Below are 54,323 nucleotides of genomic sequence, written 5' to 3' on the forward strand. Positions count from 1 at the left end.
TGTTCCGCGGTCCTTGCCGCCGGGGAACGCAACGGTAAGCAGCGCCAGCGCCGCGGGTGCCAGCAGCGCCGCGAAAACACCCTGCAAAGCGCGCGCGCCGATCAGTTCCCACGACTCCTGCGCGATGCCGCCGATGAACGATGCGGCGGCGAAACCTGCCGCGGCAACCATGAATGTCCGCTTGCGGCCCCAAAAGTCCGCAACACGACCGCCGAGCAGAAGAAATGCGCCAAAGGCGAGGGCGTAGGCCGTCACCACCCAGGACCGGGTCGAGTCGCTGATTCCCATTTCGGTCTGCAGCCGCGGGAGGGCCAGGTTCACGATCGTGCCGTCCAGGACCACCATGAGTTGCGCCAGGGCGAGGAAGATCAGTGCCCACCACGCCTTCTGCGGCTTCTTCTCCTGCCGCACCTGCGCGGTTGCCGTATCCAATGCCATGCCTTCATACCTCCAATTAGTAATACTTATAAAAGTATAACTACTTTCGGAAAGTCCGGTGTTTCCGGCGGTGCGTGATGGTGGCTACGCGGGTGTGTCGAGGATGGCAGCCAGGCGCTGGAGTGCCGGCAGGCTCGCCTCGATCTGCGCACGCTCGGCCGGAAGAAGCCTGGAGCTGGCCGCCGCGAGCGAATCCGCCCAGGCACCTTCCAGCAGGGCCTTAATCCGCTGGGACTCGGCAGTGGGGTGGAGTGTGACGTACCGCTTGTCGGCGGCGTCGCGCGTGCGGGTTACCAGATTCCCGGTGACGAGTTCGCGCACCTGCACGCTCACGTTGCTGAACTGCCGCCCCAGCCTGTTTGCCACTTCAGCGACAGTGATCCCTGGATGGTTTTCGATCACGCGAAGGATCTCGAGGAGTCCGTTCGGCAGTGGGCGCACGCCGGTGTCTTCGTGCGACTTCCGCCGGACGTCGGCAGAGATATCGAGGATGGCAACGGCGAGGGCGCGGTGGTCAACAGTGGATGCCAACCCCTCGCCCGACCCAACAGATTCCATCCCACCAGCATAGGCGCGGCCCCGGCAGGCTAGTCCGAGGCGCCGGTTTCGCGGTTCACGGCCGGCATGATTTCGGTGGCGAGGAGTTCGATGGAACGTGCGGTCTCGGCAAACGGCAGACCGCCCAGGCCGATCTGCGCCATGTAGCGGCTGTTGCCGAGGGTTTCGTGTATTTCCAGGAGCTTCTCAGTGACCTGCTGCGGACTTCCGACCAGCAAACCGCCGCCCGGTTCGCTCCAGTCATCAAAAGTGGCGCGCGGGAAATGGTCCACGGGGCGGGGCATGTTCTGTTCGAAGTAGGCACGGTAATGCGGGTAGAAGGTGTCCCGTGCCTGCTGCGAGGTGGGGGCCGCGTAGAAGTGTCCGCCCACTCCCACCGGCAGGGCGCCCGCATCATGGCCGGCGTCGGCGGCGCTCTGGCGGTACAGCTCCGCAAGGCGGCGGAACCGCTGCGGCCCGGAGAGGAGCGCAATGAACAGGGGAAGGCCCAGTCTGCCAGCCCGGACAAAACTCGCCGGTGTCCCGCCCACACCCACCCAGACGGGGAGCTTTTCCTGGGCCGGGCGCGGCGCAATGTCCATCCCGGGAATGCTCTGGGTGAGGGTGCCCCGCCAATCCAGGACGGCGTTGTCCCGCAACTCGAGCAGCATGCGCAGCTTTTCGTCGAAGAGCCCGTCGTAGTCCTCCGTGCTGTGGCCAAACAGCGGGTAGGACTCGATGAAGGCGCCGCGTCCGGCGATGATCTCGGCCCGCCCGTCGGAAATCAGGTCCAGGGTGGCGAACTGCTCAAAGAGCCGCACCGGGTCCTGGGTGGACAGGACCGTGACCGCGGTGCTGAGCCGGAGGTTGGTGGTTTCGCGGGCGATGGCCGCCAGCACGATCTCGGGGGCGGAGAGGGCGAAATCCCGGCGGTGGTGCTCACCCAGGCCCAGGAAGCTGAGCCCTGCCTGGTCCGCCAGCTTGGCCAGCTCAATGATCTCCTGCAGCCGCTGCCGGGGTGAGAGTGCACCGCCGGTGTCGATGTTTCGGGAAAGCTCACCGAAAGTGAAAATGCCAAAGTCCATACTTGGTTGAACGTTCAAGTTCATGATTTCATTCCAGTTACTCCACGTGACGCCGCGTGACCTTCCCTTCCGCCGGGGCCGCCGGTTCGGGCTCCCGGATGACGCTTTGAGTCACTGCATTAACGCCGGTGAACGCGCGCGACAAGGGCCATTGATACGGGCGCAGGCCGGACCGTAATCTCAACCCAAGCGCTGGAACCGGGGCACCGGACACGCTCCACAAGAGCAACAGGCCCAGCAATTGACCACGACGGAGGGCGGCAGAAATGCCGCCGCGAGCCTCCGTCCCCTCCATTCTCCGCACCCCCGACTCTTGTCCGGCGGCAAGGCCCTGTGCTGGCGCGCCGCAATCGTGAAGGAATCCCCATGTCATCGCATCAGAACCCCGAAGGGTCCACCCGCATCGTTGCGGGACAAACCAACAAGCCGCAAGACTCCGCAGCAAAGCGCAAGCGCACCCTCGGAATCGGCATCGCCGCGGGCCTCGTTGTCCTCATTGCCGGCGGCGCGGCAGTGGCGTCGTCGCTTTCCAGCAATAGCGGCAATACCGAGGCGCAGCCGGCGGCCGCAGCCGCCGCCGGCACGCCTGCTGCTGAGTTGAAGCTGGGCTATTTCGGCAACGTCACCCACGCCCCGGCGCTGGTGGGCGTGAAGCAGGGCTTCATCGCCAAGAGCCTGGGCGAGACCAAGCTCAGCACGCAGGTGTTCAACGCCGGCCCGGCCGCGATCGAGGCGCTGAACGCCGGCGCGATCGATGCGACGTACATCGGCCCGAACCCGGCGATCAACTCGTTCGTGAAGAGCAAGGGCGAGTCCGTCAGCATCATCGCCGGCGCCGCTGCAGGCGGCGCGCAGCTGGTGGTGAGGCCGGAGATTGCCGCTGCGGCGGATTTGAAGGGCAAGACCCTCTCCACGCCGCAGCTGGGCGGGACCCAGGACGTGGCGCTGCGGGCCTGGCTGTCCGCCCAGGGCTACAAGACCAACACCGACGGCAGCGGCGACGTTGCCATCAACCCCACCGAGAACGCCCAGACCCTGAAGCTGTTCCAGGACGGCAAGCTCGACGGCGCGTGGCTGCCCGAGCCCTGGGCGTCCCGGCTGGTGCTGCAGGCCGGCGCCAAGGTCCTCGTGGATGAGAAGGACCTGTGGGACGGGTCGCTGACGGGCAAGCCGGGCGAGTTCCCCACCACCATCCTGATCGTGAGCAAGAAGTTCGCCGCCGACCACCCGGACACCGTCAAGGCACTCCTGAAGGGCCACGCAGAATCCGTGGCCTGGCTCAACTCCGCTGCCGCGGACGAGAAGTCCTCCGTCATCAACGCCGCGCTAAAGGAGGCATCCGGCGCCGAGCTGAAGCCCGACGTCATCGAGCGGTCACTGAAGAACATCGTCTTCACCGTGGACCCGCTCGCCGGAGCCTACAAGAAACTGCTGCAGGACGGCGTGGACGCCGGCACCACCAAGCAGGCCGACATCAGCGGCATCTTCGACCTCACCGCCCTGAACAGCGTCACCGCCGAAACCGGCGGCAGCAAGGTCAGCGCCGCCAGCCTCGGCAAGGACTAACCCGGCTCGGCAAGGACTAGGCGCCACGGCCCCCGCCCTGCCGCCTAGTACTCGATCTTTTCGGTCCGTCCGGTGTGCAGGGAACGGGTGGCGGCCTCGGCAATGGCCTGGGCCTTGAGCCCGTCCTCCAGCGAGGGCGTCGGCGCCGCGCCATCATCCAGAGCGGACACGAAGTGCGCGAGGGCCGCAGCGTAGGTGGGCTTCACCAGCTCAAACCAGCCGGGATGCAGGCCGTCCTCGATGACCTGGCCTGACCGGTACCGGGACACGACACCCGTGCGCCTGCGCTGCGTCTCGGCCATCCCCTCGGAGCCGAACACCTCGATGCGTTCGTCGTAGCCGTAGCTGGTGCGCCGGATGCTGTCGATCTGCACGAGCGCCCCGGTGGGAAGGCGGAGCGTCACCGCGGAGGTGTCGACGTCGTCGTACTCGGCAAGGCGCGGTTCCGCCAAAGCGGACCCGACGGCCGACACCTCCACGGGGTCCAGCCCCGTCAGCCAGCGGACCAGGTCAAAGAAGTGCACGGTCTGGTCCCGCATCTGGCCGCCGGATGCGGCGATGTAGGACAACGGCGGAACCGCCGGTCCGCGGCTGGAAAGCTGCAGGAGTTCGACGCCGCCCACTTCCCCGGCGTCGATGATCCGTTTGAGTTCCATGTAGTCGCGGTCAAAACGGCGGTTGAAGTCGACCATCACCGGGACACCGCGGCCGGCCGCATGGTCGGCGGTCTCGCGGGCCCGGCGCAGGTCCAAATCGATCGGCTTTTCGCACAGGACGGCCAGGCCGGCGTCGGCCGCGCGGGCCAGATGCTCCGCGTGGGTATCCGTGGAGGAAGCGATGAACACGGCATCCACGAGCCGGCGATCGAACACCTCGTGCAGGTCGCTGACAGCCTGGGTTCCATGGGCTTCGGCCAGGGCCTTGGCCCGGTCGTGGTCGATATCGTAGATCCGGGAAAACTCGATCCCCCGGTGCGCGGCGAGGTTGGCAGCATGGACGGAGCCGATGAAACCGGCCCCGAGGAGGGCGAAGCGCTGCATGTCAGATTCCTGCTTTCTGGATGGAGGCGCCGGGCTGGACTGTTGAACCGGGCTGGGCTGTTGAACCGGGTGAGACCCAGGCGGCGTCCCGGTGGTGTGAGGCCGCCACGGCTTCGACGAATCGGACGCCGAGGAGCCCGTCGATGCCGGTGGGGATGGTCAATTCCCGTGACGGCAGCGGCGTGCCGTCACGGCGGGCGCGCAGGATGTCCGCCAGGTCGCGGTAGAAGTTGGCGAACGCCTCGAGGAACCCTTCGGGGTGGCCCAGGCCGACGCGGGTGAGGCGGGTGGCGTCCTCGGAGAGCGTGCTGAGCCCGTGGGTGAGCACCGTGGTGGCACCGTCAAGGTCCTGGATGGTGAGATGGTGCGGGTCCTCGTGCTCCCATTCGAGGCTGCCCCTGGGGCCAAACACCCTGATCCGCAGGCCGTGGTTGTGGCCGGCGGCGGCCATGCTGGCCCAGAGCCGGGCCGGCACTCCCCCGGTCAGCTCGAGCTCCACGGTGGCGTGGTCGAAGACGCGGCGGCCGGGCACCAGGGTGCTGAGCCGGCCGGAGACGCGGTCGGCGTCCAGTCCGGTGATGTAGCGCAGCAGGTGATAGGCGTGGGTTCCGAGGTCACCCACCACGCTGGGGAACCCGGCAATATCCGGATTGGTGCGCCAGCGTGCCTGCTTGTGGCCGTGCTCCTCGAGCGGCGTGGCCGCCCACCCGGAGGCGTGTTCGACGTCGACGAACGTCACCCGGCCCAGGTCGCCGTCGCGGACCATCCGCGCCGCGTGACGCACCATCGCGTACGCCGAGTAGCAGTGCGGGACCGCCAGGATGGCATTGTTTTCGGCGGCAAGCCGCACCAGCTCGGCAGCAGTGTCCGAGTCCCGGGTCAGCGGCTTCTCACACACCACGGAGATCCCGGCTTCAAGGAAAGCGCGGGCGATGTCGAAGTGGCTGTCGTTGGGCGTGGCCACGACCACGACGTCGGCGCCGTCCGGCCGAACGGCCTCGGCAGCTGCCATTTCCGCGTAGTCCCGGTACGAGCGGTCCTCGGCAATGCCCAGGTCTGCGGCCAGGCCGAGGGAGCCCTCACGGTCCCTGCCGAAGACGCCCGACGTCAGCTCGAACTGGTCATCCAGCCGCATCGCATAGCGGTGGGTCTTGCCGATGTCCGCCCCGGCTCCGCCTCCCACCATTCCTGCGACCAGCCGGCGTGTACGCGGTTCACTCATGACGCTTCCTTCAATTTTGGACAAATATTGGACCGGTCCATAATGGAGGTGAAACAAGCCGTTAGTCAACCCCTTATGCTGAGGTGGGACCGAGAGGAGACGCAGCATGGACAGTTCGCCCGCCGTCGGTGACCAGCCGCGCAGGCCCACCATCCGGGACGTCGCCGAGCGGGCCGGGGTCTCCAAGTCCCTTGTGTCTTTGGTGCTGGGCGGATCCTCCAGCGTGAGCCCCAGCCGCCGCCAGGCCGTGCAGGACGCCATGGCAGAACTCGACTACCGGCCCAACCAGCTTGCCCGCGGCCTTTCGAGCCCGCGCAGCGGCACCATTGGCGTGCTGCTCAATGACCTGCGCAATCCGTGGTTCGTGGAACTGCTGGAAGGGCTGAGCGCTTCACTGCATTCGGCTGGCGTCTCGCCCGTCCTTGTCGATTCGTACACGGACCACCGGGTGGGCCGGCGTTCGGTGGAAACACTGCTCGAACAACGCATCGACGGCATCGTCGTCGTCGGCACCACCACGGAAACCGCCGCCCTCGAGGCGGCTGCCAGGACCGTTCCCGTAGTCCTCGCCGGCACCCGAGAACCCCAGCTGGACCGGACCGACGTCGTTGTCAACGACGACGAAGCCGGCGCGCGCCAGGCGACCGAGCACCTCATCTCACTAGGCCACCGCCGCATCGCGCACCTGCAGGGGCCGGGCCGCATCGCCGAACTGCGGCGCGAAGGCTACGAATCCTCCATGCGAGCCGCAGGGCTTGAGCCGCTGGTGGTAGCGGGCGGCATGAGCGAGGAAAGCGGCTATGACGCCACCCAGCGGCTGCTGGCCCGCAAGGAACGCCCGACGGCGATCTTCGCGTTCAACGACATCGCCTGCATCGGAGCACTGTCCGCCGCCGACGACCGGGGACTCAGCGTCCCGGACGACCTCTCGCTGGTGGGCTACGACAACACCTACCTCGCCAAGATCCGGCACCTCTCGCTGACGTCGGTGGACAACGGCAACATCGCCGTGGGCCTGCAGGCCGGCAAGTTCATCCTGGAGCGCCGGGAACACCCGGAACTCCCGCAGCGGCTGCATCTGGTTCCCACCCAGCTCGTGGTCCGCGGGTCCACCGGGCACGCGCCGGCCTGACCACCCGCCGTCGAACGTTAGCCGCCGATGTAGCGGTCCCGTCCGGCCCGGAAGCCAAACACCGCCGCGAGCGCCCCGACGACCAGGAACAGCACCCCCGCGGCGGCGAAGGAGCCCGTGGCCTGGTGCAACTGCCCCACCATTAGCGTGCCCGTGGAGCCGACGCCGTAGCCCACGCCCTGCATCATGCCGGACAGGTGGGCCGCCGTGTGGCCGTCCCGGGTCCGCAGCATGATCATGGTCAGCGCCACCGCGGTCAGGCTGCCCTGCCCGAGGCCCAGCAGGCCGGTCCACACCCAGATGAAGTCCAGCGGCCCGAAAATGCTGAGCGCGAACCCGCCGCCGGTCATGAGCGCCACCACCGTGTTGATCGCCCGCTGGTCGCGGAACCGTGCGGCCAGCGCCGGCGCGAAGAGTGAACCTAGCATCTGCAGGACGATGGAGGCGGAGACGATCAGCCCGGCCGTTCCGCCGTCCACTCCGCGTTCCCGCAGGATGGGGGCCAGCCAGGCGAACACGCTGAAGGACATCATGGCCTGCAGCACCATAAAGATGGTGACCTGCCAGGCCACCGCCGAGCGCCACACGTTCACGCCGTCGGCAACGGTCTGGTGCCGCGGGTGCCGCTGCCTGACGGCCAGCGGAAGGAACAGGAAAAGGACGACGGCGGCGGGCAGCGCCCAGAACCACAGCGCCGCCGTCCATTCCCCAGACGCGGCGAACACCGGGTAGGTGAAACCGGCGCCCAGGGCGGCCGAGGCGCAGATCGCCGTCGTGTAGAGGCCGCCCATCAGCCCGAGCCGGTGCGGGAAGTCGCGCTTCACCAGCCCCGGCAGCAGCACGTTGCACAGGGCGATCGCGGCACCGCAGGCAGCTGTTCCGGCAAGGAGGGCGGGCAGGTGGCCGGCGCCCGGCAGCTCGAACGGACGGAGCAGCAGGCCGGCAGTGAGGACGGACATGGCTCCGAGCAGCACCCGCTCGGCACCGAAACGCCGGGCGAGGACGGGCGCCAGCGGCGCGAAAACTCCCAGCAGTGTCACCGGCACGGTGGTGAGGACCACCACTGCCCAGCCCGGCAGGCCGGCGTCGGACCGTATTTCCGGCAGCACCGCGGCGAAGCTGGAGAACACCGTCCGCAGGTTCAGCCCGATCAGCACCAGGCATATTCCAAGGAAGACCAGCCCGCGGCGGCTGCCGACGCGGGTGGGCTCGGCCGCGGGGAGCTCGTCGACTTCGGCGTCCACTAGCGTGCCGGAGGTGTCGCTCCTGAAGCGCCCTGCGGCCTCGGTGTTCGCGGGATTGCTCGCGGGATTGCTCGCGGCGGCGTTATTGGCTCGGTTCGTGGCTTCGGTCACGCGCCCCATTCTCGCAGGAGTTATCCACATAGGGGCGAATCGGGATGCTGGCACAGTTTGCCCGTTCCTACGCTGGGTTGACCATGTCCCGCCGCCTCGGGACCCGTCATCAGGTAAGGGGAGCCATGAGCGTTCCGCAGCCGCACGATCCACCCATCGAATCGGCCTCCATAGAACTACCGCCCGTCCATCCGCCCGCGACCCAGCCTCCTGGGGACCTGCCTCCCGCAGCCCCGCCTCCCGCCACGGGGTTGGGGCCGATTGCCCAACCACCGCCGCCCTACCGCCCTTATAGTGGAGCGGGTGCCACCAGCCTGACCTTCAGTTTTATTGCACCCGCGAGCATGTTCATCAGTATTCCGATGAGCCTCTTCGCGGCGTTGTTTACCCGGGCCGATACGGGGCGCGGCTCGATGGACTGGGTTGCACCCGCAGTCCTCTGGAGCCTGCCGGTGCTCATTGGACTCATATCCGTTTCCCTGGGCATCCGTGCAGTCCGGGCGTCCCCGCGCGGGTCGAACAGCTGGACTGCCGCTGTGTCCGCGCTCTGGATATCCGGGCTGCTGGTTTTCGTGGGCACGATCCTCGTGGTCCGGGGAGGGGATTTCATGATTCTCTTCTGACCGGCCAGCTATCCCAGGGGAGTTTTTGTCCACTTATCGGGGGTTGGAGCGCTCCCAACCTGCGTTGTCCGGACAAAAGCTCAACTATTCTGGAGGGGATGAGTGAATCCCCAGAAACCCCTGAGCCTTCCGCTGCCCAGTCGCCGGACGCAGTCTCTGAAGCCCCCGGGCAACCGCAGGCAGCCCGCCCGGTGACCCCCGGCACGCAGGCGTCGTTCGGCACCTACGGCGGCCGGCCCGTCAGCTTCGTGCGCCGCGGAACCCGTTTGCAGGGCCGCCGACAGGTGGCCTGGGAGGAGCACTCGGACCGCTGGGCGGTCGACGTACCCCGGCACATCGCCAACACCTCCGTGCACCCGGACTACGTTTTCGACGCCGCGGCCGAGTTTGGCCGCACGGCGCCCCTGATCGTGGAGATCGGCTCCGGTCTTGGCGACGCCGTCTGCCACGCGGCCGAAGAGAACCCTGACTGGGATTTCCTGGCCGTGGAGGTGTACACGCCCGGGCTCGCGAACACCATGATCAAGATCAACAGCCGCGGGCTCAAAAACGTCCGCGTGGTGGAAGCCAACGCGCCGGAGGTCCTCGCCACCATGCTGCCGGCAGGATCCGTCAGCGAGGTCTGGGTCTTCTTCCCCGACCCCTGGCACAAGTCGCGCCACCACAAGCGCCGGCTCATCCAGCCCGAGTTCGCCGAGCTCGTTGCCACGGCCCTCAAGCCCGGCGGCCTGTTCCGGGTGGCCACCGACTGGTCCAACTACGCCGTCCATGTCCGCGACGTGATGGCCGGCTCCGCCGATTTCGTGAACCTGCACGACGGCGAGCGCAGGGGTCCCGAAAGCCCCCTCACCCAGGTGTGGCAGTCCGGCGTCGAGTCCCTGGTGGGCGGCGCTCCGGTCAAGGAGGGGCGCGCCCCGGTGAGCACTGAACACACCGGCCCCAACGAGGGCGTGGACGAAACCGGCGGCTGGGCGCCCCGGTTCGAGGGCCGGATCCGGACCAGCTTCGAAAACAAGGCACACGAAGCGGGCCGCCTCATCTTCGACCTGTGCTACCGGCGGTTATGATGCAGCATGGCCTCCGCCCAGCCCTCCGCGCCTCAACCTGTCCCGTCGCTCCGGCCCGCTGATTCGCGCGGGCTGGCGGCCGGCATCACCAGCCTGGTCTGTGCCGTGCTGGCACCGGTCGCGGCCATGGTCGGCCTGTCAACGTTCATCATGGCGGCGGCCGAGCCACTGATGGCGAACGTCCCGCTGCCGGACACCAGCGGCTACTGGATCCTGCTCATGGTCCTGGTGGGCCTGATGGCGGGGCTTGTCCTGACCTCGGTGATTACCGGAATCGTGGCCATCAGAAGGTCGCGCCGGATGAACGCCGCACGGATCACCGGATTACTTGGCCTCGCTTTTACTGCCTTCAACCTGGCGGGCGGCATGTGGACCTGGACCGGCCTGGCCGGGCCCTGGCCCCTCCTCGGCTAGGCGCCTGGGCGCTCAGCGCGGCGTCAGCTGACCCTGATCGCGCCGACCACATCTTTGAGCAGTCCGATCCGCGGCTCGAGTTGGGGGTCGACATAGGGCCAGATCACCACCACGCCGATGAACCGGTCCTTTTCCCACACCCCCACCGTGGCGGCCGCTTTCGCGTCGCCGCGTGCATCGTCATAACCGACGACGACGGCGTAGGCGGCTTTGCCGGGAAGGTTCAGTTCGCCCTCGGTCAGCAGGCTGCCGCCGCGCTCTTCGAGATAGTGGGCGGACATCAGGTGCGCCCAGCCGTTGGCCTCGGCCGGACCTTCAACGGAGGTGTCGTCCTTGATAACGGTGACCAGGACGTCCCCCAGCAGCCCGTACTGCTCCGTGTTGGGGCCGGCGGTGGAATCGTCCAGGACCAGGGTGTGGTCGGGGAAGTCCGCCGTGAAGCCGAGCGGAGATTCGATGTGAACTGTCATGGCTGGTGGTTGCTCCTTCAGCGGTAAGTCAGTGTTTGCAGGGCAGTCGGTGTTTGTAGGGGGCCGGCGGAATTACAGCCGGGACAGCCGGGTGTCGTTCGGGACCTTCTGGTAGGTGCTGACGTTCGTGCTGACCTGGTTTTCCGTGCTGACCTTGACCTCGCCGGCCTTGACGTCGAACCCTGCTTCGTTGGACGCCGTGACCACACTGTTCACCTGGATGGTGGCCGATCCAGCCTCGTAGAGCCTGGCGGCGTCCCGGGCGGCTGCGGCGTCGTTCCCGAGGGCCACGTTCTTCATGTAGCTGTCGATCACGGCGCTGTTTTCCGGTGTGTAGTCGATATCGATCTTGACGGTGCCCTGCGTGCCGGCTGTCACGCTGGATTCGACGCTGCCGGCCTTCACGTCCATGCCCTCCTTGACGCCCTGCGCCACGGTACCTTCCAGGGACAGGGACACCGAACTGAGGTTGTTGTCCCGGTCCATGTTGAGCTCCAGCCCGCCCTTGCCCGACGCCTCGAACGTCCGCCCGTCCAGGTCCAGGTTGCCCTCTGCGGAAACTTCCACGCTGCCCTTGGACGTCCCGTCGCTGAGGTTCTTTTCATAGGCCAGTTCCAGCTTCGCCGAGCCGGCGGCATCGGTGGAGTCGGCCCCGGCCTCAAAGCTCAGCGAGCCCTTTGCTTTGTCCTCGTGGCCGCTGGAACCGTTGTCCGAGGCGGCCTCGTTCAGGGTGTCCAGGATGTAGTCCGGCGGGTTGCCGGCCACGTCCTTGATGTCGCCCACGCTGTCCGGCGGGAGATCCGCATACATCTGGTTCCGTGCCGCCATGGCCTCTTCGATGCTGTCGAAGGTGTACTCGCGGGCCACTTCGCCGGTGAGCGTGGCACCGGCGGATCCGGAGGCGTCGTTCACGCCCAGGCCCATGTTGCCGTACACCTTCACGGTGGCAGAGCCGTCCGCGTTTTCCACCACTTCCGTACCCACCTCGGCACCGCCGTGGACCCACAGGACGCGCGCCTCAATGGAGGCCTTGCCCGTCTCCGTGTAGACCGGGATGTCTTCCTTGGCCAGCTCCAGCAGGTGCTCCCGGGCCAGGTTCTGAGCCGATTCCGGGATCCCGCCGTCCATGGCCAGGAGCGATTCGGCCAGCGGACCGTCCGGGCCCTCGCCCTCGATCAGGTACTTCTTGTCCGCAGCCGAGAGTCCGTCCCACCACTTGGCCTGTTCCTCCGGGCTGGCCCCGGCCATCGATGCCAACTGCTCCTGGAGCTCAGTCCGGTGCTCAGCGGCCTCACGCGCAGCCTCGAGCTTTTCCTGCACCCAGTTCTTCATCTGGTCAAGCAGGCCGGACAGCCCGCCCGGCCCGGCACCGGCGCTGCCCGAGCCGGCCGCCGAGGACCGCTCCTGCTCCGCGGCGTTCTGGAGCAGGACCTTCGAGTTCTGCCGGAGGCTTGCCACCACCCGCTCGATGCTGGGGCGGTGGCTTCCGGTCCACTCCTGCCGGAAACGCTCGCCGTCGCTGCCTTTCCAGGGTGCCGCGAGGATCTGGCTCTGCAGCGAGGATGCCCTGCTGCTGAGCAATGAAGCTGCCTTGTCTGCCGCCTTGGCCAAGGCGCGAAGCTGACTGACGTCAGCACCGTAAAAGGTCATGGTGTCTCCCCGGAAGAGTGATGCAGCTGCGACGGTGGCGGCTGGTCCATATCGTGCCATGTCGCACCGTGGGGTGCCATGGGCATCACTCCCCATACCTCCGCCCGCAGCAGTCCGTGCCGCCGGGCACGGAGCTGTTCCGGAGCAGCTTCCCGTGGCACGATAGGGCTTTAACACCCACGGCGGGACATCCCCGCGGCGACGAGAACTGCACGAGGATCCGGACATCAAAAAAGAACTGAGAGAGGCCGCGGACACGGCCGAGGAAGTCACCAATTCGCGGCCGCTGGAGATTATGGCCCGTGCCGGATTCGCCGTCAGCGGCATCCTGCACTTCCTGGTGGGCTCCATCGCCATCCGCCTGGCCATGGGCGGGCAGGGCAAGGCCGACGTCAGCGGCGCCGTGCAGGAACTGGCCAGCCAGCCGGCCGGCCCCATCCTGCTGTGGAGTAGCTTCGCCGCATGCGTGGCCCTGGCCATCTGGCAGACCAGCGACGCGATTTTCGACTACAGCCACCTGCCGAAGCGGGACAAGGTTCTCCGGAAGCTCAAAGCAGCAGGCCAGGCCGTGGTGTTTGCCGCGTTCGCCGTCACGCTTGCCTCGTTCGCGATCGGCACCGGGAAGGACAACAGCCAGTCCACCAGCGACTTCACCATCGCTCTGATGAAAGCACCCGGCGGGGTTGCACTGCTGATCGCCATTGGCGCCGCGGTTGCCATCACGGGAATTGTGTACGGCATTCGCGGTATCCGGAAGTCGTTCGAAAAGCACCTCCGGATGCCTCCGCCGGGCACCATGCGCACCGCCGTCACCGTCCTGGGCGTGGTGGGCTACATCGCAAAAGGCTTCGCTCTCCTGCTGGTGGGCCTGCTGATCGTCATCGCCACCGTCCAGTCGCATCCGGAGGAATCCACGGGGCTCGACGGCGGCCTGAAGGCCTTGCGGGACCAGCCGTTCGGACTGTACCTGCTGGCCGCCGTCGGAATCGGCCTGATTTGCTACGGCGTGTTCCAGATGGTGCGGGCCAAACTGGCCAGGATGTAGCCGCCAGCGTTAGCCCGGCTAGGGTGGACGCATGCCCCAGGTACGCGCCGAACGCTTCATCCGCCTCGATCCGGAGACCGCCTTTGCGTTCTCCCAGACCACCGGCGACTTCCGGCTGAAGTGGGATCCCTTCATCTCGGCGCAAGGGTGGCTGGACGGCGCCCGGGCCGCGGGCAAGGGCGTCCGCACCCGGACAGTCTCCAGGATGGGGCTGGTGATGGTCAGCGAATACGTCTCCTACGCACCGCCCCGGAACGTGGGAATGACCATGGTCTCCGGCCCGTGGTTCTTCGGCAGCTTCGGCGGCGGGTGGCGGTTCACCGCGGCCGACGGCGGCACCCGGGCGGTGTGGAAGTACACCTTTTCGTGCCGGCCGGCGTGGCTGCGCCCATTGGCGGAGAGGGTCGGCAGCTGGCTGCTGCGCCGCGAAATCGAAAAACGCATCGAAGCCTTCGCGCGCGCGTGCGAAGACCCGCAGCTCGTGCAGGAGTTCCGCGCCCTGCAGTCCTAAGGCCGCCCACCCTCGAGGGCGGCCCGGACGCGCGCCCCGATGCCCTGCAGCCGGCCCAGGGGTTCGGTGGCATAAACCAGCCGCACGTACCGCGGCGCCACGTCCTGGCCCCACGCCGTCATGGGGGTGGCGGCAATCCGGCCCGCAGCCAGGAGCCGCCGGGACAGTTCCGGCGCCCGCATACCCAGCGCCTCCGCGTCCAGCAGCAGCGACCAGCCGCCCTCAGGCACCACAACGGGCAGCCCGGCCAGCTCCTCGACCACCAGGTCCCGGCGCGACTGCCATTCCTGCACCGCACCGGCAATCCCGTCGTCGCTGTTCGTCAGTGCCGCGAGGACACCGGCCTGGTTGAAACCGCTGGCCACGGCGGTGTTGTAGATCGCGGCGAGGGCCACGTCTCCCATCACCTCCAGGGGGCCGGCCACCCAGCCGACGCGCCAGCCGATCATGCGGTAGTTCTTGGAGACGCCGCCCAGGGTGATGGTGTGCGGGGCCAGCTCCGGGAATGACGCCGGATGCCGGTACGGCAGTCCGTCAAACAGGATCCGATCCATCGCGGCGTCATAGATCAGCCAGCAGTCCGCATGCAGGCAAGCGTCACGCACAGCACCCCATTCGGCGTCGTTGAGCACGTGCCCGGTGGGCATCGCCGGGCTCATCAGCAGGATGGCGCGGGTTCGGGCGGAAACCGCCGCGGCCAGCCGTGCCGGGTCGAGGCGCCAGCGCCCGCCGGAAACCATCAGCGGGACGAACACGGGCACCGCCCCTGCAAGCCGGACCCTGTTGACCATGCCGGCGTAGGTGGGATCCGTGACGATCACTTCGTCGCCGTGGTCCACCGTTGCCAGCAGCACGCTCAGCATCCCCGCGAGCGCGCCTCCGGTAATCACCACCTCGGAGCGCGGATCGTAGGCGAGCCCGGTCTGCTGCCGGAGCCGGTGGGCCACGGCCTGGCGGAGGGCCAGCGTGCCGGTGAAGGGGAGCCAACTGTTGGCGGCCTGGTTGCCCACTGCTTCCCGGGTGGCGATGACGGCCGACGGCGGCGGCGCGATGTCCGTGTCCAGGTTCTCCATGCGGAGCACGTCAGGATCACCACCGACGGCGGCTGCCACCTTATCGATGCCGAAAGGCTGAATCCGGGCGAACCGCCCGGTCCTGCCGCGGACCATGTGCCCAGCCTCCCACCGGGCGCAGAGTGCGTCAATGGGCCCCGGACGAGCCGTCCACCATGGAAATGACGGCCACAGTCTGCTGCCCTTCGGTGCGCAGTTCCACGCTGCTGATCCGGCTGATCTGGGTGGGTGTGGCCCCGGTGATCCTGGACCGGCCCCCCGGCGTCGCGGACCAGCTGCACGCCCGGTCCTCGGTGCCGTCCTGGCCCTTGACCCACAGGGACAAGGTGCCTTGGGTGGGCAGGCTGGTGCCGGAAAACGAAACCTCGGTCCCCCATGCCTTCTTCATGAGGGCAAGCTGGACCTGGAGGCCGCCCGGGGCCTCCACCGAGTAGCTGGCATCCGGCCGGGGCGGCTGGTTGAACAGCGGGGCGGCCAGGACTCCCAGTGCCAGGCACGCGGCGGCCACCGCCCCGACGAACGCCGCCCACCGCCGTCGTGATTTCCTCCGACGGGCCGCCAGTTCGTCCAGCAGGGCGGCGGGTTCCGCCGCGGAAGCCACTGCCCCCAACGCAGTGGCCTCCGGTGTTGCCGGCGCCGCGGAGGCGGGCCCGGTCAGGGCGACGGCGTCGGCAACGGGAAGGGCGTCCAGCAGTGCCGGCAGGCTGGCGAGTTCGTCGACCTCCCGGCGGCAGTCCGCGCACCCGGCAAGGTGCTGCTCGAACCGCGACGCGTCGGCCGGCTCCAGGCCGCCCAGCAGGTAGGCCCCCAGCAGGTGGTGCAATTCCGCACTGCTCACCGCTGCACCCCCATTTCGTCGAGGATGGTCCGCAGCGCCCGCACCGCGTAGAACGCGCGGGACTTCACTGTCCCGGCCGGGATGTTCAGCTCCGCGGCCGTTTCCGCGACAGTGCAGCGGCGGTAGTGCAGTGCCACCAGCACGTCGCGGTGTTCGGTACTCAGCCGCAGCAGGGCTTCTTCCATCAGCACGCGGTTGAGCAGCTCATCAACCCGTTCGCTGGCTTCCGCGGGGTCCGCAACGTCCCGCTCCGTCGCTTCGATGGGACGGCGCTGGGCCTTGCGGTAGTTGTCGATCATGATGTTCCGGGCGGTGCGGAAAAGGTAGCTCCGCAGGCTCCCGGTGATCTCCGGAGCCTGCTGCCAGACACGGAGCACGGTCTCCTGGACCACGTCGTCAGCGAGCTGCGGATCCCGGGAGGCACTCAGCACGAAGCGCCGCAGCGCCGGGCCGTGCTCCCGGTAGATCGCCGCTACCACGTCCTCATCGAGCGGCATCCCCGCCCCTCCTGCCGTGCTGATGGTCCCCTGCATTGTGTGTGCTGCCTCGTGCTGCTTTGTGCTGGTGCCGCGGGCAGGACGCCCGCCGTTCCCCCGTTACGACGCCGCCCGGCCCCAAACGGTTCACCGGCGCAAACGGTTGGCCGGCGCAGGCGGTTCACCGGGCAGCCGTTTGAACCATTCTGCGTCGTTGCACGTCGTACCGGATAGCGCCTGGCCGCCTGGCCGGCACGAATCCAAGGAGCAGGATATGAAAAAGCAATGGGGCATCGGCCTGTCCGTGGTGGCGCTGGCCGCGGCCCTCACCGGCTGTGGCGGCGGCACGGGATCAACGCCCACCACTGCGGCGTCTACCCCAGCGGCGAGTACGACGTCGGCCTCCGCCCCCGCGGAAAGCTCCGCCCCGGCGGAAACCTCGTCGTCCCCGGTGCCGGCAGGCGCGGCTGAACTGAAGACGGCGTCCTCGGCCGCAGGCCAGATCGTGGTGGACGCGAAAGGTATGAGTGTCTACTTCTTCACCAAGGATGTGAAGGACTCCGGCACCAGCGCATGCACGGGCGCGTGCATTGCCGCGTGGCCGCCGGTCCTCACGGAATCGGCCGCGCCCGCTGTTGAGGGCGTGACAGGCACTCTAGGAACCATCTCCACGCCGGCAGGGAAGAAGCAGGTGACCATTAACGGCCTGCCGGTGTACTACTACGTCAAGGACAAAGCCGCCGGTGACATCACCGGCCAGGGCGTCGGCAACGTCTGGTATCTCGTGAACCCGGAGGGCGGGATGGTGCAGGCGGCCGCCGGAGGGTACTAACCGCCGCTGTGGAGCGGGTTAGTACCCCGGCGACGGACTGTGGCCGGGGAGCGGCAGCTCTACCGGGGGCGCGGGCACCAAACCGGAGGGGTCGGGACTCACCGGCGAAGAAGGCAGCGGCTTCGCCGAAGGCAGCTCGCCTGATCCCGGCAATGAGCCCAGGTCGCGGGGATCGGGTTTGGGCAGGTTGAGTTCCGGGGTGTGGGTCCGGCTTGGCGATGGGGAGGCCGGCACGGCCGGCGTCCCCTTGCCGGGCTGCCCGCCGGACACGGAACTGCCGTCGGCCGGAGACGGGGCCGGCGTCGCGGGCGTGGACGCGGGCGAACCCGGCACCGTTCCGGCGGGATCCGTGGCAGGCTGACCGGCAGTCTTGCCGGCAGGTCCGGAAGTCATGGTCCCCACAACGAAGGTCACGGCGTGGCCGACGTTCCCCAGGGTGTGGCGGAAGTTCTCATCGGAGGCCGCAGCGGCGGCACCGCCGGCAGCCAGGGCCGCAGCAACCGTGAGGGCCGTGACCGGCAGGCGGCGTTTGCGCCGCCGTCGGGCAGCCAGTTCGTCGACGGCCGGTTCTTCAACCGCCGGTTCCTGGACCCCGGATTCGGGGACAGCCGGAGCGAGGGAGAGTGTGGCGACCGGGACAGTAGCCGGCGCGGCGGCCGGCGCCATCAGTGCTTCCACTGCGGCGGACGGCCGGGGGCTGTCCGCTGCCAGGGCACGCAGTTCCAGCAGCACCGGGCGGAGGTCCCCGGCATCGTCCATGCCGGCGTCGGCCAGCAGTTCGTCGATGATCTGCTGGTCCCGGGACGAGGAGGTGTCACTCATGATGTGCCTGGCTTCCTGTTGTGGCGCGTTCCCTGAGGGCGCTGAGCGCCCTGCGATGCAACTGTTTGACTGCTCCCGGGGTCCTCCCCATGATCTCGGCGGCCTGTTCCACGGACAGGTCCGCGACCACCCGGAGGGCGAGGACTTCCTGGTGGTCCGGGCTGAGCCCTTCGAGCAGGGCTCCCGCACCGCCGCCATTCACCTTTGCCAGCGCCAACTCTTCGGCCGACGCCGTGCTGCGGGCGTCGAACTCGGATTCGTAGGGGCTGAGTGTCGGGGTGCGCTCGTTGCGGCGGTAATGGTCCACCATCCGTGCGTGGGCGATGGAGAAGATGAGTGACTTGGCTCCCTGGAGCCCGCCGCGCAGGCCGTCAAGCTTCGGATAGAAGGCAAGGAATACGTCCTGGGTGACCGCTTCCGGGTCATCCACTCCGCGCGCCCTCAGGTAACCCAGGACGGCGCCGGAAAACTTTCGGTAGACAAGGGTGAACAGCACGGCGGGGTCGGCCCCGTCCGTGTGCACGTATTCATCTGCCAAAGTGTCGAGCACCCTGAGGCTCCTCCATCCGCGGAGCGCGGTCACAAATTTCCGGGTTCGGAAGGCTGCGGACCGGCCCCTGTTGCACCGCGGGACTCCTGCCAAGGGAAGGAGTCCCGCGATCCACCATAGGTAACTGCGTTACGGACGGCCAGCCGAGGTGGGCAGCTCCGGGAGCTCAGTGGGGACTTCGGCGGGGATCTCCGGGGCGGCCGGAACAGCTGCCTGGGTGGGCAGTTCCGGTGCTTCCGGTACCTTCGGAGCTTCAACGTCGACTGCAGCGCCGCCGTTGCCGGAAACTTCAGCCTTGCTGTTGTCAGCCTTGGCAGTTGCGTTGGCTGCGGCCGTTACATCAGCGCAGTAGCCGTCGATGTTGGCTTCGCCTTCAGCGGCGATGGCCAGCGACTTGAAGCCGGTGGAGGATGCGTCCAGGCCGCCCTTGGTGAAGGCGGTGCACAGGCCGAAAGCGGCCGGGCCGGTGGCGTCAGGGCCGACGGCGGATGCGGATGCTTCGCCGCTGGCGTTTTCGCCGTCAACGGAGCCGGCGGCATCGGCGGAATCGGACGGCGTGGCCGAAGCGGAAGCTGAAGCGTCGGCGGTGGCGTCGGACGTGGCGGTCTCGGAGACGCCGCCTACGTGCGGAGCGGGGGCGCCGAGCAGTTCGTGGGCGCTCTGCTGGACGTCAGCAGGAAGTGCTCCGGCAAATGCGGCTGCGCCGGTGCCACCGACCGCCAGCGTGCCGGCCGCCAATGCGCTCGCGGCAATCTTGCTAGTGGCAAAAACAGTGAACAAGGACATGAAACCCTCCGAAAACATATACAACAGTGTCAGTAAACGGCCAGGTTGATCCGGCCACTCAAGCGGTGCGGACTTGGTCCGTACTCCCCTTACATCGCCCCGGGCTCCGGAAAAGTTACGCGGCCCCGCAAATTCTTTTGAGAACGCATGTCCGCCGGCCGAATCGGGACCGGCGCTAGGATCAGGGCATGGGCAAGCCGACCGATCTGAAGAACGCTGCGAAAACCTGGCAGACCATGGTGGACAGCAACCGTGCGCTGCTCCTGCGCAAGTCCGGCCACGATGCCGGCTGGTGGGCTGCGCAGGGCCGTGAGGCGGGGCTGCGGAATGATGCGGAGCTCCGCAACTGGATGCGGGACAGGCACGGCATAACCGGTTACGCGCAGTATGCCGTGTCCTGGGAGATGTTTGGTTACCCCGAATTCATGCTGCGCGACGCCGACGAACTGATCGATGCCCAGTACGCCGGCCACCCCGGACTGCGGCCGATCGCGGACGCTCTCCTGGCTTGGGCGGCCGAAACGGAGGGCGTGGAGATCCAGCTCAGGAAGGGCTACGTGTCCCTCCACTCGCCGCGGCGGAAGTTCGCCCAGGTCACGCGGGCCAACAACACCAGCGTGGACCTTACGCTCCGGCTGGACGCTCCGGCGGAGGGCCGGCTCAGCGCAGTCAAAGTGCGCGATGGCGATTTCTTTGACCGAAAGGTCCGGCTGACGTCAGCCGAGGACGTGGACGACGACGTCCTGGGCTTCCTCGCGGAAGCGCTCCACCAGAACAGCTGAGCCGGAACAGCTGAGCCTCTGTCAGGTCTGGGCCGCCGGAAGAACGAAGGACACCGTTGTGCCCTCCCCCGGGGCACTGGTGAGGCTGATCGAGCCGCCGTGTCCTTCGATGATGGTCTTGCTGATGGGAAGGCCAAGGCCTGCTCCCGGAATGGCTGTATCGCGGGATCTGGCGGATCGGAAAAACTTGGTAAAGGCCTGTTCCTGATCTTCCTTCGTCATGCCTATGCCCGTGTCGCTGACGGAGCAGACCAGTGCCTTGCCGTTCCTGCGGGCCCGGACGGTGATCCGTCCGCCGTCCGGTGAGTACTTCACCGCGTTTGATATCAGATTGCCCACCACCTGCCGGATCCTGACCGGGTCCACCCGGGCAGTCAGCGGTTCTTCCGCGTCGAGCACCAGGGCCGCTCCGCAGAGTGCGGCCTTCTCGTGGTTGGCGGCCACCGCGGCGGCGAGCAGGCCTGCGATGTCCGTCTCCTGCGGGACGAGCTCCACGTCTTCGGAAGCGACGGCAATCAGGTCATTCACGAGGCCCAGAAGGTGGCCGGCGTTCCGCTCCACGATCCGCAGCTCGGCCTGGATGTCCTCGTGGCCTGGTTCGTCGATGAGCAGTTCCAGGTAACCGAGTATTGACGTCAGCGGCGTGCGAAGCTCATGGGATACCGTAGCGACGAAGTTGTCCTTGGCCGCGAGGGCGTTGATCAGCGCTGTCACCTCGGCGAAGGTGACGACGGCTCCGGTGTTGGTCCCGTCCATGGACCGGATGGCGCGGCCGCTGACGGAATAGGCCCGCTGCCCGGCGTCCTCGCCGGCCCAGTACAGCTCATTGGTGAACGCCTCACCGCGGGATGCCCTCACGGCAGGGAATCCGTCCGGCGGCACCGGGGTGGTCCTGTCGCCATAAAAAAGCTCGGGAGATCCGGTGGCGGGGATCAGCCGGGCCAACGACGGGTCGGTCCGCATCGCCCTGTTGGTCAGCACATCCTCACCGTTTGCGTCCACCACCCAGACGCCCACATCGACGGTTGAAAGCACGGCATCAAGCAGCCGCTGGCGCCGGACGCTCTCGGCGAGGGTTGCTGCCAGGTCACGGTCCTTCCGGACCAGGGTCCCGCGTTGCCGGTACAGTGCACCGGCAACCACGTGGGCCGTCACGGCGATTGCCGCCATCACCAGCGGCAGGAAGATTGTCCGGATCATTGAACCCTGCAACGGGTCAGCTTCCAAGGCGGCGGCCGGGACGACGGTGCTAAGTACTGTGCCGAGAACTGCCAGGACCACCCGGTGCCGGTGCCGGCTCACGGACAGCCATACCACCGGGAAAACCAGCAGCAGGCTCAGGACGTTGAAGCTGGGGCCGCCGGCTTGCCGCGTAAAGCCGATGGCCACACAGTCAAGGACCGGTATCAGCGTGAACGCCTCGGGATGCAGCTTCCCCCATGGCACGGCAAGGCAGAGTCCGAACAACGTGGCATGCGCCAGCACGGCAATCCTGAAGGTGTCGTCCGCCAGCGTTGCCGGGCTGAAGATCGCAGCAGCCACCACAACCAGGAACAAGGTAACGGACAGAGGCAGCTGGCTCATCACCACGCGGCCCCGGACCCCGAGCCTGCCGAAGAACCGGTCGATCCAGTCGGCGAGCAGCGCGTCCCAGCCCGGCGATGCGGCATCCGCCGGTGGCCTGTCATTGCCTGGCGCTGCCGCCCGCTGCCTCATGTCGGTCGGGCCGCTTGCTTGGATACGTTTCATCTGTCTGTCCCCCCGGCACAGAAAAGAATCCCCCGGGCTGCTTCAAGGGCGCTGACCTCAGTGTAGACCGCCTGGAGGCGGGACCGGCATTGCGACGCTACCCCGCGCCGTACGCAGCCGGTGCCCTAAGCCGCGCGCTGTGAAAAGATCAAGCATGCGTCCCATGCAGCACTCCAGCAAACTCCAGAACGTCCGCTATGAACTCCGCGGGCCCATCCTCCAGGCGGCGAAGGAGATGGAAGCCGAAGGGCACCGGATCCTCAAGATGAATCTTGGCGACACGGCGCCGTTCGGACTGGAGACCCCCGAGTCCGTAGTGGTGGACATGATCCACCACCTGCGCGGGGCGCAGGGCTACAGCGACTCCAAAGGCATCTTCTCCGCGCGCACGGCGATCTCGCAGTACTACCAGACCCGCGGCCTGATGCAGATCGGCGTCGAGGACATCTTCATCGGCAACGGCGTGAGCGAACTTATTTCCATGTGCCTCCAGGCCTTCATGGAAGACGGCGACGAGGTCCTCATCCCGGCCCCCGATTACCCGCTGTGGACAGCCGCCGTCACCCTGACCGGCGGCAAGCCCGTGCACTACCTGTGCGACGAGGACGAGCACTGGTGGCCGGACATGGCCGACGTCGAATCGAAGATCACCAAGCGCACCAGGGCAATCGTGATCATCAACCCGAACAACCCCACGGGCGCCGTCTACCCGCGGCATATCCTGGAGCAGTTTGCGGCCCTGGCCCGCAAACACCACCTGGTGCTGTTCTCGGACGAGATCTACGAGAAGATCCTGTACGAGAAGGCCCAGCACATCCATACCGCGTCCGTGGCGGAGGACATCTGCGTCCTGACATTCAGCGGCCTCTCCAAGGCCTACCGGATGCCCGGATACCGCGCCGGATGGGTAGCCGTCACCGGCCCGCTCGCGGCAACCCAGGCCTACCGGGAAGGCCTGGAGCTGCTGGCTTCCCTGCGCCTGTGCCCCAACGTCCCCGCCCAGCATGCCATCCAGACGTGCCTCGGCGGCTACCAGAGCATCGAGGCCCTGGTCCGGCCCGGCGGCCGGCTGCGCGAGCAGCGGGACCGCGCCCACCAGCTGCTCACCGCGATTCCCGGTGTCACGTGTGTCCCGGCGGCGGCCGCCATGTACCTGTTTCCCCGCCTGGACCCGGAACTCTACCCGTTCAAGAGCGACGAACAGTTCGTCCTGGACCTCCTGCGTGAACAGAAGATCCTGGTCTCGCACGGTACTGCGTTCAACTGGCCCAGGCCGGACCACTTCCGCTTCGTCATCCTTCCGTCAGTCGAGGACATCGAGGAAGCAGTGCGCCGCATCGCCGCGTTCCTCGCCTCGTACCGGATCAGCGTGGAGGACGAGGACTGAGTCAGGACCCGGCCGTCTCAGGACGCGGCGGCCATCGGCGTGTAGCTGAAGGACTTCAGCGTCAGTGTCCCGTCCTTGGTCAGCGCCTTCAGGCCCGTCGGCGCACCGGACGGAAAGACGAGGGACGTAAGGGTTCGCTCCCCGCCGTTGACGAACACTTCCACGGTGCTGTGGTCCACATAGACCGTCAGCTCGACCTTGCCGTCACGGGGTGCGGATGCCGTCCGGCGGACCGCGCCGTAGTCGGGCGCGAGTCCGGCGGTTTCCTTGGCGGCGCCGTCCCGGGAAACGAAGGCCGCTTCCGATTCGAAGTCATAGCCCACGGTGGCGAAGACGCCGTTTTCGGCCAGCAGCTCCACCCGGGCTTCGGAGCCGTCGTCGCCTGCCGCGCGTTCGAGCGTGAGGTCGAGGCGGTACGCTCCCCCCGCCGGTGCGGGAAGGCCCTGGTCGGGGAGGCCCTGTTCGGGGAGGCTGGCCGCACCGTCAGGAGTTAGTTTCCGCTCCCCCGCCGTCACGGTTTCACCTTGGAGGGACTTCAGGGCGTTGGTGGGAGTGGAGACGAGCGTGGGCTTCCCGGAGACGGTCTTGAGCCGGATATCCCGCACCACGGTGTCAGCGCCGCCGTGCCAGTCTTGGGTGGGCAGTTTCCGCGCATAGGCCCAGTTGTTCAGCCAGGCAATGCTGTGGCGGGATCCCATGCGCTGGCCCTCCGTGAGCCGGGGGTCGTCCCAGGTCACGGCAGCGTAGAAATCGGAGCCGTCATCCAGCCACTGGTGTTTGTCGTCCGAAGGCTCGAACCGGGTCCCGTCCCAGTTGCCGGTCCAGTAGGCGACGCCGGTGGCCCTTCCTTCCTCGGCCCCGTTGGCGCTGGCGGCCAGCACCCAGGTCCGTTTGGCGGGATCGCCGTCGACGTCGAGCTGGAAGAGTTCGGGGCACTCAAGGATCCCCAGGCCCTTGCGTTCAAAGCCCGACAGGTAGTTCCACTCCTTCAGGTTGGCCGAGGCATACAGCCCGATCTTCCCGCCCTCGGCCAGGGCCATCACCCACTGGTCGTTCGCCTCATCGCGGATGATCTTCGGGTCGCGCCAGTGCTGCTCCCCCGGGTTGTCCATGACGGGGTTCCCGTCGTAGGGCTTGAACGAATAGCCCTTGTCGGTGGAATAGAAGAGAGACTGCCGCTGGATGCCCTCGTCCTGCTGCGTCATGACGGCGACGACGGCGCCCTTCCCGAACCCTGCGGAGTTCTCGTAATCCACCACGGCGCTGCCCGTTTCGATGTCGCCCAGGCCGTTCTTGTACTTTTCAATGGCCACCCCCTCGTCTTTCCAATGCACCAGGTCGGTGCTGGTGAGGTGGTACCACTCGGTGCCGTTTTCCTCCGGGTAGCCGGCGTTGTAGAGGTAGTAGTAGTGCCAGAGACCGTCCAGCAAGAACGGCCGCTGGGGATCGTTCATCCAGTTCTCGCGGGGCGTGATGTGGTAGCCGGGCCGGTAGCCGGAGGCGCCCTCCGGACGCGCGAAAGCGGACTCCGCCGGCGCCGGCTGTTCCGGCCCGGCTCCCAGGTCGGCCAGCATCGCATCCACGGCTTCCGGGGTAACGCAGTCCGGCCGGGAAATATCCGCGGAGCCCGCGCGCGCTGCCTTTGCCAGTACCGCGGAGTCCTGCTCGCTGGACCGCACCGTCACGTCCTGCCCCACGCGGGCTGCGGCCACCCACCCGTCGGCACAGTCGATGGCGCGGAGGTCTGAGACGCCGTCGGTCCGCAGCGGGCGCGCGAGGTTCTCCAGGCTGCGGTCTCCCCCGGCCAGCCAGAATGAGCCATATCGTCCCGAGTCCTTCTTGGCTTCCGCCTGGGCGTCAGCAACGTCAGCAAGGGCCCCCGCGGCGGGGCCGGCAGGGTCCGGCTGCTGCCCCGCACCCACCACGATGGCCACGGCCACCAGCACGAGAGCCAAGGCGGCGGCCGCTGCGGCCCACAGGGCCCGTGGCGTGATTTTGCTGGGAAGGAACCTGAGAGACATGTCCACCGATCATCGGGATGCACAAACGCCGGCGCCGGTTTTTGGCCGGCGCCGGCGTTCATGTTGGTCTGATTCCGCTCAATTTTACAGGTTTGCACCTCCGAGGTCCCGCCGGAGTCCTGGCAGGGCCTTGGCACGGCCTTGGCGGCGGCTTTAGGCGTCGGCTTCTTCGAACTCCACCGCTGCCACGATCTCCCTGGTCGAAGGGCTGATCATGTAGGCCTCGTCGTCCTCCTCCACCATGATGAAATCGCCCTGGTCCGTGGTGAAGTGCCAGGCGAGGACTGTCTCACCGTTGTGCTCGTAGTTGGGGTCGCCCATGGTGATTTTCTGGAGCTCCTGGCCCGCGACGTCACACAGTTCGCGGATGATCAGTTCGAACTCCGGCGCGTTCTCAAGGGCTTCCTCCGCGGCCTCGGCCTGGCGCTCCGCAAGGTTGGGGATCCGGGCCACACGCTCGGCGATGTGCAGCTCCAGCTGCTCGTCGTCCAGCAGCAGCAGGCCTTCCTGGCCGCGGAGCCAGGCGGCGTTGAGCTCGAGGATGTCCTCGGTCTCCAGCAGCGACTCGAATGCTTCGTCGAGCTCTTCGAGCTCCCTGGCTGCTTCCGGGGAGGTTGTCGCGCCGTCGGCTTCGCCGAAGCTTTCCGTATCCCCGTCCAGATACGTGTCGGCGTCGTCCTCGCTGAGCGCGTCAAAGGCCGCGGCGGTGCGGTTGAACAGCGCCAGGTGGGCGGTGGCGCCCATTCCTTCCAGGCCTTCGCGCACGTAGGCGTCAATCTCGTCGCGCTCCGGCACCGTGAAGACGTACTGCGCGAAGCCGCCGGCCAGCGCCTGGGTGAGGTAGAAGTCGACGTAGTAGCTGCGGAGTGCGTTGGGCGCGATTTCCGGGGCGTCGAGGAGCTCCGCGTACATGGCGTTGACCACGGTCACGTTGGAGTCGACAACGTCTTCGTTGGCCGTTTCGGTGCTTTCGATTGCCAGGACGACGGGGTGATTGCTGGCGGGCTGACCGGTGCTCATGGGAAATCCTCACTGCTGAAAGCGGGTGGTGCTTGGGACCCTTTCACGCTACGCGGCACACCGGTCTGCGGGTTGAGGCGGAGTTGAACGTTGGGCGAAGTTTCAGGGCCCCTCCCGGCTCGCTAAGATGGATCAGATAACCTGCAGATTTTTGACCTGCTGAAAGTAGCGCGCACCATGCCATCCCAACCGGACGAGAGTGCGGCACTGGCAATACAGACCCCCGCGATCAACGACCGCTCCCTCGCGGCCGGACTCGCCTACGCCATGGGCAGCCGGGTTTCGGGGATCTCCTTTGATGCCGCCACCGGCCTGATGCTCGGCAAGGTCCGCGGCGGTTCGGACGCGCCGTATTCAACCACCGCGAAGCTGGTCCGCAAGGCCGGCGGCTGGAGCTGCACCGTCGGCGTCTGCAGCTGCCCCGTACGGAAGGACTGCAAGCACGTGGCCGCGCTGCTGTTCGCGGCCGAGGACAACCCGGCCACCCGCGTCCAGCTCCTGGCCCCGGCTGAATCCACCCGGCTGTCCCGTGAGCCCCTCGTGCAGGAGATGCCGGACTGGGAACAAGCCCTGGGACCGCTCATTGCCCGGCCGGGAATCACCCCGTCCACAAACGGCATCCCGCTGGCCCTGCAGTTCGACATCGAAGAGCCGGCACCGCACTTCTCCTACACCGGCCGGCGCGATCCGCTCCGCAGTGTCCGGCAGCTCAAGGCCCGCCCGGTGATCATGGGCGCCAAGGGCAAGTGGATCCGCGGCGACGTCTCCTGGAACACCCTCAGCTACCTCAACTACCGGCGCGAATGCAACGAAGCGCATGTGGAGTGGATGCAGGAATTCCTTGCGTCCCATACCGCTCTCGCCAACCGCCAGCACAATTCCACCGCGCCCTGGCTGGGGCTGAACACCTATGCCGGGAAAAACCTGTGGAGCCTGCTCGCCCAGGCCCGGAAGATCGGCGTCGCGCTGGTCCACACCGGCAGCCAGGAGCCGGTGCGGTTCGTGGAGGAGCCGGCCGCCGTCGGCCTTAACCTGACCCGCTTCGGTACTTCCGGCGGGGGCGCGGGCGGCGGTACCGCCGTCGAACCCGCCGCCGGTACCGCCGTCGAAAACAGCAAAACGTCCGACGACGGCGGGCTGACGCTGGCTCCCACCATCACCGTAGAGGGGGAAGTGGTTGATCCGGCGTCCGTGGGGACGATCGGCCGGCCGGCTCACGGGATCTTCCTGACGTCCGGGGCGGATGCCCTTCCGGGCGTGGGCAGCGGATCGATCATCACCCTTGCTCCCCTGGAAACCGGCCTCAGCGAAGAACTCCTGACGTTCGTCACGGCCGGCAGCACCCTTCACATTCCGGCCCGGGACGAGACCCGCTTCCTCACCGGCTTCTATCCCAAGCTCAAGCAGGCTGCCCGGGTCACGGCGTCGGATGAATCTGTGGAACTCCCCTCGCTGGCCGTTCCCACGTTGTCCCTGCTGGCCAACTACGGCAGCGACCATAAGGTGCGGCTGCACTGGGAGTGGCATTACACGACCGGGAACCTGGTCACGGCGCAGCCGCTGTGGCGGCACCCGGGCGACCACGGTTACCGGGACGATCCTGCGGAGGCCCGCATCCTCGAGGCTGTGGGCCAGCCCTGGGAAGTGGTCCCCAAGCTGGGCGAATCCGCTACGGGCGGCTGGGGAACCCCGCGGCTGGCGCCGTCGGCGGAGCTGGGCGGGCTGGATACCCTGGCCTTCACGGAGGAGGTGCTCCCCCGGCTCCGCAACACCCCGGACGTGGTGGTGGACACCGCCGGGGACATCGCCGACTACCGCGAGGCCGAAGAAGCGCCCGTGGTGGCCATCTCCACGAAGGCCACGGACCAGCGCGACTGGTTCGACCTCGGCATTGTGATCACGCTCGAGGGCCAGCCGGTTTCCTTCGCTGCACTGTTCTCCGCGCTCGCGGCCGGCGAAACCCGGATGCTCCTGCCCAGCGGCGCGTACTTCTCCCTGGACCTGCCCGAACTGCACCAGCTGCGCGCACTGATTGACGAGGCGCGTTCCCTGCAGGACAACAAGGACGCGCCGCTGCAGATCAGCCGGTTCCAGGCCGGGCTCTGGGACGAGCTCGCGCACCTCGGCATCGTGGACCAGCAGGCTTCCGCGTGGCGCGAAGCCGTGGGCGGGCTGCTGGAGGGCGGCATCAAGGGACTGCCCCTTCCGGCCACCCTGAACGCCGAGCTGCGCCCGTACCAGCTGGAAGGCTTCAACTGGCTCAGCTTCCTCTACAAGCATGGGCTCGGCGGGGTGCTGGCGGACGACATGGGCCTGGGCAAGACCGTCCAGGCGTTGGCCCTGGTCTGCGCTGCCAAGGAAGCCGCGGAAGACGCGGGGGAAACGGCCGACGGCGCCACCGCACCGGGCGCCGCCCCCGGTTCCGCACCCTTCCTGGTAGTGGCCCCCACCAGTGTGGTGGGCAACTGGGAGGCCGAAACCGCGCGGTTCGCTCCGGGGCTCACCGTCCGCGCCATCGGCGAAACGTTCGCCAAGAACGGAGTGGACCCGGCCGAGGCGATGGCCGGCGCGGACATCGTGATTACGTCCTACGCCCTCTTCCGGATCGACTACGAGGCGTATGCGTCCCGGGAGTGGGCCGCCCTGGTGCTGGACGAGGCCCAGTTCGTGAAGAACCACCAGTCCAAGGCGTACCAGTGCGCCCGCAAGCTGCCGGCCGCGTTCAAGCTGGCCATCACCGGAACACCGCTGGAAAACAACCTGATGGAGTTCTGGGCTCTTACCTCGATTGTGGCCCCCGGCCTGTTCGCGAGCCCCAGCCGGTTCGCCGAGTACTACCAGAAGCCTGTGGAAAAGAACGGTGACAAGGGACAGCTGGACAAGCTCCGCCGTCGGGTCCGTCCGCTCATGATGCGCCGCACCAAGGAGCAGGTCATCCACGACCTGCCGCCAAAGCAGGAGCAGATCCTGGAGGTGGTGCTGAACCCGCGGCACCAGAAGGTGTACCAGACACACCTGCAGCGCGAGCGCCAAAAGATCCTGGGCCTCATCGAAGACGTCAACAAGAACCGCTTCACCATCTTCCAGTCGCTCACCCTGCTGCGTCAGCTCAGCCTGGACGCTTCCCTGGTGGACCCGTCCCTGTCCGGCGTGCGGTCAAGCAAGCTGGACGTGCTGTTCGAGCAGCTGGAGGACCTGGTTGCCGAGGGGCACCGGGCCTTGATCTTCAGCCAGTTCACCGGCTTCCTGGGCAAGGTCCGGGAACGGCTCGTCGAGGAGAAGATCGAATTCTGCTACCTCGACGGCGGCACCCGGAACCGGACGGACGTGGTGAACGAGTTCAAGAACGGCGCCGCCCCCGTGTTCCTTATCAGCCTCAAGGCCGGCGGCTTCGGCCTCAACCTGACCGAGGCGGACTACGTGTTCCTGCTGGATCCGTGGTGGAACCCGGCTTCCGAGGCGCAGGCCGTGGACCGCACCCATCGGATCGGCCAGGCGCGCAACGTGATGGTGTACCGGCTGGTGGCGAAGGACACCATCGAGGAAAAGGTCATGGCCTTGAAGGCCAAGAAGTCGCAGCTGTTCGCGGACGTGATGGAAGGCGATGCGCTCTCCGGCGGTTCCCTGACGGCCGAAGACCTGGCCGGCCTGTTCAACGACTGACTTTCAGCCGGCGAACCGTCAGCCCATGGCCGGGGCCAGGGACCTTCCCGAGGACAGCTGCTTCCGGGCCCAGCGGGCGAGTTTCTTGCCCTTGCCCTTCCACCAGTTGTCCTCGTCCTTGTCGTGGTGCAGACGGAAGATGATCATCACCATCACGAAGACCCCCATGGCCGCATCCAGCCAGGACCAGAAGACTGCGTCAACTAGGACGCTGATGCCCATAACGAGGACCGACGGCAGTGCCAGCGTCCGGAAGACGGTGCTGGCCACGTAGCGCCGGTGGGACCTGGGCACGGACGTGGCACGGACCATGTCGAAGCAGAGGCAGGCCACCACCATGGCCTGCCCCAGGGACAGGATCACCAGGCCCGCAAGCGAGCCGGCGAACATGGCGACGGATTCCATTCCCGCGCTCATCAGACGCCGCCCGGTGTCGCAGGGCGCGGCAGGGACACTTTGGCATTGCAGAACACACACATAGGAAACCCCCAGAGACCAGAGACCACAGCTGTGAGACCCAGCTGGGCTCTATTCAAGCCGCTGCCGCTCCGGTCCGTCACGAGTAGTGAGTACTCTAATTCTGCTCGCCGACCCCGGGGCACGCGCCTAGGTAGTCAGTTCGGACCGGCCAACCATTCCGGACTTGCGGATCTGCCCGTCAGATGGTGATCGTGCGGTCTATGACTTTGGCGGCCGTATCGTAAATGGTCTCGTTGTGGGCACGGGCATAATCGCGCAGCATCGAGAAGGCCCGGTTCATGTCCACGTTGGCCGTGTGCGAGATGACACCCTTCGCCTGTTCAATCTGGATGCGGCTGTTCAACGCGCGCTGCAGCTGTTCGTTGATTAATGCGTTTTCCCTGGCCGCACGCTCCTGCAGCAGGGTAATGGTGGCGACGTCGGCAAATGCCTGCGCAATGGCAGCATCATCCGCGCTGAGCCGACCGGCCTCGCGGCCGAAAAGGTTCAGGGCACCGATGGTCCGGCTGCGCAGGCGCATCGGAACGGCGTGCAGGGAGCGGAAACCCTGGGCCAGCGCGGAAGCCTGGAACAGCGGCCACCGGGACCCGTCCGTGGCAATGTCGTCAATAGCTACAACGGCGCCGGTGCGGTAGCAGTCCACGCACGGGCCCTCGCCAGCCTCGAGTTGGAGAACCTCCACAAGCTGGCTTGCCTCGCTCGTGGAAGCCATCACTTGGAGGTCGCCGCCCGGGTCAACGAGTACCAGCCCGGCTGCGGCGGCGTCGAGTATTCCTACAGATTCGTCCACCAGGGTGTGCAGGAGGTCGAAAACGTCGTAGTCCGCCACCAGCGTGTCCGCTATCTTGACGAAAGCGGCACTCACGCGTCCGGCGCGGCTCATCATCGCCATAGTGGGATTCTACTGCACGTCATGGGTGGCCGGTCACCCCGTCGGCAGGCGTGAAATCCAGGGTCTTGGCGACGACGTCACGGGCCACTTCGCGGACCGTGCGGCCCTGCGAGAACGCGTGCGCCCGCAGTAGCAGCAGTGCGTCAGTGGCGGAAGCCCCGGTCTGGGCAAGGACCATTCCCGTCGCCTGATGCACCTCGCGCCGGGAGAGCGGCGAGCCGTCCTGCGGTGCGTCCGCGCCGTCCGCCGGGGCCAGGGTGAGGAGCTGCCGGAGCAGCTGCCAGGTCGCGGCATCAGCGAGCTGCAGCGCCGTCGAATGGTCAGCGGGGCTGAGCGCACCGGGCACCGAGCAGTAGAGTTCCGCAACCCCGATGTCCATGGCACCGAGCACGAGTGGGAAGACGAAAAAGGCTGACACGTCAAGGTCCCGTATGGCGTTCGCAAAGACGGGCCAGGCGGAATGCGAACCCGCGCGCACGTCGGGAAGGAGCACCGGCCGCCGTCGCTCCAGTGCAGCCCAGCGGGGCCCCTCACCCAGGTCGAACTGGAGCTCGTCAATCCGCGCCGAAACCCGGTTGCTGGCGCACACCATGGTCTCCGGTGCCAATCCGGAGAATACGGAAATTGAGGCGCCGGTAATGGGCAGTGATTCCAGGAACACCGTACAGAGACCCCCGTCCAGCCCCTCAGCCATCGAACAGGAACTTTCAACCATGACGGCCCCGCGCGGCGACAGCCGGATCCGGGAAACGGAAGGACGTCGCTAAAACCATCGGAAAGGCACCTTCCATGCATCAACTGCTGTTTGTACAGTTTATGCCCGCTCCCGGATCAACCGGTTGGCAACAGCCAATTGGAGTTTGCTCCTGCCCGGTTGTGCGGCCCCCGCACCGGCAGGTTCAGCGGCACCTGTTCACGTCCCGAGGCGCCGGATACAATTAATTAGTTGCCCCGGACCCTGGTAGCGCCATTTGTTGGCGAACTATCCAGGAGGAGTCCACTCGATGCGCGGCAACCCATTCCTCGAAGTCTCGCTCACGCAGGTGGCACGTCAGGACCACGGCGAGCTGCTCAGGGCTGCCATGGCAACGAGCCAGTGGAGGCAGCCCGATTTGCGCCTGAACCGAACCCCGTCCGACGCAGGGCGGCCCGAAGTGGTGCAGGATTTCAACACGCAGGACTCCGACCGGTGGAACGACCCGTTGTTAGCGGAGATCGAAGACCTCGTCGCCGAGCTGAAGGCGAAAGTGGCACGCTACTCGCTCCTCCGGTCCGACTCGTCCCGCACCGACCCGTCCCGCACCGACCCGTCCCGCACCGACTCGTCCCGCACCGACTCGTCGCACCCGGACAACAAGACCGCCACAGACTGGATGCACGAGGCCCTCGAGGACATCGCTGCGACCGCCCTGGGCATCGAACTGGCGTCGCAGGAGCGCATCTTTCGCGCGATCTCAGACGCCGGGCGGAACCCGATGATCGAAACCAAAACGATCAAAACCAAAAAGGAACCAAAGTCAGGAAGCGCAGGATGATCAGCACCATCGAGGCCGGACGAACCTATTTCGTCGAAGCCACGGACCCCCGCCTCATCGACACGGAGCTAAGCGCCGCAGTGGAGCAAGCGCGGCAGCATGCCATGGAGGAGGGCAGGTGCGGCATCCTGGTGACGCGGCTGGGGCACACCACGTTCACCGTTGCCGTCAGCGAAGATGTCCCGTTCGGGGAGACGCTCGAGCGGCAAGGGCCGGCGACGACTCCGGGCAACGCGCAGGGCGATGCCGCTCGTTCAAGCTAGCGCCCCGTCGCCCTGCGCCAGGCCTGTCCGACCCCAGGCCGGTCCGACGCCAGGCCGGTCAGATCAGCATCGCTTCGCGCACCTTGCCCGCGGATTCGGCACCGCCCGTGCCGTGCGAACTGACCCGTCCGGCGGCCAGCACGTAATAGCTGTCGGCGGCGTTCAGCGCGAAGCCGATGTGCTGTTCCACCAGCAGGACCCGCATGCCGCTGCGCCGGGACAGCTTGATGATGGTCTCCTGGATTTCGGCCACCACGTTGGGCTGGATGCCCTCGGTGGGCTCGTCCAGGATGAGGAGCGTGGGCTCGGTGATGAGGGCCCGGGCGATGGCCAGCTGTTGCCGCTGCCCGCCGGACAGGAGGCCGGCACGGCGTGCCAGCAGCGGGTTGAGCGCCGGAAACATGTCCAGCGCCTCGGCCACGCGCTCCTTGCCGTTCCGGCGGCCGTCAGCCACGAGCTGGAGATTCTCCAGGGCGGTCAGCTGCCCGAACGACTGCTGCCCCTGCGGAACATAGGCCATGCCCCGCGCCACCCGCTGGTGCGGCCGGAGGGCGGAGATGTCCTCCCCGTCCAGCGCGATGGTGCCGCGGGTGGGCTTGAGGAGCCCGACGACGGCGCGCAGCAGCGTAGTTTTGCCGGCACCGTTGTGGCCCAGCAGGGAAACCAGCGACCCGTCGGGGACGGTGATATCCACGCCGGAAATGACTTGGGTTCGCCCGTAGCCGGTCTGCAGGTCCGTGATTTCCAGCATCAGTGCCCTTCCATTCCGGCAGTGCCGAGGTAGACGTCCTGCACCTTCTTGTCGGCCTGGACCTGCGCCACGCTGCCCTCGCTCAGGACCTTCCCGGCCGCGAGGACTGTCACCGAGGTGGCGAACTCCCGGACGAAGTCCATGTCATGTTCAATCACCAGGGTGATGCGGCTGGCTGCGATCCGACGGAGCAGCTGTCCGGTCTCGTCGCGCTCGTCCTGGCTCATTCCGGCGATGGGTTCGTCCAGGAGCAACACCTCCGAGTTCTGGACCAGCAGCATGCCGATTTCCAGCCATTGCTTCTGCCCGTGCGCCAGGGTGCCGGCCTGCTTGTCGGCGGCCCACTCCAGCCCGATGATTTCCAGTGCTTCCTGTACGGCCGCATCCACGCCCTTCCGTCTCCTCAGCAGCTCCCGGGCCTTCCTGCCGGGCCCGGCGGCAATATCCAGGTTCTGCAGGACCGAGAGGTTCTCGAAAACGCTCGCTGTCTGGAACGTCCGGCCCACGCCCAGCCGTGCAATCTTGTGCACTTTCCGGCCCAGGATCTCAGTTCCTGTGTGGTTCACGGACCCCGTGGCCGGAACCAGCCCCGTGATCGCATCGATGATGGTGGTCTTGCCGGCACCGTTGGGGCCGATCAGGAACCGAAGATCGCCCTGGACGACATCGAGGTTGACGTTGTCCACGGCCACGAAGCCGTCGAAGGCCACTGTGAGACCGCGGACCTCAAGGTACTTCGGCCGGCCGTGGCGGAGCCCGCCGGCCCGGGGTTCGCCGTCGGGAAGCAGCGTGGGGGTGGTCATCGGCTTGCCTCTTCCGGGACGGTGGTTGCCGTGGTTGCTGTGGTTGGAGCAGCGGAGGCCGGCACCTGCGGTGCGGACGCCGGTGCAGTGCTGCGCTCTTCCGTGTTGGGCTGCTTCAGCCGGGAGACGAGCCGCGGCAGGGACGCGAGGCCGCCGGGCATGAACCCGATGACCAGGACGAAGAGCAGGCCTTGGAAGTAGACCCAGAACGACGGGAAGGTGGACGCCAGGCTGGTCTGGGCGATGGCCACGCTGAGGGCGCCCAGCACCGGTCCCAGCAGCGTTGCCCTGCCGCCGATTGCCACGCCGATCAGGAAGGCGATGGACGGAATGACGCCCACGTCGGCCGGCGAGATGATCCCCACGATGGGCACGAACAAGGCGCCGGCGATCCCTGCCATGACGGCTGCGATCACATAGGTCACTGTCTTGATGGTTGCCGGGTCGTACCCCAGGAACCGGACCCGCTCCTCCTGGTCCCGGACGGCGACGAGGAGCTCGCCGAACCGGCTGTGCATGAGCTGCCGGGCAGCTGCCAGGGCCAGCAGCAGCACCACGGCGGCGATCGAATACAGCATGAGCTTGTTGGACGGATCCTTCAGGTCGAACCCGAAGAAGGACCGGAAGCCGCTGAGGCCGTTGGAGCCACCGGTGGTGGCCTGCTGGCCGATCAGGAAGACGGCGAAGGCCGCCGCCAGCGCCTGGCTGAGGATCGCGAAATACGCTCCCTTGACGCGCCGTTTGAAGACGGCAAGCCCCAGGACGAGCGCCACCAGTCCCGGAACGAGGACGACGGCGAGGAGGGTCACCACCGGGCTCCGGAACGGCTCCCACCACGCGGGGACCTCGCCGCTGCCGTACAGCGACATGAAGTCCGGCACGCCGGACCCGCCGAAGAGGGAGGCGTCCGCCAGTTTGAGGTGCATGGCCATGATGTACGCGCCGAGCCCGAAGAACACCCCCTGCCCCAGGGTGAGCATGCCTCCGCGCCCCCAGGCGAGGCCGATCCCCACAGCAACGATCGCGAAGCAAATGAACTTTCCCAGCAGGGCCAGGTTGAAGACGGAGAGCGCCGCGGGTGCGGCCACGAGCAGAAGCACCGCTCCCACGGCGAAGCCGGCCAGCACGCCCCACCGGGACCGCAGGAAAACGCTCATGCCAGGCTCCTTGTCTTGAGGCTGAAGATGCCCTGCGGCCGCAGTTGCAGGAAGACCACGATCAGCACCAGCATCAGCACCTTGCCGATGCTCGCCGTCGTCGAAAATTCAAAAACGGACTGGAGCACGCCCAGTGCAAAGGCCGCGATGACTGCCCCCTTGATCTGGCCGACTCCCCCGGCCACCACCACCAGGAAGGCGTCCACGATGTAGTTCGTGCCCAGGTACGGGCCGGTGGAACCGATCAGCGTGACGGCGACGCCCGCCACTCCGGCGAGGCCCGATCCGATGAAGAACGTCAGCTGGTCCGTGCGCCGGGTGGAGATGCCGCTGGTTTCGGCCAGGTCCCGGTTCAGGACCACCGCCCTGATGCGGCGGCCCAGCGGCGTCCCCTTGAGGACTGCGACGAGTCCTGCCAGGCAGACCAGGGAGAGCAGCAGGATGAAGAGCCTTGTGAGCGGGATGGGCGCTCCCAGCAGTTCGACGTTGCCCTGGAGCCAGGCCGGGGCCCGGACGTCGACACTGGGGGCGCCGAAGATGTCCCGGGCGGCCTGCTGCAGGATCAGCGCCACCCCGAACGTGACCAGCAGGGTGTCCAACGGACGGTGGTACATCCGCCGCAGCAGCACCGCTTCGAGCGCCAGCCCCAGCAGGCCGCCCACCAGGAAGCCCACTGGAATGGAAACCAGCAGCGAGATGCCGGCATCGGAGATGCTCCGCTGCACCACGAAGGCCGTGTACGCACCGGCCATCATGAACTCGCCATGGGCCATGTTGATGACCCCCATCTGGCCGAAAGTCAGCGACAACCCCAGCGCGGCCAGCAGCAGCACCGAGCCGAGACTGAGTCCGGCAAACATCTGTCCAATCAGCAGTTCCATTCCAGCGGGCCTTTCCTCCGGGTTTCTGCAGGGGCGGTGGAAGCGGCTACTTGGCCAGGTCCTTGGCCCAGTCGTAGCTGGCCAGGAACGGATCGGGCTCCACGGCCTTCGGCGAGGACCAGACCGTTTCGATCAGGCCTTCGGAGTTGATCTTTCCGATCCGGGGAGTCTTGGTGATGTGGTTGTTCTCGCCGTCCACCGTGACAGTGCCCTCAGGCGCCTCGAACGTCACTCCGCCCGCGGCTGCCTGGACCTTGTCCACTTCGAAGGAACCGGCTTTCTCCACCATGGCCTTCCACAGGAACAGCGAGGTGTACGCCGCTTCCATGGGGTCGCTGGTGACGCGGTCGGCACCGAACTTCGCCTTGAACGCCGCGACGAACTTCTTGTTCGCCGGGGTGTCAAGGGTCTGGTAGTAGTCCCAGGCCGTGAGCTGGCCTTCCACGTTTTCCAGTCCCACGCCGGGAACTTCCTCTTCGGCGATGGATACCGAGACCACCGGCATGGATGCAGCGGTCAGGCCAACGCTCTTGTACTGCCGGAAGAAGGCCACGTTGCTGTCGCCGTTGAGGGTGTTGAAGACGGCGTCGGCCTTCGAGTCCCGCACCTTGTTCACGATGGTGGAGAACTCCGTGGACCCGAGCGGGGCATATTCCTCGCCAAGGACCTCCATGCCGTGGGCTTTGGCGTAGGCCTGGATGATCTTGTTGGCCGTCCTCGGGAAGACGTAGTCGCTGCCCACCAGGAAGATGGATTTGGTGCCCTGCTCGGCCAGGTAGTCCAGGGCGGGGATGATCTGCTGGTTGGTGGTGGCGCCCGTGTAGAAGATGTTCTTGGACGCTTCGAGGCCTTCGTACTGCACCGGGTAGAACAGCAGGGCGTCGTTGGCTTCGAAAACCGGGAGCATGGCCTTGCGGCTGGAGGAGGTCCAGCCGCCGAACACCGCGGCCGTGCAGTCCTGCTGGATCAGCTTCCCGGCGCGTTCGGCGAACTTGGTGGGTTCACTGGCGCCGTCCTCGCTGATCACCTGCAGCTGTTTGCCCATGACTCCGCCGGCGGCGTTGATTTCCTCGGCTGCCAGGCTCAGGGAATCAAAGACGGTGTTCTCGCTAATGGCCATGGTGCCGGAGAGCGAGTTGATGAATCCGACTTTGACGCTGCTGCCTGACGTGTCGACGCAAGAGCTGCCGCTGCTGGCGGTGGAATTGGCGGACGCCGGATCCGAAATCTGGCTTCCGCAGCCGGCCAGGGCCGTTGCCATTGCCGCCGCGGCCAGGGGGATCAAAGCGCGCTTCGTTACTGAAACCCTCATGTTTACCTGCTTCTCGCTCCGCGCTGCCTCGCGGCAGCGGCTGGTCTCCAGGGTCCTGACAGGCCCCCTGCGGCTCAATCTAGGAGCGAATTGTTTCAACACGCATGATGGTTCGTTTCCGCACGATTTCGGACCGGGCGTCCGCATTGGATACGAAGCCCGGAAACGGTAAGTTCGCTGACAAAATAGCGGAAAGTGCGGGTGGCAAAGTTAACCTGAAGGAAACTTTCCCGCCGTCATTTTGGTATTGGCGGCGACACAAACCCCCCGAGGAGCAGCATGAGCGGCCAGCAGAACGCACAAAGAATCCTGGTTGTCGGAGCCGGAGCAACCGGCGGTTACTTCGGCGGCCGCCTGGCGCAGGGCGGCCGGGACGTGACGTTCCTGGTGCGGGAAGGACGGGCAGCCGCACTACGCCAGCGCGGCCTTCGCATCACGGGTCTGGGCCGCGAAGACGTCATGGAACCGGCGCTGGTCACGGCGCCTGAGCTGCACGGTCCGTACGACCTGGTGCTGGTGACGGTCAAGGCCGCCGCCCTCCCCCAGGCGCTGGCAGACCTCGCGCCGGTAGTGGGGCCGGAAACGGTGGTCATCCCGTTCCTCAACGGCATGGCCCACATGGACGCTCTCGAAGCGGCCTTCGGCGCCGAGCGGGTGCTGGGCGGGATCGTCAAGGTGGTCACCACCCTCACCGAGGACGGCGACATCCTGCAGATGAATCCGCTGGCCACACTCACGGTCGGGGAACAGTCCGGCCCGCCGAGCGACCGCGTCCTGCGGGCCGTTGAAACCCTGACGGTGCCTGGCTTCAAGGCTTCGGCCACCGCGGACGCCCTGGCCTCCATGTGGCACAAGTGGGCATTCATCGTGTCCGCCGGAACCGTGACCTGCCTGATGCGCGGACCGGTGGGCGCCATCGTCGCGGTACCCGGCGGCACGGACTTCGTGCACTCGGTGCTGGCCGAAGCCGGCGCCGTCGCGGTTGCGGCCGGCTACCCGGTGCCTGTCCACGAACATCAGCTGTCCGTGGACATGCTGACGCAGCCCGGATCAACCTTCACGTCGTCCCTCTACCGAGACGTTGTTGCCGGCCGCCCCGGCGAGACAGAACACCTGCTGGGCGACTTCACCCGCCGGGCACGAATCCTCGGGGCGGACACGCCGCTGATCGACCTGGCCCTGATGCAGCTGAGGGTCAGCGCCGCAACCGCCTAGCGGCGTGCAACTCCAGGTACTTCTTCTCCCGGGCTACTTCTTCAGGAAGGCAAGGAGGGCTCGGTTGATTTCCTTCGCGTGGGTCCACAGCATGCCGTGCGGAGCACCCTCGATCTCCACGTAGTCCGCGGCGGGCAGCGCGTCCTTGAAACGGCGGCCGGTGACGTCGATGGGCAGGATGTTGTCCGCCGTTCCGTGCACGATGAGGGCAGGAACATCGATCTTGGGGATGTCCGCGCGGAAGTCCGTCAGCCAGGTGGGCTGGGCAAACACGGAGGCATGGGCGGAGGACTTGCTGGCGGTGGCCCAGTTGGCCCGCAGGGCTTCTTCGCTGAGGCGGCTGCCCAGGGTGTCGTCGGTGTTGAAGAAGTTCTTGAAGAACTCCGTGAAGAACGCGTAGCGGTCTTCCTTCACTGCACTGAGCAGGCCGTCGAACACGTCCTGCGGGACGCCGTCGGGGTTGTCTTCCGTCTTCAGCAGGAAAGGCTCGAGGGAACCCAGGAACACTGCCTTGGAAACCCGGCCCGAGCCGTAGGTGCTGAGGTAGCGGGCCACCTCGCCGGTGCCCATCGAGAAGCCCACCAGCACGGCGTCCGTGAGGTCAAGTTCGGTGATCAGGGTGTTGAGGTCGGCAGCAAAGGTGTCGTAGTCGTAGCCCTCCGTGGGCTGGCTGGACTTGCCGAAGCCGCGGCGGTCGTAGGTGATGACCCGGTAGCCTGCCTCCAGCAGCACACTGGTCTGCCGTTCCCACGATGCGCCGTCCAGGGGGTATCCGTGGATGAGGACCACCGGCTGTCCCTGTCCGTGGTCCTCGTAGTAAAGCTCAACGGTGGTGCTGTTTTCGTTTCCGACAGACACAAAGGCCATGAGGGCGTTCCTTCCGGGGCAGTGAACGGGCTTGACCATTCACTCTGTTCCGGCAGGCTACGCCTGTCAAGGAAGCAGGGTTCACTCCGTGGAACGGGGCCGCCACACCACCACGGCCTGGGAGCGGGCACGGGGCCGCTGGCCGCGTGCCAGGCTCACGACGTCGCCCGCTGCTCCCGCCGCGAAAATGCGCGAATCCAGCGGGCTGCGGCGGCTGCTCAGCTGCTCGGTCAGTTCAGTCACCCGGCGCTGCAGCGCGGCCACCTGGTTCTCCAGCTGGAGGATCCGTTTGATGCCCTCCAGCGACACCCCTTCATGCGAGAGCCGCTGCACCTCGCGGAGCACGTTGACGTCACGCTGGGAGTACCGCCGGGACTTTCCGGGCGCGCGGCTGGGCGAGACGATGCCCAGGCGGTCATACTGCCGCAACGTCTGCGGGTGCATGTCCGCCAGCTCAGCCGCCACCGAGATCACGAAGATCGGCTGATCGAAATCAATGTCCATGGCGCCGGCTCCTCCCGCTAGTCCCAGTCCGTGTGTTCCCTAGAGACGTGCCTTGGCGGCCAGTCCGGCCCGCACATCGTGTCCGTCCGTGGCTGCAGCGAACGCCTTCACGGCGTCCTCCGCCTCCTTGGTCAGCTTCTGCGGAACCACGACGTCGATGGTCACCAGCAGGTCACCGGTCGCCTTCGCGTGCTTGACTCCGCGACCCTTGACCCGCAGGGTCCGCCCGGAGGGCGTCCCCGCGGGAACACGGACCTTGACCTTTTCGCCGTCGATCGTCGGCACTTCGATGTCAGCACCCAGCGCAGCCTCCGGAAAGGTGACCGGAACATGGATGCGGAGGTTGTCGCCGTCGCGCGTGTAGAAATCATGGCCCTTGACATTGACGGTGACCATCAGGTCGCCGTTGCCGGCCGGGCCGTACTGGCCCTTGCCGCGGACACGGACTTTCTGGCCGTCTTTGATCCCGGCGGGAACACGGACGTCGATGACGTCTCCGTCCGGTTCGCGTAGCCCGATGGTGGTGCCGCGAATGGAACCGGCGAAGGAAATCGTGGTGGTGGCCGTACGGTCGGCGCCCTTCTGCGGAGCACGCTGGAATCCGGCTCCGGAGCCGGGTCCGCCGAATTGTCCGCCGAAGAGATCGGCGAACTCCGGCGGAATGCCGCCCGAGGTGCTGTAGCCGCCGGAGTGGCGCCCGCCGCCACCGGTGAAGAGGCCGCCGAAGAGGTCTTCGAAGCCGGCACCGCCAGCCGCGCCGCCCCCGCCGCCAGGGGCAAACCGGGCGCCGCCGCCCATGGCACGGATAGCGTCATACTGCTGGCGCTCGTCCGGATCCGAGAGCACGGAGTAAGCCTCGGAGATGTCCTTGAACTTCTTCTCCGACGCGACGTCCCCCGCATTGGTGTCCGGGTGGTGTTGCCGCGCAAGCTTCCGGTAAGCCTTCTTGATATCGGCGTCGGAAGCGTCCTTGGCGACTCCAAGGATCTTGTAGAAGTCCTTGTCGACCCAGTCCTGGCTAGCCAATGGCGTTTCCTTTCAAGTTCTACTGTGGCGGGCTCTGCGCGATACATGGGCCCCGCCCCTTCGCGTGGTGGCTTGGTCCTTGCGGACCAAGCCACCACGCTCCGGCAGGCCCGATGCCACTACCGGGGCCCATGTATCGCTCCGAGCCTGTAATCAACTCACCATAGGCGACATTAGCCGCCCGTGGCGCCGGTTGAGCTAGGCCGGCACTGCGACGATAACCTGTGCTGCCCGGAGGACCCGCTCGCCTGACTTGTAGCCGGAGCGCAGGACCTGGCTGACGGTGTCGATTTCGACGTCCGGGCCGGGCTGCTGGATGAGGGCTTCGTGGATCGTGGGATCGAACTCCACGCCGGTCTCATCGATGCGCACCAGGCCGTAGGTCTTCAGCGCGTTCTCCAGCTTGGCGGCGATCGCGGCGAACGGGCCGTCGGCGAGGTCGCCGTGCTGCCGGGCGGCGTCGACGTCGTCCAGTACCGGAAGCAGCGAGTTCAGGACGCCGATAACGGCCATCTCCCCTGCCACGGCACGGTCACGTTCCACGCGCTTGCGGTAGTTGACGTACTCGGCCTGCAGGCGGCGGAGGTCGTTCCTGAGTTCCTCCGCCTCCTCCGCCCCTACGCCCTGGGCCACCGATTCCTCGGCCGGAACCTCAACGCTGTTGAGGATGTCCTCAGCTTGGGACAGTGCGTCCCCGGAACCGTGACTTCCCGTGGCGGCGTGTTCCTGGTCAGGGTGGCGGGCCTGGCCGGTCTTCGGATCAACCTTGCGGTTGTCGTGGATCACCGGTTTCTGCGGCTCGTTCTCCTGGTTGTCGCGGCCATGGTCTTTGGAAGAGTGGTGCTCTTCTTCGTTACCGTGATGCGGCATGATTACTTCTTCTCGTCTTCGTCAACGATTTCGGCGTCGACGATGTCTTCATCGGCCTTGGCGTCACCGGACCCGGCGTGGGCACCTTCTGCACCTGCGGCACCCGTGGCGCCGTCCGGCGAACCGGCCTGGGCGTAGATGGCTTCGCCGAGCTTGCTCTGGGAAGCCTGCAGCTTCTCAAAGGCGGTCTTCACCGCTGCGTCGTCCGTGCCTTCAAGGGCCTTCTTCAGGGCGTCGACGTCGGCCTTGACCTCGGTCTTGACCTCTTCAGGCAGCTTGTCGGCGTTGTCCGCGATCAGCTTGTCCACGGAGTAGGCGAGCTGCTCGGCGGTGTTGCGGGTGTCGGTTGCCTCGCGGCGGGCCTTGTCCTCGGCTGCGTGCTCCTCGGCGTCCTTGACCATGCGGTCAATGTCTTCCTTGGACAGCGCGGTGCCGCCGGTGATGGTCATGGACTGTTCCTTGCCGGTGCCCTTGTCCTTCGCCGAGACGTGCACGATGCCGTTGGCGTCGATGTCGAAGGTGACCTCGACCTGCGGAACGCCACGGGGGGCCGGTGCGATGCCGGTCAGCTCGAACGTGCCCAGCGGCTTGTTGTCCCGGGTGAACTCGCGCTCGCCCTGGAAAACCTGGATGGCCACGGACGGCTGGTTGTCGTCAGCCGTGGTGAAGGTCTCGGAACGCTTGGTGGGGATGGCCGTGTTGCGCTCGATCAGGTGCGTCATGATGCCGCCCTTGGTTTCGATGCCGAGGGACAGCGGGGTGACGTCGATCAGGAGGACGTCCTTGCGCTCGCCCTTCAGCACGCCAGCCTGGAGGGCTGCGCCGACGGCGACGACCTCATCCGGGTTGACGCCCTTGTTGGGCTCCTTGCCGCCGGCGAGCTCCTTGACGAGTTCGTACACGGCGGGCATACGGGTGGAACCGCCCACGAGCACGATGTGGTCGATCTCGGAGAGCTTGATGCCGGCTTCCTTGATGACGTCCTGGAACGGCTTCTTGGTGCGGTCCAGCAGGTCCTTGGTCAGGTCCTGGAACTTGGCGCGGGTCAGCTGCTCGTCCAGGTGGACCGGGCCGTCGGGGGTGACGGAGAGGTACTGGAGGGAGACGTTGGTGCTGGTGGAGGAAGAGAGTTCCTTCTTGGCCTGCTCGGAGGCCTCGCGCAGGCGCTGCAGGGCGATCTTGTCCTTGGACAGGTCGATGCCCTTGACCTTGAGCTGGTTCAGCAGGTAGTCAACGACGCGCTGGTCCCAGTCGTCGCCGCCGAGGTGGTTGTCACCGGCGGTGGCGCGGACCTGGATGGTGGAGAAGTTGTCTTCGTCCTTGCCGACTTCGAGGAGGGAGACGTCGAAGGTTCCGCCGCCGAGGTCGAAGACGAGGATGAGTTCGTCTTCCTTGCCCTTGTCCAGGCCGTAGGCCAGGGCCGCAGCGGTGGGCTCGTTGACAATGCGGAGGACGTTGAGGCCGGCGATTTCGCCGGCTTCCTTGGTGGCCTGGCGCTGGGCGTCGTTGAAGTACGCAGGAACGGTGACGACGGCGTCGGTGACCTTTTCGCCCAAATAGGACTCGGCGTCGTTCTTCAGCTTCATCAGGATGCGCGCGGAGATTTCCTGCGCGGTGTACTTCTTGTCGTCAATACCGACGGTCCAGTCGGTGCCCATGTGGCGCTTGACGGAGGCGATGGTGCGGTCGATGTTGTTGACGGCCTGGCGCTTGGCGATCTCGCCGACCAGGACTTCGCCGGACTTGGAGAACGCAACGACGGACGGCGTGGTGCGGCCACCCTCGGCGTTGGCAATAACGGTGGGCTCGCCACCTTCGAGAACGGAGACGACGGAGTTGGTGGTTCCGAGGTCGATACCTACTGCACGTGACATGTGTTGCTTCCTTCTTTCCGTGGAAACGCTGATCGAGATTCAGGCACGCCCACTGATTGAGCGATCTACACTCAACTCTACCCACGGCCGGATTTAAGTCAATCCAAAGTTGAGTCACATCCGCTCAACTTTGGATTTGGACGTCACGGAGCGGGCGCAGGGGAGGCCGGAAAATCGCGCCGATCCGCGGAATTCCGCCGGGCACGGCTGACTACGGGGGAGGGTTTCGCTGTGCGTGAAACCCTCCCCCGGGCGTCACTCGCGGTCCGCGGGAGCGGGTCAACAGTCAGGGAGTGTCTCGCGGCAAGTCGTCGTCGACGGCTTCGTCCTTCACAGGCACTTCGTCCTCGACGAGCCTGTGCTCCTCGGCAGCCGGGGCTTCAGCAGTGCCGGCCGTACCGGCAGTACCGGCAGTACCGGCAGTACCGTAGTCGCCGTCCGGATACTCTGCTTCCTCGCCTGTCACCAGGTTCTCGCCGGTGGCGCCGGCCTTGCCGTAGTCGCCGGTTTCGTACCCGCCTTCGACGGCGCCCGCCGCCTGCTCCTGGCCGGCTCCGGCCACCCCGTAGTCGCCAGACTCATACCCACCTTCGACGGCCCCCACCGCCTCATCCGGAACAGCGCCGGCCGCTCCGTAGTCGCCTTCGACGTACTGGCCGCTGTCCCCCTCGGCTGTCGGCGCGGGTTCGGCGTTCTGCTGCTTTTTTGCTTCAAATTCACTGTTCTCTGACACTGACGGATCCCTCCTGGAAGCATCGGACGCCCGGACGGGCGCACGGGCAGTCTATCCACCGGCCCGGCGCTTCAACAGGGGCGCACGGCACGGATCCCGGCCCGAACGCCAGCCCGCAAACGCGTGGCGGGCGGCACGAAACCGTGCCGCCCGCCGTCGTCCGTCGCTGCTTAGTTCCTTACCTCAACTGCGCACGACCTCCAGTTCGATGGCCGTCCAGGACAGGGCCGGCAGGGTGGCCCGGACTTCGCCCCCGGCGGCCTTGACGCCTTCCAGCGGGACGAGGCCCACTGCACCGGGGTTTGCCTGTGTGTTGGTGATGAACCGGTCGGCACCGTCCGGGATGCGAAGCACGTCAGCCCGGACCACCTGCCGGGCGTCGAAGCCGCGAAGGACCACTTCGACGTCGGCGGCTTCTTCCAGTCCGCGGTTGGCCAGGAACAGCGCGATGCGGCCGGTTTCCTCGTTCCAGGTGGCACTGACGTCCACGAGGTCGGCATCGCCGAACTTGGCGTTGCTGTACTTGTCCGAGTCCACGGCGAGCCGGAGGATCTGACCGTGCGCCAGCTCAGCCATGCGGGCGAAGGGATGGAAGATGGTCTGCTTCCATGCCGGGCCGTTTTCCTCGCTGAGGATGGGGGCGATCACGTTGACCAGCTGCGCCTGGTTGGCGATCTTGACGCGGTCACCGTGCCGGAGCAGGGAGTTCAGGAAGGTCCCGACGACGACCGCATCCGTCACGTTGTACTGGTCCTCGATGACGCGCGGGTGCTCACGCCAGCCGTGCTTACCCACCTGCTCAGGGCTGTCGGCATCGCCCGGCCGGGTGTACCAGACGTTCCACTCGTCGAAGGACAGGTTGATGTGCTTCTTGTGCTTGCCCTTGGCCCGGACGGCGTCCGCGGTGGCGACCACGGATTCGATGAAGTAGTCCATGTCCACCGCGCTGGCCAGGAAACTGCCGGCGTCGCCGTCGTGCTCCTGGTAGTAGGCATGCAGCGAGACATAGTCCACCTGCTCGTAGGTGTGGGTCAGGACCGTCTGCTCCCAGGCGCCGAAGGTGGGCATCCCCGAGTTGGAGCTGCCGCAGGCCACGAGTTCGATGTCCGGATCCACGAAGCGCATGGCCTTGGCGGCTTCCTGCGCCAGCCGGCCGTATTCCTCGGCGGTCTTGTGCCCGATCTGCCAGGGTCCATCCATCTCGTTGCCGAGGCACCACAGCTTGATGTTGAACGGATCCTCGTGGCCGTTCTTGCGGCGCAGGTCGGACAGCCGCGTGCCGGACGGAATGTTGGCGTATTCCACGAGCTCACGGGCGGCATCGACGCCGCGGGTGCCCAGGTTGACCGCTTCCATGACCTCCACGCCGGCTTCCCGGGACCAGTCCACGAATTCGTGCAGACCGAAGGCGTTCGTTTCCAGCGTGTGCCAGGCGCCGTCGAGCCGGCGCGGCCGCTCCGCCACGGGACCGACGCCGTCCTCCCAGTTGTAGCCGGAGACGAAGTTGCCGCCGGGATAGCGGACCACGGTGGCGCCAAGCTCCTTGACGAGGTCCATGACGTCGCGGCGGAAACCGCGCTCATCGGCCCGGGGATGGCCCGGTTCGTAGATGCCGGTGTAGACACAGCGGCCCATGTGCTCGACGAAGGATCCGAAGATCCGGCGGGGAACCTCGGCTACGGTGAAGTCGCGGTCAATGGTGATGCGTGCGCGGGACATTTTGCTCCTGTCCTGGTTTTGGCTTGGGTTGGATGGTGCGGGGCGTCGGGATGGCTTAGGTGCCGGCGAGGCCGGTGGTGGCCACGCCCCTGATGATCTGCCGCTGGAAGAAGAGGAAGACGACGATCAGCGGCAGTGCGGCCAGAAGCGCGGACGCCATGTTCTGGGCGTACTGGATGCCGTAGGCGCTCTTGATGGTCTGCAGGCCCACCGGCAGGGTGAGCAGTGAGCTTTCGTTGGTGGCGATGAACGGCCACAGGAAGTTGTTCCAGGCCCCGATGAACACGAAGATCGCGACGGCGGCCAGGATGGGCCGGGACAGCGGCAGCACAATCGTGGTGAAGATCCGCAGCCGTCCGGCACCGTCCATCAGCGCGGCTTCCTCGAGTTCCCGCGGGATCTGGTCAAAGAATTTCTTGAGCACGAACACCATGGGCGAGTGGATCACCTGCGGGAGGATCAGGGCCCAGTAGGTGTCGATCAGGTTCAGGGACTGCATCTGCTGGAACAGCGGGATGATCAGCACCGGCGGCGGGATGATGATGGAGGCCACGATCACGCCCATCAGCATCCTCTTCCCGCGGAAATCGATCCGCGAAATGGCGTAGGCGACGGACGCTGAAATCACCAGCGTGATGGCAGTGATGGCCGCTGACGTGAACAGCGAATTGAGCGTCCAGGTGGGAATATTGCCGCTCTGCAGCACTTTGGCAAAGGCATCGAGGGTAAAGCCCGACGCCGGAATCCAGCTGATGGGGGTGGACGCGGCGTCGGTTTCGCTCTTCAGCGCGGTGACAGTGGCCCAGGCAAAGGGCACCAGCCACGCAACAGCGAGGACAGACACGACCACGGTGGCAAGGACGCGGGACAGCGGGGTCTTCGCACGCCGGTTGGCCACGGTTTCGGCGTAGCCCTTTGGCTGGAGCGCGGGTTTGGAAAGTGTGGTGGTGGCCATGGCTAGGCGCTCCTTTTCCGTGTGATGAAGACCTGCGCCAGCGCGATGAGCAGGATCAGGCCGAAGAAGATGTAGGAAATGGCTGCGGAGTAGCCCAGCCGGTAGCCCGTGAAACCGGCCTCGAAGATGTACTGCACGATGGAACGCGTCGCTCCGCCCGGTCCGCCTTCGGTCATCTGGTAAATCTGGTCGAAGACCTTCAAGGACGCGAGGATCTGCAGGATCACGATCATCACTGTGGTGGGGCCGAGCTGGGGAAGGCTGATGGAGAAGAACTGGCGCCAGCCTCCGGCGCCGTCGAGCGAGGCGGCTTCATAGTGCTGCTGCGGGATGTTCTGCAGCGCGGCCAGGTACAGGAGGAAGTTGAAGCCGACGGTCCACCACACTGTGGCGATCACCACGGCCCACATCGCCACCGCGGGATCGTTCAGCCACGCCACCGGCGGAATGCCCAGATTTGCGAGCATGTCGTTGAACAGCCCTAGCTCCGGGTTGTACATCCAGGCAAAGAACAGCGAGACCACGGTGGAGGCGAGCAGGAACGGAGAGAAGAAGGAGAGCCGCCACAGCCACTGCGCGGGAAGGCCCATATTGACCAGTGCTGCCAGCGCCAGGGCGATGACCACCAGAGGCACGGTGCTGATCAGTGTGAAGTACAGCGTGTTCCCCAGCGATCGCCACATGTCCGAGTCGGCGAACGCCTCGCTGTAGTTAGCCAGGCCGATGAACCCGCTATTGGCGCCCGTGAGGGACTTTCCGGTCAGGCTCATGACTGCCCCGGAAATCATGGGCCAGACCAGGAACATCAGGAAGAAGGCCAGGAACGGGGCGGAGAAGGCCCAGCCGTGGATGTTGTCGCGCCGGGAGCGCAGCGATTTCGCCACGGGCGCTGGTTTTGCTGCGGGCGCTGATTTTGCTGCGGGCGCTGTGGTGCGGGCAGTGCTCATGAGGACTCCTTTGTCACGGACTTTGCCACGGGCGGGTCAATGTTCAGGCGGGATTCGGCGGCGGATTCGGCGGCCATGCCGGATGCCGTGCTCACACCGGGTTCGGCATCGCAAGGACAGTGTTGATGCGCTTCATAAAGGCATCCCAGCCGTCCGCGGCCTTGTCCCGTCCGAGGAACACGTTCTGGACGTTCTCGGCGAAGTAGCCTTGGAAATCGGATCCCGAACCGGTGAACCAGGCCACGGGATCGTAGTTGATGATGTCCGCCGCCTGGGCATAGTCCGCCTGCGGCTTCAGTGCCGCGTATTCCTTGGACTTCACCACCGGCTGGTAGGCCGGGATGTGTCCGGCTTCGGCCCAGCTCAGGGAACCCTTGAGCATCGACGCCACGAACTGGTAGACGCCGCGGCGCTTGGCTTCGTCCAGCCGGGCCTGGTGCGGCAGCACGAACGAGTGCGAGTCGGCGAAGGCTGCCGGCGTTCCAAACAGGGTCGGGATGGTGCTGGCACCGAACGGAACACCTGCTGTCTTCATGGTGGGCAGCTCCCACACACCGGTAAAAAGCAGCCCCGACCCCGAGCCGGCGAACTCCGCGATGGCAGTCCCGCCGTCGCCGCTTTTCGTGGAGATGGTGTTATCCAGCAGAGACGTGATGAACTCCAGGCAGTCGATGGCGACGTCCCGCTCCACCTGGGCGGGTTTGCCCGGCTCCAGCACGAAGTCCGCGCCATGTTGGCGGTAGAGCGTGTAGAACAGCCGCCACATCTGCGCGCCGTCGCCCAGGTATCCGTAGGAGAGCCCGTGCTTGCCGGTGATGCGCTGCAGTTCACGGCTTACCTCCAGGAACTGCGACGGCGAGGAGATCTCAGCCAGCCGGCCGTCCTTCCCCAGGAGGCCGGCCTTGTCCGCCACTTCGGTGTTGTAGAGCATCACGAACGGGTGTGAGTCCAATGCCAGCGAAAATACCTTGCCGTTGAACTGGCTCTTCTCCCAGATCCTGGGGCCGAAGTCCTCCGGACGCACGCCGAACTCCGCCAGCAGGTCCAGGTCCCAGGCATCCAGCAGTCCGCCGGGAGCGTAGCCCGGCACCCTGGCGGCATGCATCACGGCCACCTCCGGGGGCCGGCCGCCGGCGGAGGCCATGGCCAGCTTGGTGTAATACGGCGCACCCCATGCCAGCACGGTGGGCTTGACCCTGAAGTCTGCGTGGTCCGTGTTGACCTTGTCGATCATGGCCATCATCTTGATGCCGTCTCCGCCGGAGAGCAGGTGCCAGAAGCGGATGTCGTTGGCCGCCGCCTGGGCCGCGCCCCCGCAGCCCGTCAGGCTCGCTCCGAGGGTAAGGCTGCCTGCGAGCACACCGCCTCCGAGCAGCAATTGCCTGCGGGTCATCTGCATCGGGCGTGAATCAACTTGCTTCACCGTCACTCCTTTGGACGTAGCCGTTGGTAAAAAATTCGCCGACCGTCCGGCTGCTGCGGGCCCGTGGGGGCGGGCCGGACAACTGTGGGCTGCAACACACTTTATATCGTTGTAAATGGAGTTACAAGGAAAATTTGTTAGCGCTCACAAAGTGGGAGTTGCCACTCTGCTTCTTCCGAGGCGGCAGCAGTCATTCGAGTCCGGCTATACCGGCCAGCACCTGCAGGTGGTGCTCGAATAATGCGTCTTTCGCCACAAAGGTGCCCTCCCCGTACTGGCCAAAGATCTCGAAGCTGATGGCACCGAAGAGGGAAGTCCAGACCAGTGCACCGCGCGCCAGCAGCCCGTCCGGAATAGCCAGCCCGAGCTCTTCCCGGATCGCCGCCAGGTCGCCCGCCAACAGGGGCGGCACCGCGGGCGCATGCGCCCCGGCCGCAGGCACCGGTCCGGAGCGCAAGGCGCCCGCCCGCCAGGCGGCGTCGACGATGGCAGTCAGGCTGCGGATCACCCTGGTCCCGGGTCCGGTGGTCCGCTCCGCCGGGGCCCGGTACCCGGGCACCGGACTGCCGAACAGCAGTGCATAGCGGGCGGGCTCACGGACGGCCCAGTCGCGGACGGCGCGCCCCAGCGCCTGGAACCGCCCGGCATAATCCGTTTCGGCCACGCGGGCGACGGCGTCATCCACTTCGTCGCCCAGCTCGCCGTATGCGTCGATCAGCAGAAGGGTGAGCAGCTCGTCCCGGTTTTGTACGTAGCGGTACACGGCCGAGGACACCACGCCGAGGTCCCGCGCCACCGCCCGCAGCGACAGGGCTGCCGCGCCATGGACGGCCAGGTGTTCGCGGCCCAGCCGGACAATGTCGGCGGTGGTCTGTGCCCGGGCGCGTTCCCGCGGCGTACGCGGCGCAGGGGTGGAGTCGTTGATGGCTGACATGCCTCCAGCATTCCACGATTCAGAGCACTGTCAACAATTGAGAGCAGTGCTCTTGACTTTGGAGGCCCTGCCGAGCATCCTTATTTCGAGAGCGGCGCTCTCAAAGATTCCAGAGCAGACTGAAGATCCCGAGGAAAGAGAATCCAATGCCCGAACTTTATGTGGTCACCGGCGCCGGCCCGGTGGGCTGGACCGTGGCCGAGCAGCTTGCGGGCCAGGGCAAGCGCGTGCGGGTACTGACCCGTTCCGGCAGCGGCCCGGACCACGCCCTCATCGAGAGGATGTCTGTAGACGTCGCCAATCCAGCATTACTGGAGGAAGCGTTCGCCGGAGCGGCCGCTGTTTTCCATTGCATCCACGGCTCCGCCTACGCTGCGGACGCATGGCGGCGGGAGCTCCCCAGGGCAGAGGAAGCTGTGCTGGCGGCGGCCGGCGAGGCGGGCGCCGTCGTCGTATTTCCAGAAAGCCTGTACTCCTACAGCAGGCCGGACGCTGTGATGGCGGAGGACAGCCCCCGCGAGGCGCAGGGCGGAAAGCGCGGTGTCCGTACGGCGCTGCTGAAGGCGCGGGCGGCCTCCCCCACGAATACCGTCAGCGTGGTGGCGGGCGATTTCTTCGGCCCGCGCGTTCGGAACTCCCACGCCGGCGAGCGCATCGTGCCGGCGGTGCTGGCCGGAAATCGGCTACTGGTGATCGGCAGCGCGGACCAGCCGCATTCCTTCACGTACGTGCCGGACCTTGCCGCTGCAATGATCCGCGCCGCGCAGACGCCGGCTTTGTGGAACCGGGTGTGGCACGCGCCCACGGGCCCGGCGGTCACCCAGCGCCGGCTTGCGGCGGCCTTCGCGGAAGCCGGCGGAGTGCCCGCGCCCAAAATGGGCGCAGTGCCGGGCTGGGCCCTCCGGGCCATGGGATTGTTCTCCGGCGGCACCCGTGAGCTGGCTGAGATGCTGTACCAGTTCGAGCGGCCGTTCGTGATGGATTCGCACGCCAGCGAGGACGCCCTGGGCCTGCATCCGACTCCGCTGCCGGAAGCCGCAGCAGCCACTGTGGCGTGGTGGCGGGCGCAGGGCTGAGCCGTTGGACGTCACGCAGAGCAGGCTTTTGGCCAACCAAGAAGGGTGCGGCCGAGTAAATTCACGGCCGCACCTTGGATGGAGTCCTAAAAATGCGCGTGGCGTGACGCCGCCACTGCACCTAGCTGCGCGCGGCGCCCTCCAGATCCGTTTCCAGGCTGCCCTTGGCATCGCGTGCGCCGCCGGATGCCCGCCCGTCGTCGTCCAGCCGCCCCAGCTTGCTGGGCCACCAGATCCGTCCGCCCAGGTCGTAGGCAAGCGCCGGGACCAGCAACGAGCGAACCAGCACCGTGTCCAGCAGGACCCCGAAGGCCACGATGAAGGCGAGCTGGACCAGGAACATGATGGGGATGACGCCCAGCGCCGCGAACGTTGCGGCGAGGACCACACCCGCGGACGTAATGACGCCGCCGGTCACGCCGAGTCCCCGCAGGATCCCGGGCCTGGTGCCGTGTTTGAGGGACTCCTCCCGGACCCTGCTCATCAGGAAAATGTTGTAGTCCACGCCCAGTGCCACCAGGAACACGAAGCCGAACAGCGGCACCGTGGCATCGGCCCCCGGGAACCCGAAGATGTTGTTGAACACCAGGGCTGAAACTCCCATGGCGGCGGCGTAGGAAAGAACCACTGAGGCCACCAGCAGGACCGGAGCCAGCACGGAGCGCAGCAGCAGCATGAGGATCAGCAGGATGACGGCGAGGACCACCGGGATGATGACGATCAGGTCGCGCTGGGCCGTGGTGTTGGTGTCCAGCACAGTGGCCGTGACACCGCCCACCAGTGCGCCGCCGTCGATCTTCTTCAGATCCTCGCGGAGCTTCACCACGACGTTCTCGGCGTCGCTGGAGTCCGCCGCGTAGTTCAGGGTGGCGTTGATCAGAACCTTCCCCTCGCGGACATCAGGCGCACTGGGGGCACCCGGGGCCCGTGTGATCGGCACGCTCCCCTCCGCCAGGAGGTAGGCGTCGCCGACGCCGTCGGTCGCTTTGGTCTTGTCCAGCACCTCCTGCGCCTTCGCTTCGTCGGCGACGATCACCGCGGGGCTGCCGGAGCCGGCATCGAAATGGCGCGCCAGGGCGTCCTGGCCGTCCACCGCGTTGGAGGCGGTGAGGATGACATCCGTCTGCGGCACTCCGTTGGCCTTCAGCTGAAGGATGCCCGCGGAAGCAGCCAGGAGCAGGAGCACCGACGCGACCCAGACGGCACGGGGCCGGCGGGAAACGAGGGAGCCGGTGGCCCGCCACAGGCCCTTCTGGCCTTCGAGGCCGGTGACCAGTTCCGGTTCGCGGTCGGTCTCGGGAATCAGCTTGGGCCGGAACGGCCAGAAGGCGGCGCGGCCCAGCAGTGCCATCAGTGCCGGGAGCAGGGTGAGGGCGGCAAAAAGCGAGCACAGGATACCGGCGGCGGCCACCGGACCTAGCGCCTTGTTGGAGTTGAGGTCGGAAAAGAGCAGGCACAGCAGGGCAATGATCACCGTGGCACCCGAGGCCAGGATGGGTTCAAAGGAGGCTTTCCAGGCCGTGAGGACGGCGGAAGTGCGGTTGGTGGTGTGGGTCAGCGCTTCGCGGAACCTTGCCACATAGAGCAGGGCATAGTCCGTCGCGGCACCGATCACCAGGATGGAGAGGATGCCCTGGCTTTGGCCGCTGAGCTGGATCCAGCCAAGCTTGGCCATGCCGAACACCAGCAGGATGGCAGCACACAGCGCGAACACCGACGTGAAAAGCACCGCGATGGGCAGGAGCAACGAGCGGTACACAATCAGCAGGATGATGAACACGGCGGCGAGTGCCACCAGCAGCAGGATGCCGTCGATGCCCGCGAAGGCGCTCACCAGGTCAGCCGTGAGTCCGGCGGGGCCCGTGACGAATGTCTGCATTCCGTCCGGGGCTGACGCCTGAACTTCCTGGCGGAGCTCCTGGACGATTTCCTTGACCTCCCCCGACGAGGAT

52 protein-coding genes (2 of these 52 running past the window's edge) are annotated in these 54,323 nt (G+C 66.6%); 15 read left to right on the forward strand and 37 right to left on the reverse strand.

Translation table 11 applies throughout. The features are described 5' to 3' along the window. The 3 genes from ACSQ1X_RS19465 to ACSQ1X_RS19475 form a co-directional block, all read right to left on the reverse strand. Positions 1 to 438: the 5' end (the start) of an MFS transporter gene (locus tag ACSQ1X_RS19465; protein ID WP_436058919.1), read on the reverse strand. It extends 1,026 nt beyond the left edge of the window; the window shows 438 of its 1,464 coding nt (coding positions 1–438); the start codon lies at positions 436 to 438; its stop codon lies beyond the left edge, outside the window. An 84-nt stretch (positions 439 to 522) separates the two neighbouring features. Further along, positions 523 to 996, reverse strand: coding sequence for a MarR family winged helix-turn-helix transcriptional regulator (locus ACSQ1X_RS19470; protein WP_436058920.1), 474 nt, complete (start codon positions 994 to 996; stop codon positions 523 to 525). Positions 997 to 1,025: 29 nt separating this feature from the next. Further along, positions 1,026 to 2,060 (reverse strand): LLM class flavin-dependent oxidoreductase, encoded by a 1,035-nt coding sequence (locus ACSQ1X_RS19475; RefSeq protein ID WP_436058921.1) that lies wholly within the window; start codon positions 2,058 to 2,060, stop codon positions 1,026 to 1,028. 366 nt (positions 2,061 to 2,426) lie between these two features. On the opposite strand from ACSQ1X_RS19475, the gene ACSQ1X_RS19480 reads away from it, so the two are divergent. Further along, positions 2,427 to 3,626 carry an ABC transporter substrate-binding protein gene (locus ACSQ1X_RS19480; RefSeq protein WP_436058922.1) on the forward strand — a complete coding sequence of 400 codons (1,200 nt, stop codon included), beginning with the start codon at positions 2,427 to 2,429 and terminating at the stop codon, positions 3,624 to 3,626. A 44-nt stretch (positions 3,627 to 3,670) separates the two neighbouring features. Here the strand turns inward: ACSQ1X_RS19480 and ACSQ1X_RS19485 are convergent, their stop codons facing one another. After that, positions 3,671 to 4,666 (reverse strand): Gfo/Idh/MocA family oxidoreductase, encoded by a 996-nt coding sequence (locus ACSQ1X_RS19485; protein ID WP_436058923.1) that lies wholly within the window; start codon positions 4,664 to 4,666, stop codon positions 3,671 to 3,673. 1 nt (position 4,667) lies between these two features. Then, positions 4,668 to 5,888, reverse strand: coding sequence for a Gfo/Idh/MocA family protein (locus tag ACSQ1X_RS19490; RefSeq protein WP_436058924.1), 1,221 nt, complete (start codon positions 5,886 to 5,888; stop codon positions 4,668 to 4,670). A gap of 106 nt (positions 5,889 to 5,994) precedes the next feature. On the opposite strand from ACSQ1X_RS19490, the gene ACSQ1X_RS19495 reads away from it, so the two are divergent. Then, the gene (locus tag ACSQ1X_RS19495) at positions 5,995 to 7,020 is read left to right on the forward strand and encodes a LacI family DNA-binding transcriptional regulator (RefSeq protein WP_436058925.1); all 1,026 of its coding nucleotides are present in this window, start codon (positions 5,995 to 5,997) and stop codon (positions 7,018 to 7,020) included. Between the two features lie 17 nt (positions 7,021 to 7,037). On the opposite strand, the gene ACSQ1X_RS19500 is transcribed toward ACSQ1X_RS19495, so the two are convergent. Continuing rightward, positions 7,038 to 8,384, reverse strand: a complete 1,347-nt coding sequence (locus tag ACSQ1X_RS19500) for an MFS transporter (protein ID WP_436058926.1) — start codon at positions 8,382 to 8,384, stop codon at positions 7,038 to 7,040. 335 nt (positions 8,385 to 8,719) lie between these two features. On the opposite strand from ACSQ1X_RS19500, the gene ACSQ1X_RS19505 reads away from it, so the two are divergent. The 3 genes from ACSQ1X_RS19505 to ACSQ1X_RS19515 all read left to right on the forward strand — a co-directional run bounded on the left by ACSQ1X_RS19505 (position 8,720) and on the right by ACSQ1X_RS19515 (position 10,479). Further along, the gene (locus ACSQ1X_RS19505) at positions 8,720 to 8,998 is read left to right on the forward strand and encodes a hypothetical protein (protein ID WP_436058927.1); all 279 of its coding nucleotides are present in this window, start codon (positions 8,720 to 8,722) and stop codon (positions 8,996 to 8,998) included. 98 nt (positions 8,999 to 9,096) lie between these two features. Then, a complete protein-coding gene (gene trmB, locus ACSQ1X_RS19510; RefSeq protein ID WP_436058928.1) occupies positions 9,097 to 10,065 on the forward strand; it encodes a tRNA (guanosine(46)-N7)-methyltransferase TrmB in 969 nt (322 codons plus the stop codon). Positions 10,066 to 10,071: 6 nt separating this feature from the next. Next, a complete protein-coding gene (locus ACSQ1X_RS19515) occupies positions 10,072 to 10,479 on the forward strand; it encodes a hypothetical protein (RefSeq protein ID WP_436058929.1) in 408 nt (135 codons plus the stop codon). A gap of 23 nt (positions 10,480 to 10,502) precedes the next feature. Here ACSQ1X_RS19515 and ACSQ1X_RS19520 read toward each other — a convergent pair whose 3' ends face one another. Next, positions 10,503 to 10,949 carry a hypothetical protein gene (locus ACSQ1X_RS19520; RefSeq protein ID WP_436058930.1) on the reverse strand — a complete coding sequence of 149 codons (447 nt, stop codon included), beginning with the start codon at positions 10,947 to 10,949 and terminating at the stop codon, positions 10,503 to 10,505. A 72-nt stretch (positions 10,950 to 11,021) separates the two neighbouring features. Further along, complete coding sequence (locus tag ACSQ1X_RS19525) at positions 11,022 to 12,599, reverse strand: hypothetical protein (protein WP_436058931.1); 1,578 nt, start codon at positions 12,597 to 12,599, stop codon at positions 11,022 to 11,024. 238 nt (positions 12,600 to 12,837) lie between these two features. Between ACSQ1X_RS19525 and ACSQ1X_RS19530 the strand changes: the two genes are divergently transcribed. Both ACSQ1X_RS19530 and ACSQ1X_RS19535 read left to right on the forward strand, forming a co-directional pair. After that, positions 12,838 to 13,644: a DUF1206 domain-containing protein gene (locus tag ACSQ1X_RS19530; protein ID WP_436059371.1), complete on the forward strand. Its 807-nt coding sequence runs from the start codon at positions 12,838 to 12,840 to the stop codon at positions 13,642 to 13,644. A gap of 31 nt (positions 13,645 to 13,675) precedes the next feature. Beyond that, positions 13,676 to 14,155 carry an SRPBCC family protein gene (locus ACSQ1X_RS19535; protein WP_436058932.1) on the forward strand — a complete coding sequence of 160 codons (480 nt, stop codon included), beginning with the start codon at positions 13,676 to 13,678 and terminating at the stop codon, positions 14,153 to 14,155. Here the strand turns inward: ACSQ1X_RS19535 and ACSQ1X_RS19540 are convergent. Genes ACSQ1X_RS19540 through ACSQ1X_RS19550 form a run of 3 tightly spaced genes read right to left on the reverse strand, consistent with a single transcriptional unit; the run spans position 14,152 to position 16,563 of the window. Continuing rightward, positions 14,152 to 15,324, reverse strand: coding sequence for a pyridoxal phosphate-dependent aminotransferase (locus ACSQ1X_RS19540; RefSeq protein ID WP_436058933.1), 1,173 nt, complete (start codon positions 15,322 to 15,324; stop codon positions 14,152 to 14,154). The two genes, ACSQ1X_RS19535 and ACSQ1X_RS19540, sit on opposite strands and share 4 nt — an antisense overlap. Positions 15,325 to 15,355: 31 nt before the next feature. Beyond that, positions 15,356 to 16,066 (reverse strand): anti-sigma factor family protein, encoded by a 711-nt coding sequence (locus tag ACSQ1X_RS19545; RefSeq protein WP_436058934.1) that lies wholly within the window; start codon positions 16,064 to 16,066, stop codon positions 15,356 to 15,358. Then, a complete protein-coding gene (locus ACSQ1X_RS19550) occupies positions 16,063 to 16,563 on the reverse strand; it encodes a sigma-70 family RNA polymerase sigma factor (protein WP_436058935.1) in 501 nt (166 codons plus the stop codon). The genes ACSQ1X_RS19545 and ACSQ1X_RS19550 overlap by 4 nt, the downstream gene beginning before the upstream one ends. A gap of 253 nt (positions 16,564 to 16,816) precedes the next feature. Here ACSQ1X_RS19550 and ACSQ1X_RS19555 point away from each other — a divergent pair, with 253 nt between their 5' ends. Further along, on the forward strand, positions 16,817 to 17,374 hold the full coding sequence (locus tag ACSQ1X_RS19555) for a COG4315 family predicted lipoprotein (protein ID WP_436058936.1): 558 nt from the start codon (positions 16,817 to 16,819) through the stop codon (positions 17,372 to 17,374). Positions 17,375 to 17,392: 18 nt separating this feature from the next. On the opposite strand, the gene ACSQ1X_RS19560 is transcribed toward ACSQ1X_RS19555, so the two are convergent. The 3 genes from ACSQ1X_RS19560 to ACSQ1X_RS19570 all read right to left on the reverse strand — a co-directional run bounded on the left by ACSQ1X_RS19560 (position 17,393) and on the right by ACSQ1X_RS19570 (position 19,532). Continuing rightward, a complete protein-coding gene (locus ACSQ1X_RS19560; protein ID WP_436058937.1) occupies positions 17,393 to 18,196 on the reverse strand; it encodes a hypothetical protein in 804 nt (267 codons plus the stop codon). Further along, a complete protein-coding gene (locus ACSQ1X_RS19565) occupies positions 18,189 to 18,746 on the reverse strand; it encodes an RNA polymerase sigma factor (RefSeq protein ID WP_436058938.1) in 558 nt (185 codons plus the stop codon). The genes ACSQ1X_RS19560 and ACSQ1X_RS19565 overlap by 8 nt, the downstream gene beginning before the upstream one ends. Before the next feature lie 129 nt (positions 18,747 to 18,875). Further along, positions 18,876 to 19,532: a protein tyrosine phosphatase gene (locus ACSQ1X_RS19570; protein WP_436058939.1), complete on the reverse strand. Its 657-nt coding sequence runs from the start codon at positions 19,530 to 19,532 to the stop codon at positions 18,876 to 18,878. A gap of 188 nt (positions 19,533 to 19,720) precedes the next feature. Between ACSQ1X_RS19570 and ACSQ1X_RS19575 the strand changes: the two genes are divergently transcribed. Then, positions 19,721 to 20,314 carry a DUF5655 domain-containing protein gene (locus ACSQ1X_RS19575; RefSeq protein WP_436058940.1) on the forward strand — a complete coding sequence of 198 codons (594 nt, stop codon included), beginning with the start codon at positions 19,721 to 19,723 and terminating at the stop codon, positions 20,312 to 20,314. 21 nt (positions 20,315 to 20,335) lie between these two features. Here the strand turns inward: ACSQ1X_RS19575 and ACSQ1X_RS19580 are convergent, their stop codons facing one another. After that, positions 20,336 to 22,063, reverse strand: coding sequence for a sensor histidine kinase (locus ACSQ1X_RS19580; RefSeq protein ID WP_436058941.1), 1,728 nt, complete (start codon positions 22,061 to 22,063; stop codon positions 20,336 to 20,338). 154 nt (positions 22,064 to 22,217) lie between these two features. On the opposite strand from ACSQ1X_RS19580, the gene ACSQ1X_RS19585 reads away from it, so the two are divergent. Continuing rightward, a complete protein-coding gene (locus ACSQ1X_RS19585) occupies positions 22,218 to 23,450 on the forward strand; it encodes a pyridoxal phosphate-dependent aminotransferase (protein ID WP_055806830.1) in 1,233 nt (410 codons plus the stop codon). A 17-nt stretch (positions 23,451 to 23,467) separates the two neighbouring features. Here ACSQ1X_RS19585 and ACSQ1X_RS19590 read toward each other — a convergent pair whose 3' ends face one another. Continuing rightward, complete coding sequence (locus tag ACSQ1X_RS19590) at positions 23,468 to 25,471, reverse strand: glycoside hydrolase family 32 protein (RefSeq protein ID WP_436058942.1); 2,004 nt, start codon at positions 25,469 to 25,471, stop codon at positions 23,468 to 23,470. 153 nt (positions 25,472 to 25,624) lie between these two features. Further along, the gene (locus tag ACSQ1X_RS19595) at positions 25,625 to 26,491 is read right to left on the reverse strand and encodes a DMP19 family protein (protein WP_436058943.1); all 867 of its coding nucleotides are present in this window, start codon (positions 26,489 to 26,491) and stop codon (positions 25,625 to 25,627) included. Positions 26,492 to 26,668: 177 nt separating this feature from the next. On the opposite strand from ACSQ1X_RS19595, the gene ACSQ1X_RS19600 reads away from it, so the two are divergent. Then, the gene (locus tag ACSQ1X_RS19600) at positions 26,669 to 30,154 is read left to right on the forward strand and encodes an SNF2-related protein (RefSeq protein ID WP_436058944.1); all 3,486 of its coding nucleotides are present in this window, start codon (positions 26,669 to 26,671) and stop codon (positions 30,152 to 30,154) included. 18 nt (positions 30,155 to 30,172) lie between these two features. Here the strand turns inward: ACSQ1X_RS19600 and ACSQ1X_RS19605 are convergent, their stop codons facing one another. From ACSQ1X_RS19605 to ACSQ1X_RS19615, 3 genes are all read right to left on the reverse strand, one after another. Next, the gene (locus ACSQ1X_RS19605) at positions 30,173 to 30,571 is read right to left on the reverse strand and encodes a hypothetical protein (protein WP_436058945.1); all 399 of its coding nucleotides are present in this window, start codon (positions 30,569 to 30,571) and stop codon (positions 30,173 to 30,175) included. Between the two features lie 241 nt (positions 30,572 to 30,812). After that, positions 30,813 to 31,526, reverse strand: coding sequence for a GAF domain-containing protein (locus tag ACSQ1X_RS19610; protein ID WP_436058946.1), 714 nt, complete (start codon positions 31,524 to 31,526; stop codon positions 30,813 to 30,815). A gap of 19 nt (positions 31,527 to 31,545) precedes the next feature. Then, positions 31,546 to 32,241 (reverse strand): GAF and ANTAR domain-containing protein, encoded by a 696-nt coding sequence (locus tag ACSQ1X_RS19615; protein ID WP_055806847.1) that lies wholly within the window; start codon positions 32,239 to 32,241, stop codon positions 31,546 to 31,548. 289 nt (positions 32,242 to 32,530) lie between these two features. Here ACSQ1X_RS19615 and ACSQ1X_RS19620 point away from each other — a divergent pair, with 289 nt between their 5' ends. Together ACSQ1X_RS19620 and ACSQ1X_RS19625 are read left to right on the forward strand one after the other, a co-directional pair. Then, on the forward strand, positions 32,531 to 33,061 hold the full coding sequence (locus ACSQ1X_RS19620) for a hypothetical protein (protein ID WP_436058947.1): 531 nt from the start codon (positions 32,531 to 32,533) through the stop codon (positions 33,059 to 33,061). After that, entirely contained in the window at positions 33,058 to 33,324 is a 267-nt protein-coding gene (locus ACSQ1X_RS19625) for a hypothetical protein (RefSeq protein ID WP_436058948.1), read from the forward strand. The genes ACSQ1X_RS19620 and ACSQ1X_RS19625 overlap by 4 nt, the downstream gene beginning before the upstream one ends. Before the next feature lie 58 nt (positions 33,325 to 33,382). Here ACSQ1X_RS19625 and urtE read toward each other — a convergent pair whose 3' ends face one another. The 5 genes from urtE to urtA are packed head-to-tail and all read right to left on the reverse strand — an operon-like array spanning position 33,383 to position 38,228. Beyond that, complete coding sequence (gene urtE, locus ACSQ1X_RS19630; protein ID WP_436058949.1) at positions 33,383 to 34,075, reverse strand: urea ABC transporter ATP-binding subunit UrtE; 693 nt, start codon at positions 34,073 to 34,075, stop codon at positions 33,383 to 33,385. After that, the gene (gene urtD / locus ACSQ1X_RS19635) at positions 34,075 to 34,878 is read right to left on the reverse strand and encodes an urea ABC transporter ATP-binding protein UrtD (RefSeq protein ID WP_436058950.1); all 804 of its coding nucleotides are present in this window, start codon (positions 34,876 to 34,878) and stop codon (positions 34,075 to 34,077) included. Before urtD ends, urtE begins: the two co-directional genes overlap by 1 nt. Then, positions 34,875 to 36,035, reverse strand: coding sequence for an urea ABC transporter permease subunit UrtC (urtC, locus tag ACSQ1X_RS19640; RefSeq protein WP_436058951.1), 1,161 nt, complete (start codon positions 36,033 to 36,035; stop codon positions 34,875 to 34,877). The genes urtD and urtC overlap by 4 nt, the downstream gene beginning before the upstream one ends. Beyond that, positions 36,032 to 36,916: an urea ABC transporter permease subunit UrtB gene (gene urtB / locus ACSQ1X_RS19645; RefSeq protein ID WP_436058952.1), complete on the reverse strand. Its 885-nt coding sequence runs from the start codon at positions 36,914 to 36,916 to the stop codon at positions 36,032 to 36,034. Before urtB ends, urtC begins: the two co-directional genes overlap by 4 nt. 46 nt (positions 36,917 to 36,962) lie before the next feature. Next, positions 36,963 to 38,228 (reverse strand): urea ABC transporter substrate-binding protein, encoded by a 1,266-nt coding sequence (gene urtA, locus ACSQ1X_RS19650; protein ID WP_055806864.1) that lies wholly within the window; start codon positions 38,226 to 38,228, stop codon positions 36,963 to 36,965. A 279-nt stretch (positions 38,229 to 38,507) separates the two neighbouring features. On the opposite strand from urtA, the gene ACSQ1X_RS19655 reads away from it, so the two are divergent. Continuing rightward, positions 38,508 to 39,443: a ketopantoate reductase family protein gene (locus tag ACSQ1X_RS19655; RefSeq protein ID WP_436058953.1), complete on the forward strand. Its 936-nt coding sequence runs from the start codon at positions 38,508 to 38,510 to the stop codon at positions 39,441 to 39,443. Between the two features lie 33 nt (positions 39,444 to 39,476). Here ACSQ1X_RS19655 and ACSQ1X_RS19660 read toward each other — a convergent pair whose 3' ends face one another. The 11 genes from ACSQ1X_RS19660 to ACSQ1X_RS19710 all read right to left on the reverse strand — a co-directional run bounded on the left by ACSQ1X_RS19660 (position 39,477) and on the right by ACSQ1X_RS19710 (position 51,295). Beyond that, positions 39,477 to 40,310 (reverse strand): alpha/beta fold hydrolase, encoded by an 834-nt coding sequence (locus ACSQ1X_RS19660; protein WP_436058954.1) that lies wholly within the window; start codon positions 40,308 to 40,310, stop codon positions 39,477 to 39,479. An 81-nt stretch (positions 40,311 to 40,391) separates the two neighbouring features. After that, on the reverse strand, positions 40,392 to 40,814 hold the full coding sequence (locus ACSQ1X_RS19665) for a heat shock protein transcriptional repressor HspR (protein WP_436058955.1): 423 nt from the start codon (positions 40,812 to 40,814) through the stop codon (positions 40,392 to 40,394). A 39-nt stretch (positions 40,815 to 40,853) separates the two neighbouring features. Next, positions 40,854 to 41,840 (reverse strand): DnaJ C-terminal domain-containing protein, encoded by a 987-nt coding sequence (locus ACSQ1X_RS19670; protein WP_055806874.1) that lies wholly within the window; start codon positions 41,838 to 41,840, stop codon positions 40,854 to 40,856. A 198-nt stretch (positions 41,841 to 42,038) separates the two neighbouring features. Further along, positions 42,039 to 42,710, reverse strand: a complete 672-nt coding sequence (locus ACSQ1X_RS19675; RefSeq protein ID WP_055806877.1) for a nucleotide exchange factor GrpE — start codon at positions 42,708 to 42,710, stop codon at positions 42,039 to 42,041. 2 nt (positions 42,711 to 42,712) lie between these two features. Beyond that, positions 42,713 to 44,584 (reverse strand): molecular chaperone DnaK, encoded by a 1,872-nt coding sequence (dnaK, locus tag ACSQ1X_RS19680; RefSeq protein ID WP_055806880.1) that lies wholly within the window; start codon positions 44,582 to 44,584, stop codon positions 42,713 to 42,715. A gap of 286 nt (positions 44,585 to 44,870) precedes the next feature. After that, positions 44,871 to 45,317, reverse strand: coding sequence for a hypothetical protein (locus ACSQ1X_RS19685; RefSeq protein ID WP_436058956.1), 447 nt, complete (start codon positions 45,315 to 45,317; stop codon positions 44,871 to 44,873). A 183-nt stretch (positions 45,318 to 45,500) separates the two neighbouring features. Further along, entirely contained in the window at positions 45,501 to 47,036 is a 1,536-nt protein-coding gene (gene arfA / locus ACSQ1X_RS19690) for an arabinosylfuranosidase ArfA (RefSeq protein WP_436058957.1), read from the reverse strand. 55 nt (positions 47,037 to 47,091) lie between these two features. Beyond that, a complete protein-coding gene (locus tag ACSQ1X_RS19695) occupies positions 47,092 to 47,991 on the reverse strand; it encodes a carbohydrate ABC transporter permease (protein WP_436058958.1) in 900 nt (299 codons plus the stop codon). A 2-nt stretch (positions 47,992 to 47,993) separates the two neighbouring features. Continuing rightward, positions 47,994 to 48,938 (reverse strand): carbohydrate ABC transporter permease, encoded by a 945-nt coding sequence (locus ACSQ1X_RS19700; RefSeq protein ID WP_436058959.1) that lies wholly within the window; start codon positions 48,936 to 48,938, stop codon positions 47,994 to 47,996. Positions 48,939 to 49,029: 91 nt separating this feature from the next. Continuing rightward, a complete protein-coding gene (locus ACSQ1X_RS19705; RefSeq protein WP_436058960.1) occupies positions 49,030 to 50,361 on the reverse strand; it encodes an extracellular solute-binding protein in 1,332 nt (443 codons plus the stop codon). 190 nt (positions 50,362 to 50,551) lie between these two features. Beyond that, positions 50,552 to 51,295 (reverse strand): TetR/AcrR family transcriptional regulator, encoded by a 744-nt coding sequence (locus ACSQ1X_RS19710; protein ID WP_436058961.1) that lies wholly within the window; start codon positions 51,293 to 51,295, stop codon positions 50,552 to 50,554. 146 nt (positions 51,296 to 51,441) lie between these two features. On the opposite strand from ACSQ1X_RS19710, the gene ACSQ1X_RS19715 reads away from it, so the two are divergent. Beyond that, entirely contained in the window at positions 51,442 to 52,371 is a 930-nt protein-coding gene (locus tag ACSQ1X_RS19715; protein ID WP_436058962.1) for an NAD-dependent epimerase/dehydratase family protein, read from the forward strand. Between the two features lie 121 nt (positions 52,372 to 52,492). On the opposite strand, the gene ACSQ1X_RS19720 is transcribed toward ACSQ1X_RS19715, so the two are convergent. Further along, positions 52,493 to 54,323, reverse strand: partial view of an MMPL family transporter gene (locus ACSQ1X_RS19720; RefSeq protein ID WP_436058963.1) — the 3' portion only. The gene runs 386 nt beyond the window's last position; only the last 1,831 of its 2,217 coding nucleotides appear in the window; the start codon falls outside the window, past its right edge; it ends in the stop codon at positions 52,493 to 52,495.

It is taken from the genome of Arthrobacter sp. LjRoot78, from assembly GCF_964254335.1.
Lineage (GTDB): Bacteria > Actinomycetota > Actinomycetes > Actinomycetales > Micrococcaceae > Arthrobacter.

Excerpts from the sequence above, each read along its gene's own strand:
- ACSQ1X_RS19470 (WP_436058920.1), bottom strand. The coding sequence starts at position 996 with ATGGAATCTGTTGGGTCGGGCGAGGGGTTGGCATCCACTGTTGACCAC.
- ACSQ1X_RS19475 (WP_436058921.1), bottom strand. The coding sequence starts at position 2,060 with ATGGACTTTGGCATTTTCACTTTCGGTGAGCTTTCCCGAAACATCGAC.
- ACSQ1X_RS19480 (WP_436058922.1), top strand. The coding sequence starts at position 2,427 with ATGTCATCGCATCAGAACCCCGAAGGGTCCACCCGCATCGTTGCGGGA.
- ACSQ1X_RS19485 (WP_436058923.1), bottom strand. The coding sequence starts at position 4,666 with ATGCAGCGCTTCGCCCTCCTCGGGGCCGGTTTCATCGGCTCCGTCCAT.
- ACSQ1X_RS19490 (WP_436058924.1), bottom strand. The coding sequence starts at position 5,888 with ATGAGTGAACCGCGTACACGCCGGCTGGTCGCAGGAATGGTGGGAGGC.
- ACSQ1X_RS19495 (WP_436058925.1), top strand. The coding sequence starts at position 5,995 with ATGGACAGTTCGCCCGCCGTCGGTGACCAGCCGCGCAGGCCCACCATC.
- ACSQ1X_RS19500 (WP_436058926.1), bottom strand. The coding sequence starts at position 8,384 with ATGGGGCGCGTGACCGAAGCCACGAACCGAGCCAATAACGCCGCCGCG.
- ACSQ1X_RS19505 (WP_436058927.1), top strand. The coding sequence starts at position 8,720 with ATGTTCATCAGTATTCCGATGAGCCTCTTCGCGGCGTTGTTTACCCGG.
- trmB (WP_436058928.1), top strand. The coding sequence starts at position 9,097 with ATGAGTGAATCCCCAGAAACCCCTGAGCCTTCCGCTGCCCAGTCGCCG.
- ACSQ1X_RS19515 (WP_436058929.1), top strand. The coding sequence starts at position 10,072 with ATGGCCTCCGCCCAGCCCTCCGCGCCTCAACCTGTCCCGTCGCTCCGG.
- ACSQ1X_RS19520 (WP_436058930.1), bottom strand. The coding sequence starts at position 10,949 with ATGACAGTTCACATCGAATCTCCGCTCGGCTTCACGGCGGACTTCCCC.
- ACSQ1X_RS19525 (WP_436058931.1), bottom strand. The coding sequence starts at position 12,599 with ATGACCTTTTACGGTGCTGACGTCAGTCAGCTTCGCGCCTTGGCCAAG.
- ACSQ1X_RS19535 (WP_436058932.1), top strand. The coding sequence starts at position 13,676 with ATGCCCCAGGTACGCGCCGAACGCTTCATCCGCCTCGATCCGGAGACC.
- ACSQ1X_RS19540 (WP_436058933.1), bottom strand. The coding sequence starts at position 15,324 with ATGGTCCGCGGCAGGACCGGGCGGTTCGCCCGGATTCAGCCTTTCGGC.
- ACSQ1X_RS19550 (WP_436058935.1), bottom strand. The coding sequence starts at position 16,563 with ATGCCGCTCGATGAGGACGTGGTAGCGGCGATCTACCGGGAGCACGGC.
- ACSQ1X_RS19555 (WP_436058936.1), top strand. The coding sequence starts at position 16,817 with ATGAAAAAGCAATGGGGCATCGGCCTGTCCGTGGTGGCGCTGGCCGCG.
- ACSQ1X_RS19560 (WP_436058937.1), bottom strand. The coding sequence starts at position 18,196 with ATGAGTGACACCTCCTCGTCCCGGGACCAGCAGATCATCGACGAACTG.
- ACSQ1X_RS19570 (WP_436058939.1), bottom strand. The coding sequence starts at position 19,532 with ATGTCCTTGTTCACTGTTTTTGCCACTAGCAAGATTGCCGCGAGCGCA.
- ACSQ1X_RS19575 (WP_436058940.1), top strand. The coding sequence starts at position 19,721 with ATGGGCAAGCCGACCGATCTGAAGAACGCTGCGAAAACCTGGCAGACC.
- ACSQ1X_RS19580 (WP_436058941.1), bottom strand. The coding sequence starts at position 22,063 with ATGAAACGTATCCAAGCAAGCGGCCCGACCGACATGAGGCAGCGGGCG.
- ACSQ1X_RS19585 (WP_055806830.1), top strand. The coding sequence starts at position 22,218 with ATGCGTCCCATGCAGCACTCCAGCAAACTCCAGAACGTCCGCTATGAA.
- ACSQ1X_RS19590 (WP_436058942.1), bottom strand. The coding sequence starts at position 25,471 with ATGTCTCTCAGGTTCCTTCCCAGCAAAATCACGCCACGGGCCCTGTGG.
- ACSQ1X_RS19595 (WP_436058943.1), bottom strand. The coding sequence starts at position 26,491 with ATGAGCACCGGTCAGCCCGCCAGCAATCACCCCGTCGTCCTGGCAATC.
- ACSQ1X_RS19600 (WP_436058944.1), top strand. The coding sequence starts at position 26,669 with ATGCCATCCCAACCGGACGAGAGTGCGGCACTGGCAATACAGACCCCC.
- ACSQ1X_RS19605 (WP_436058945.1), bottom strand. The coding sequence starts at position 30,571 with ATGAGCGCGGGAATGGAATCCGTCGCCATGTTCGCCGGCTCGCTTGCG.
- ACSQ1X_RS19610 (WP_436058946.1), bottom strand. The coding sequence starts at position 31,526 with ATGGCGATGATGAGCCGCGCCGGACGCGTGAGTGCCGCTTTCGTCAAG.
- ACSQ1X_RS19615 (WP_055806847.1), bottom strand. The coding sequence starts at position 32,241 with ATGGTTGAAAGTTCCTGTTCGATGGCTGAGGGGCTGGACGGGGGTCTC.
- ACSQ1X_RS19620 (WP_436058947.1), top strand. The coding sequence starts at position 32,531 with ATGCGCGGCAACCCATTCCTCGAAGTCTCGCTCACGCAGGTGGCACGT.
- ACSQ1X_RS19625 (WP_436058948.1), top strand. The coding sequence starts at position 33,058 with ATGATCAGCACCATCGAGGCCGGACGAACCTATTTCGTCGAAGCCACG.
- urtE (WP_436058949.1), bottom strand. The coding sequence starts at position 34,075 with ATGCTGGAAATCACGGACCTGCAGACCGGCTACGGGCGAACCCAAGTC.
- urtD (WP_436058950.1), bottom strand. The coding sequence starts at position 34,878 with ATGACCACCCCCACGCTGCTTCCCGACGGCGAACCCCGGGCCGGCGGG.
- urtC (WP_436058951.1), bottom strand. The coding sequence starts at position 36,035 with ATGAGCGTTTTCCTGCGGTCCCGGTGGGGCGTGCTGGCCGGCTTCGCC.
- urtB (WP_436058952.1), bottom strand. The coding sequence starts at position 36,916 with ATGGAACTGCTGATTGGACAGATGTTTGCCGGACTCAGTCTCGGCTCG.
- urtA (WP_055806864.1), bottom strand. The coding sequence starts at position 38,228 with ATGAGGGTTTCAGTAACGAAGCGCGCTTTGATCCCCCTGGCCGCGGCG.
- ACSQ1X_RS19655 (WP_436058953.1), top strand. The coding sequence starts at position 38,508 with ATGAGCGGCCAGCAGAACGCACAAAGAATCCTGGTTGTCGGAGCCGGA.
- ACSQ1X_RS19660 (WP_436058954.1), bottom strand. The coding sequence starts at position 40,310 with ATGGCCTTTGTGTCTGTCGGAAACGAAAACAGCACCACCGTTGAGCTT.
- ACSQ1X_RS19665 (WP_436058955.1), bottom strand. The coding sequence starts at position 40,814 with ATGGACATTGATTTCGATCAGCCGATCTTCGTGATCTCGGTGGCGGCT.
- ACSQ1X_RS19675 (WP_055806877.1), bottom strand. The coding sequence starts at position 42,710 with ATGCCGCATCACGGTAACGAAGAAGAGCACCACTCTTCCAAAGACCAT.
- dnaK (WP_055806880.1), bottom strand. The coding sequence starts at position 44,584 with ATGTCACGTGCAGTAGGTATCGACCTCGGAACCACCAACTCCGTCGTC.
- arfA (WP_436058957.1), bottom strand. The coding sequence starts at position 47,036 with ATGTCCCGCGCACGCATCACCATTGACCGCGACTTCACCGTAGCCGAG.
- ACSQ1X_RS19695 (WP_436058958.1), bottom strand. The coding sequence starts at position 47,991 with ATGGCCACCACCACACTTTCCAAACCCGCGCTCCAGCCAAAGGGCTAC.
- ACSQ1X_RS19700 (WP_436058959.1), bottom strand. The coding sequence starts at position 48,938 with ATGAGCACTGCCCGCACCACAGCGCCCGCAGCAAAATCAGCGCCCGCA.
- ACSQ1X_RS19710 (WP_436058961.1), bottom strand. The coding sequence starts at position 51,295 with ATGTCAGCCATCAACGACTCCACCCCTGCGCCGCGTACGCCGCGGGAA.
- ACSQ1X_RS19715 (WP_436058962.1), top strand. The coding sequence starts at position 51,442 with ATGCCCGAACTTTATGTGGTCACCGGCGCCGGCCCGGTGGGCTGGACC.